The organism is Campylobacter sp. (assembly GCF_052170435.1).
Classification (GTDB): Bacteria; Campylobacterota; Campylobacteria; order Campylobacterales; family Campylobacteraceae; genus Campylobacter_A.
This window is the reverse complement of the sequence record NZ_JBQNAN010000017.1, coordinates 1-48,747: the sequence shown is the minus strand read 5'-3', so window position 1 is coordinate 48,747 and position 48,747 is coordinate 1. Positions and strand designations below refer to the sequence as shown.

The 48,747-nt window shown below is 45.8% G+C and carries 50 protein-coding genes; 14 read left to right on the top strand and 36 right to left on the bottom strand.

What is annotated here, in order from left to right; all coding sequences use genetic code 11:
* Positions 1–240: 240 nt before the first annotated feature.
* The 4 genes from ACTTJF_RS07675 to ACTTJF_RS07660 all read right to left on the bottom strand — a co-directional run bounded on the left by ACTTJF_RS07675 (position 241) and on the right by ACTTJF_RS07660 (position 3,945).
* On the bottom strand, positions 241–1,047 hold the full coding sequence (locus ACTTJF_RS07675) for a class I SAM-dependent methyltransferase (protein WP_442551441.1): 807 nt from the start codon (positions 1,045–1,047) through the stop codon (positions 241–243).
* Positions 1,048–1,122: 75 nt separating this feature from the next.
* On the bottom strand, positions 1,123–2,568 hold the full coding sequence (locus ACTTJF_RS07670; RefSeq protein WP_442551440.1) for a potassium/proton antiporter: 1,446 nt from the start codon (positions 2,566–2,568) through the stop codon (positions 1,123–1,125).
* Between the two features lie 125 nt (positions 2,569–2,693).
* The gene (locus ACTTJF_RS07665; protein WP_442551439.1) at positions 2,694–3,071 is read right to left on the bottom strand and encodes a heat shock protein transcriptional repressor HspR; all 378 of its coding nucleotides are present in this window, start codon (positions 3,069–3,071) and stop codon (positions 2,694–2,696) included.
* A gap of 1 nt (position 3,072) precedes the next feature.
* Positions 3,073–3,945: a DnaJ C-terminal domain-containing protein gene (locus tag ACTTJF_RS07660; RefSeq protein WP_442551438.1), complete on the bottom strand. Its 873-nt coding sequence runs from the start codon at positions 3,943–3,945 to the stop codon at positions 3,073–3,075.
* A 176-nt stretch (positions 3,946–4,121) separates the two neighbouring features.
* Between ACTTJF_RS07660 and ACTTJF_RS07655 the strand changes: the two genes are divergently transcribed.
* From ACTTJF_RS07655 to ACTTJF_RS07645, 3 genes are all read left to right on the top strand, one after another.
* Complete coding sequence (locus ACTTJF_RS07655; protein ID WP_442551437.1) at positions 4,122–5,537, top strand: Do family serine endopeptidase; 1,416 nt, start codon at positions 4,122–4,124, stop codon at positions 5,535–5,537.
* A 254-nt stretch (positions 5,538–5,791) separates the two neighbouring features.
* Positions 5,792–6,484: a response regulator transcription factor gene (locus ACTTJF_RS07650; protein ID WP_442551436.1), complete on the top strand. Its 693-nt coding sequence runs from the start codon at positions 5,792–5,794 to the stop codon at positions 6,482–6,484.
* Between the two features lie 16 nt (positions 6,485–6,500).
* Entirely contained in the window at positions 6,501–7,739 is a 1,239-nt protein-coding gene (locus tag ACTTJF_RS07645; protein ID WP_442551435.1) for an ArsS family sensor histidine kinase, read from the top strand.
* A 343-nt stretch (positions 7,740–8,082) separates the two neighbouring features.
* On the opposite strand, the gene ACTTJF_RS07640 is transcribed toward ACTTJF_RS07645, so the two are convergent.
* From ACTTJF_RS07640 to ACTTJF_RS07605, 8 genes are all read right to left on the bottom strand, one after another.
* A complete protein-coding gene (locus ACTTJF_RS07640; protein ID WP_442551434.1) occupies positions 8,083–8,451 on the bottom strand; it encodes a hypothetical protein in 369 nt (122 codons plus the stop codon).
* 86 nt (positions 8,452–8,537) lie between these two features.
* Complete coding sequence (locus ACTTJF_RS07635; protein WP_442551433.1) at positions 8,538–8,672, bottom strand: hypothetical protein; 135 nt, start codon at positions 8,670–8,672, stop codon at positions 8,538–8,540.
* A gap of 229 nt (positions 8,673–8,901) precedes the next feature.
* Positions 8,902–9,135, bottom strand: a complete 234-nt coding sequence (locus ACTTJF_RS07630) for a hypothetical protein (protein ID WP_442551432.1) — start codon at positions 9,133–9,135, stop codon at positions 8,902–8,904.
* Positions 9,136–9,265: 130 nt separating this feature from the next.
* Positions 9,266–9,736 carry a hypothetical protein gene (locus ACTTJF_RS07625; RefSeq protein ID WP_442551431.1) on the bottom strand — a complete coding sequence of 157 codons (471 nt, stop codon included), beginning with the start codon at positions 9,734–9,736 and terminating at the stop codon, positions 9,266–9,268.
* A gap of 1,204 nt (positions 9,737–10,940) precedes the next feature.
* Positions 10,941–12,089 (bottom strand): cell division protein FtsZ, encoded by a 1,149-nt coding sequence (ftsZ, locus tag ACTTJF_RS07620; protein ID WP_442551430.1) that lies wholly within the window; start codon positions 12,087–12,089, stop codon positions 10,941–10,943.
* A 17-nt stretch (positions 12,090–12,106) separates the two neighbouring features.
* A complete protein-coding gene (gene ftsA / locus ACTTJF_RS07615; RefSeq protein ID WP_185898688.1) occupies positions 12,107–13,540 on the bottom strand; it encodes a cell division protein FtsA in 1,434 nt (477 codons plus the stop codon).
* Between the two features lie 22 nt (positions 13,541–13,562).
* Positions 13,563–15,026: a peptidylprolyl isomerase gene (locus tag ACTTJF_RS07610; protein ID WP_442551429.1), complete on the bottom strand. Its 1,464-nt coding sequence runs from the start codon at positions 15,024–15,026 to the stop codon at positions 13,563–13,565.
* Between the two features lie 122 nt (positions 15,027–15,148).
* Positions 15,149–15,736 (bottom strand): class II aldolase and adducin N-terminal domain-containing protein, encoded by a 588-nt coding sequence (locus ACTTJF_RS07605; RefSeq protein WP_122863617.1) that lies wholly within the window; start codon positions 15,734–15,736, stop codon positions 15,149–15,151.
* Positions 15,737–15,790: 54 nt separating this feature from the next.
* On the opposite strand from ACTTJF_RS07605, the gene rsmH reads away from it, so the two are divergent.
* The gene (gene rsmH, locus ACTTJF_RS07600; protein WP_442551428.1) at positions 15,791–16,723 is read left to right on the top strand and encodes a 16S rRNA (cytosine(1402)-N(4))-methyltransferase RsmH; all 933 of its coding nucleotides are present in this window, start codon (positions 15,791–15,793) and stop codon (positions 16,721–16,723) included.
* The gene (locus ACTTJF_RS07595; protein WP_442551427.1) at positions 16,713–16,997 is read left to right on the top strand and encodes a hypothetical protein; all 285 of its coding nucleotides are present in this window, start codon (positions 16,713–16,715) and stop codon (positions 16,995–16,997) included. The genes rsmH and ACTTJF_RS07595 overlap by 11 nt, the downstream gene beginning before the upstream one ends.
* Here ACTTJF_RS07595 and ACTTJF_RS07590 read toward each other — a convergent pair whose 3' ends face one another.
* The gene (locus tag ACTTJF_RS07590; RefSeq protein ID WP_442551426.1) at positions 16,998–17,507 is read right to left on the bottom strand and encodes a hypothetical protein; all 510 of its coding nucleotides are present in this window, start codon (positions 17,505–17,507) and stop codon (positions 16,998–17,000) included.
* Positions 17,508–17,637: 130 nt separating this feature from the next.
* On the opposite strand from ACTTJF_RS07590, the gene ACTTJF_RS07585 reads away from it, so the two are divergent.
* Both ACTTJF_RS07585 and ACTTJF_RS07580 read left to right on the top strand, forming a co-directional pair.
* Positions 17,638–18,492 carry a D-amino-acid transaminase gene (locus ACTTJF_RS07585; protein ID WP_442551425.1) on the top strand — a complete coding sequence of 285 codons (855 nt, stop codon included), beginning with the start codon at positions 17,638–17,640 and terminating at the stop codon, positions 18,490–18,492.
* A gap of 155 nt (positions 18,493–18,647) precedes the next feature.
* Positions 18,648–19,145 (top strand): DUF523 domain-containing protein, encoded by a 498-nt coding sequence (locus ACTTJF_RS07580; protein ID WP_442551424.1) that lies wholly within the window; start codon positions 18,648–18,650, stop codon positions 19,143–19,145.
* A 137-nt stretch (positions 19,146–19,282) separates the two neighbouring features.
* Here ACTTJF_RS07580 and ACTTJF_RS07575 read toward each other — a convergent pair whose 3' ends face one another.
* The gene (locus ACTTJF_RS07575) at positions 19,283–19,534 is read right to left on the bottom strand and encodes a hypothetical protein (protein WP_442551423.1); all 252 of its coding nucleotides are present in this window, start codon (positions 19,532–19,534) and stop codon (positions 19,283–19,285) included.
* Positions 19,535–19,842: 308 nt separating this feature from the next.
* Positions 19,843–21,918, bottom strand: a complete 2,076-nt coding sequence (locus ACTTJF_RS07570; RefSeq protein WP_442551422.1) for a M15 family metallopeptidase — start codon at positions 21,916–21,918, stop codon at positions 19,843–19,845.
* Positions 21,919–21,962: 44 nt separating this feature from the next.
* Between ACTTJF_RS07570 and ACTTJF_RS07565 the strand changes: the two genes are divergently transcribed.
* Both ACTTJF_RS07565 and ACTTJF_RS07560 read left to right on the top strand, forming a co-directional pair.
* On the top strand, positions 21,963–23,285 hold the full coding sequence (locus ACTTJF_RS07565) for an ATP-dependent DNA helicase (RefSeq protein WP_442551421.1): 1,323 nt from the start codon (positions 21,963–21,965) through the stop codon (positions 23,283–23,285).
* The gene (locus ACTTJF_RS07560; protein WP_442551420.1) at positions 23,282–23,785 is read left to right on the top strand and encodes a hypothetical protein; all 504 of its coding nucleotides are present in this window, start codon (positions 23,282–23,284) and stop codon (positions 23,783–23,785) included. Before ACTTJF_RS07565 ends, ACTTJF_RS07560 begins: the two co-directional genes overlap by 4 nt.
* Before the next feature lie 455 nt (positions 23,786–24,240).
* Here ACTTJF_RS07560 and lolA read toward each other — a convergent pair whose 3' ends face one another.
* Positions 24,241–24,753, bottom strand: coding sequence for a LolA-like outer membrane lipoprotein chaperone (gene lolA / locus ACTTJF_RS07555; protein WP_442551419.1), 513 nt, complete (start codon positions 24,751–24,753; stop codon positions 24,241–24,243).
* A gap of 87 nt (positions 24,754–24,840) precedes the next feature.
* On the opposite strand from lolA, the gene secA reads away from it, so the two are divergent.
* Positions 24,841–27,426, top strand: coding sequence for a preprotein translocase subunit SecA (secA, locus tag ACTTJF_RS07550; protein ID WP_442551418.1), 2,586 nt, complete (start codon positions 24,841–24,843; stop codon positions 27,424–27,426).
* A gap of 247 nt (positions 27,427–27,673) precedes the next feature.
* On the top strand, positions 27,674–28,870 hold the full coding sequence (locus tag ACTTJF_RS07545; protein ID WP_442551417.1) for an ABC transporter permease: 1,197 nt from the start codon (positions 27,674–27,676) through the stop codon (positions 28,868–28,870).
* Positions 28,871–29,201: 331 nt separating this feature from the next.
* On the opposite strand, the gene ACTTJF_RS07540 is transcribed toward ACTTJF_RS07545, so the two are convergent.
* From ACTTJF_RS07540 to rpmH, 19 genes are all read right to left on the bottom strand, one after another.
* Complete coding sequence (locus ACTTJF_RS07540; protein WP_122863605.1) at positions 29,202–29,495, bottom strand: metal-sulfur cluster assembly factor; 294 nt, start codon at positions 29,493–29,495, stop codon at positions 29,202–29,204.
* On the bottom strand, positions 29,492–30,694 hold the full coding sequence (locus tag ACTTJF_RS07535) for a peptidase M50 (protein ID WP_442551416.1): 1,203 nt from the start codon (positions 30,692–30,694) through the stop codon (positions 29,492–29,494). The genes ACTTJF_RS07540 and ACTTJF_RS07535 overlap by 4 nt, the downstream gene beginning before the upstream one ends.
* A gap of 8 nt (positions 30,695–30,702) precedes the next feature.
* Positions 30,703–31,041, bottom strand: coding sequence for a hypothetical protein (locus ACTTJF_RS07530; RefSeq protein ID WP_442551415.1), 339 nt, complete (start codon positions 31,039–31,041; stop codon positions 30,703–30,705).
* Between the two features lie 234 nt (positions 31,042–31,275).
* Entirely contained in the window at positions 31,276–31,461 is a 186-nt protein-coding gene (locus ACTTJF_RS07525; RefSeq protein ID WP_442551414.1) for a hypothetical protein, read from the bottom strand.
* Between the two features lie 208 nt (positions 31,462–31,669).
* A complete protein-coding gene (purH, locus tag ACTTJF_RS07520) occupies positions 31,670–33,208 on the bottom strand; it encodes a bifunctional phosphoribosylaminoimidazolecarboxamide formyltransferase/IMP cyclohydrolase (RefSeq protein ID WP_442551413.1) in 1,539 nt (512 codons plus the stop codon).
* 267 nt (positions 33,209–33,475) lie between these two features.
* On the bottom strand, positions 33,476–34,216 hold the full coding sequence (locus ACTTJF_RS07515) for a TerB family tellurite resistance protein (RefSeq protein WP_442551412.1): 741 nt from the start codon (positions 34,214–34,216) through the stop codon (positions 33,476–33,478).
* A gap of 4 nt (positions 34,217–34,220) precedes the next feature.
* Positions 34,221–35,279: an SDH family Clp fold serine proteinase gene (locus ACTTJF_RS07510; RefSeq protein WP_004320299.1), complete on the bottom strand. Its 1,059-nt coding sequence runs from the start codon at positions 35,277–35,279 to the stop codon at positions 34,221–34,223.
* 86 nt (positions 35,280–35,365) lie between these two features.
* The gene (locus ACTTJF_RS07505; RefSeq protein WP_442551411.1) at positions 35,366–35,497 is read right to left on the bottom strand and encodes a hypothetical protein; all 132 of its coding nucleotides are present in this window, start codon (positions 35,495–35,497) and stop codon (positions 35,366–35,368) included.
* A 3-nt stretch (positions 35,498–35,500) separates the two neighbouring features.
* Complete coding sequence (gene purL, locus ACTTJF_RS07500; RefSeq protein ID WP_442551410.1) at positions 35,501–37,690, bottom strand: phosphoribosylformylglycinamidine synthase subunit PurL; 2,190 nt, start codon at positions 37,688–37,690, stop codon at positions 35,501–35,503.
* A gap of 299 nt (positions 37,691–37,989) precedes the next feature.
* Positions 37,990–38,556: a hypothetical protein gene (locus ACTTJF_RS07495; protein ID WP_442551409.1), complete on the bottom strand. Its 567-nt coding sequence runs from the start codon at positions 38,554–38,556 to the stop codon at positions 37,990–37,992.
* A gap of 68 nt (positions 38,557–38,624) precedes the next feature.
* Positions 38,625–39,377 (bottom strand): hypothetical protein, encoded by a 753-nt coding sequence (locus tag ACTTJF_RS07490; protein WP_442551408.1) that lies wholly within the window; start codon positions 39,375–39,377, stop codon positions 38,625–38,627.
* Between the two features lie 10 nt (positions 39,378–39,387).
* A complete protein-coding gene (locus tag ACTTJF_RS07485; protein ID WP_442551407.1) occupies positions 39,388–40,125 on the bottom strand; it encodes a hypothetical protein in 738 nt (245 codons plus the stop codon).
* A 32-nt stretch (positions 40,126–40,157) separates the two neighbouring features.
* The gene (locus ACTTJF_RS07480; RefSeq protein ID WP_442551406.1) at positions 40,158–40,844 is read right to left on the bottom strand and encodes a hypothetical protein; all 687 of its coding nucleotides are present in this window, start codon (positions 40,842–40,844) and stop codon (positions 40,158–40,160) included.
* Between the two features lie 80 nt (positions 40,845–40,924).
* A complete protein-coding gene (gene mnmE / locus ACTTJF_RS07475) occupies positions 40,925–42,244 on the bottom strand; it encodes a tRNA uridine-5-carboxymethylaminomethyl(34) synthesis GTPase MnmE (RefSeq protein WP_442551405.1) in 1,320 nt (439 codons plus the stop codon).
* Positions 42,241–43,386: a Jag N-terminal domain-containing protein gene (locus tag ACTTJF_RS07470; protein ID WP_442551443.1), complete on the bottom strand. Its 1,146-nt coding sequence runs from the start codon at positions 43,384–43,386 to the stop codon at positions 42,241–42,243. Before ACTTJF_RS07470 ends, mnmE begins: the two co-directional genes overlap by 4 nt.
* Positions 43,383–44,933, bottom strand: coding sequence for a membrane protein insertase YidC (gene yidC, locus ACTTJF_RS07465; protein ID WP_442551442.1), 1,551 nt, complete (start codon positions 44,931–44,933; stop codon positions 43,383–43,385). The genes ACTTJF_RS07470 and yidC overlap by 4 nt, the downstream gene beginning before the upstream one ends.
* A gap of 11 nt (positions 44,934–44,944) precedes the next feature.
* A complete protein-coding gene (yidD, locus tag ACTTJF_RS07460) occupies positions 44,945–45,286 on the bottom strand; it encodes a membrane protein insertion efficiency factor YidD (protein WP_232037862.1) in 342 nt (113 codons plus the stop codon).
* Positions 45,287–45,288: 2 nt separating this feature from the next.
* The gene (gene rnpA, locus ACTTJF_RS07455; protein ID WP_314997704.1) at positions 45,289–45,633 is read right to left on the bottom strand and encodes a ribonuclease P protein component; all 345 of its coding nucleotides are present in this window, start codon (positions 45,631–45,633) and stop codon (positions 45,289–45,291) included.
* A complete protein-coding gene (gene rpmH, locus ACTTJF_RS07450) occupies positions 45,621–45,755 on the bottom strand; it encodes a 50S ribosomal protein L34 (protein WP_002946826.1) in 135 nt (44 codons plus the stop codon). The genes rnpA and rpmH overlap by 13 nt, the downstream gene beginning before the upstream one ends.
* Before the next feature lie 136 nt (positions 45,756–45,891).
* Here rpmH and ACTTJF_RS07445 point away from each other — a divergent pair, with 136 nt between their 5' ends.
* The 3 genes from ACTTJF_RS07445 to ACTTJF_RS07435 are packed head-to-tail and all read left to right on the top strand — an operon-like array spanning position 45,892 to position 48,233.
* The gene (locus ACTTJF_RS07445) at positions 45,892–46,368 is read left to right on the top strand and encodes a GNAT family N-acetyltransferase (protein ID WP_442551404.1); all 477 of its coding nucleotides are present in this window, start codon (positions 45,892–45,894) and stop codon (positions 46,366–46,368) included.
* 39 nt (positions 46,369–46,407) lie between these two features.
* Positions 46,408–47,037: a uracil-DNA glycosylase gene (locus tag ACTTJF_RS07440; RefSeq protein WP_442551403.1), complete on the top strand. Its 630-nt coding sequence runs from the start codon at positions 46,408–46,410 to the stop codon at positions 47,035–47,037.
* The gene (locus ACTTJF_RS07435) at positions 47,034–48,233 is read left to right on the top strand and encodes a hypothetical protein (protein WP_442551402.1); all 1,200 of its coding nucleotides are present in this window, start codon (positions 47,034–47,036) and stop codon (positions 48,231–48,233) included. Before ACTTJF_RS07440 ends, ACTTJF_RS07435 begins: the two co-directional genes overlap by 4 nt.
* Here the strand turns inward: ACTTJF_RS07435 and ACTTJF_RS07430 are convergent.
* Positions 48,221–48,619 (bottom strand): YbgC/FadM family acyl-CoA thioesterase, encoded by a 399-nt coding sequence (locus ACTTJF_RS07430; RefSeq protein ID WP_442551401.1) that lies wholly within the window; start codon positions 48,617–48,619, stop codon positions 48,221–48,223. The two genes, ACTTJF_RS07435 and ACTTJF_RS07430, sit on opposite strands and share 13 nt — an antisense overlap.
* Between the last annotated feature and the right edge of the window lie 128 nt (positions 48,620–48,747).

Genomic DNA, 48,747 nt, shown 5'->3' with positions numbered 1-48,747 from the left:
TCGGCCTAGAAAACGCAGACGACCTCATCGCCGATCTCGCGCAGGCTTTGGAGTAAATTTAAACGGAGCAGATGAAAATCTGCTCTAAATTTCACTCGCGACACTTTGACGCTGCGAACTTGTACTTCGATCGGAACGTAAATTTAAGAAAATATATCTACATAAAACCATCCGAGCTTTACTAAACCACAAAAATTTAAAAACTTTAGGCGCGGACGTAAAATGTTTTTGGCTAGACGGCTAACACTTCAAATCAAAATGCAAAATTTTAGCCCGCTTCGTAAAATCTACGAATTTCATTATAAGGCGGGTGGCAAATTTAAGCCTTTTTGCAAGAATCTTTCGAACATCAGCGAAAAATACCCTCTCCTCTATCAAATTTACGCCTGCTTCCAGCGCAAATTTATAGCCGTCCTCGACGCAAAATCTCATAATCGCCTCATCGTTTCCGACGCTTTTTACATATTTGTTGGCGTATTTTAGACCCGCCTCGTTTGTTGCGTCAAACATGAGCTCGGCATTTTTAAAGGCGTTTTTAAGCTCGCGGATCAAATTTAAAACCTGATCGCGCTTAAAATACTGAAATACTCCGCACGCCACAAATAGCGTAGGCAAGCTCTCATTGATGCGCCGCACCCAAGCCATGTCAAACATATCGCAGCCTACGAGCGCTTCGTTTGCGCACTCGCCTAGCACTCGCCGCCTAAGCTCTATCACCTCACGCAAGTCTATCTCACAAAAGGACGCGTTTGTGATTTTTAAACGAAAACAGGCCGTTTCAAGCCCTGCGCCTAGATAAACGACATTGCATTTTGGATATTTTGCGCAAAATTTACGCACGATATCGTCCATATTGTAGTATCTGGCTGCAGATGCCATCAGGGCGTATTCGGATGATTTTTCTTGCACGGACTCGCAGTTTGTTTGCACGATTTTTTCGAGAGACAGAGCTTTTTCGTCGTAAAAATACTCGGGGAAATTTTTAGAAGCGAAAATTCGCGCGCTAAGCGGGATAAACAGCGTCTTTGAAACGGCGGATAGGTTCAAATTTACTCCTTTTAGCCCAAAACAAACCGATCGGCATCAAATTTGACCAAAGCCGAAGGCTAAAATTTGACAAATTTACGCCGTAAACGTCTTTAAGGTTTCGTTGTATTTGTTTTCGTCCTCGCACTGGATCAGTAGCAAGTCGCCCTCTTCAAACACCGATGATCCGGTAGGTTTGACGTACTCGCCTTTGCGCTTGATAAGTAGCACCAAAAAGTCGCTAGGAAGCTCGAGCTCGGCTAGGTTTTTGCCCACGACTTCGGAGTCAAAGCGTATGGTGTGCTGGCGTAAAGTGTGGTAAAAGATCGGCAAGTTCGACATCTCGACCTCTTCGGTGACGACCTCTTCTTTGACACCGCATTTTTGCGCGGCTTTTTCCAGCGTCATGCCCTGGATGATGATCGAGACGAACACGACGAAAAATATCGTGTTAAAAATGAGCTCCGAATTTGGTAAATTTGCGCCGAACGGATAGATTGCAAGTACGATAGGAACGACGCCTCGAAGCCCGACCCATGAGATAAACATCTTTTCTTTGATATTGTATCTAGAGAGCAAAAGCGAGAGAAAAACGCCCATAGGACGCGCGACGAACATGATCCAAAACGCGATCACCATGCCGGCAAGCGCGACGGCCGGTAGCTGAGATGGATTTACCAAAAGCCCCAGCGTCAAAAAGACGACGATCTGCATCGTCCAAGCGATACCATCGTGAAAACCGATCAAATTTTTCTTATGCGCGAACTCTTTTTTATTTATAAACATACCGGCGATATATACGGCAAGGAAGCCGTTGCCGCCGACCTTGCCCGCTAGCACGTATAAAAGCATCACCCAAGCCATCGAAAACACGGGGTAAAGTCCCCAGTACTCAAGCCTGAGGCGGTTAAAAAGCCCGGGCAGCGCGACGCCAAACACATAACCCATCAGCCCGCCTAGCAAAAACTGCTTCACCAGCGTTAGCGCAACATCCGGAACGCTAGGGATCGTGGCTATGGAGATGATTTGTAGCATCGTGACGGTTAAAAAGATCGCCATCGGGTCGTTTGATCCTGACTCTAGCTCCAGAAGCGGACGGATGTTGTTTCGCAGCGAAATTTCCTTTGCTCCTAGTATCGCAAACACCGCCGCCGCGTCGGTCGAGGATATGATAGAACCAAAAAGCAAAGCCTCTAGCCAGTCAAGACCTAATAGGTATTTTACGAGCACTGCTATCATGCCCGCAGTCAGCACGACACCAAGAGTCGCTAGGATGATGCCGTTTACCATGACTGGGCGGATAGATTTTAGATTCGTATCAAGTCCGCCCGCGTAAAGTATAAAAATAAGCGCGATAGTACCCACATCTTGGGCGATCTGGCGATTGTTAAAATCAAGCCCAAGCAGTCCGTCCGAGCCTGCGAGCATGCCCACGGCCAAAAATACGACTAGCGACGGGATACCGAATCTATCTGAAACCTTGCTGGAGACGATACAAGCGATGAGCAGGATAGAAAAAAAAAGTAAAAAAGTTTCTAACATTGTGCCTCATTTGAGTTCAAAGCGGGGCAAATTTAAGGCTAAATTTAGCGCCCTTACAGCCTCAAATTTGGCGCGTTTTGTAAATAAATTTTACCCGATTTTACCTTTTTAACGGATAAAAAGGATTAATTTTTATCATCATAAAAGATGAGATCAAAGCTATTTTTGCGCTTTACCAGAGCTTTTTTAGACGGCACGCCGCCCTGCTCCATTTTAGCCAGCTCCTCTTTCATCTGCTTTATCATGGCTTCAGACTGCTCGATCTGCTCTTTTAGCTGCAAGATGATATCGACGCCTGCTAAATTTACGCCTAGATCGCGCGTTAGGCGCAGTATCATCTTGATACGGTCCATATCTTTTTCGGAGTAAAGGCGCATCTTACCCTCGGTTCTTGATGGCTCAAGCAGCCCTTCGCGCTCGTATTGGCGCAGCGTCTGCGGATGTATGGAGAGTACCTTGGCTACGACGCTTATTAGATAGACCGGTTCTTCGTATTGTTTCATCTTATGCCTCCGGGAGTTTTTGCTTCATAAGCTCGGCTAGCTCGCCGTCTAGGGCATTTACGTCCGGCAAAGACACGCGCGCCCTCAAGTATAGATCGCCAAATATCCCGCTTTTTCTATTTTGCACGCCGTATCCTTTGAGCCTGATTTTTTGACCTGATTTTGAGTTTTCGGCGATTTTTATCGTGACGTCTTTTTTGGGCGTTTTTACGTCTATCTTACCGCCGAACATCATCGTTTTTAGCGGGATTAGCACGTCTTTATATAGATCGTCGCCGTCTCTTTCGTACTCGTCGCTAGGCGCGATATTTACGGTTAGTATCAGATCTCCGCGTCCGCCGCTACCCTTGCCTTTTATGCGTAGCTTTTCGCCGTCGTTGATTCCGTTTGGGATTTTTATTTTGATGTTTTCGCCGTTAAAATTTATCGAGTGCTCGCCGCCCTTTACTGCTACGTCAAACGGGATAGTTACTTTCGCTCGCGAATCCAGATCCTCCTCGTCCTCAAAGCCGCTAAATCCGCCCGTTTGCCTAAAACCGCTAAATCCGCTTCTGCTAGAAAATCCGCTAAAGCCGCCTCCGCCGAAGATATTTTTTAAAATCTCGTCCAAATTTCCCATGCCCGAGCTGCTCGCAAAGTCATGGAAATTTTGCCCGCCGAACATCGCGTCGCCGTGTCTGTCGTACTGCGCGCGCTTTTTTTCGTCGCTTAAAATTTCATATGCGGCGTTTATCTCTTTAAATTTATCCTCCGCGCCCGGGTCTTTGTTGATATCGGGGTGATACTTACGAGCCAGCCTGCGATAGGCCTTTTTGATCTCGTCGCCGGTGGCTTTTTCCGACACCCCTAACGTTTCGTAAAGACTATTGCTCATGTTATGTCCTTATAGTCAATTAATTTTATAGCGATTATAGCACAAAGGTTTAGCGTATGTCAATCAAGTATAGTAAATAAAAACGATTTTAAACGACTTAAATAATAATTAACTTTACGTTGAGCTTAACGCCATATAATCGCGCTTTGAAAAAAATTTTATCAAAAGGAAAAGTAATGAAAAAGATAATGATATTATCTTTGGCTACTTCTTGCGCGGTATTTGCCGCAAGCATAAACTTTAACGAACCCGCAGAGGATTTTACTAGAATAAATCCGGAATTTAACAAAAATGTCGTTCTGTCCTACAACAGCTCTATCGCCGACGCTAAAAAATCGGTCGTAAATATCTCCACCACAAAAACCGTTAGCAGCAACGTAGCAGATATGAACGATATGTTTAGCGATCCATTTTTCAAGGACTTTTTCGGATTTCAGTTTAACATCCCTCAAGAAAAACAAAAAAGCAGCTCGCTAGGCTCCGGCGTCGTCATCTCTAGCGACGGCTACATCGTGACGAACAACCACGTCGTAGAAGATAGCGACGAGATCGTAGTCACGCTGCTAGATAGCGATAAAGAATATAAAGCCAAAATCATCGGCACCGACCCGAAAACCGACCTAGCCATCATAAAAATCGACGCAAAAGAGCTAAAAGCCATACCGTTTGCCGACTCGGCTAAACTGATGGAAGGCGATATAGTATTTGCCATCGGAAATCCGTTCGGCGTAGGCGGCAGCATCACTCAGGGTATAGTTTCAGGCTTAAATAAAGACAATATCGGTCTAAATCAATACGAAAATTTCATCCAGACAGACGCCTCGATAAACCCGGGCAACTCAGGCGGCGCGCTAGTAGATAGTCGCGGCTATCTAGTCGGCATAAACTCAGCCATACTTAGCCGTAGCGGCGGAAACAACGGCATCGGCTTTGCCATCCCGTCAAATATGACTAAAGATATCGCTAAAAAGCTCATCGAAGACGGCAAGATCGAACGCGGATATATCGGCGTGATGATAGCAAATCTAAATGAAGAGCAAAAAGAGATCTATAAAAACAAAGAAGGAGCGCTCATTAGCAGCGTAGAGAGCGGCCTTCCTGCCGATGTAGCCGGGTTAAAACGAGGCGACCTCGTTATCAAAATCGACGATAAAGAGATCAAAAACGCCAACGATCTCAAAAATCTTATAGGCTCACTAGCGCCAAATAAAGAGATCACGCTAACCTACGAACGCTCGGGCAAAATCGAAACCGCCAAAATAAAACTAGCTAACGCCAACACAAAATCAAACGCCCCTACCGCAAAAAACGGCACGGCGATCGAGGGTCTTAGCGTCACGGCGATCGACGACAACGCAAGGTACAAATACCGCCTAGCTCCAGACGCAGCCGGTATCCTGGTAACCGACGTAAAGGCTGGCTCAAATGCCGAAAAAATCGGCTTTGAAAAAGGCGACATCATCATCCAGATCGCCGAAGAAAATATCAAAAATATGGATGATTTTAACAAAGCTTTAGCAAGTGCAAAAGGCAAAAAGACGCTCGTTTGGGTCAATCGCGGCGGACTTTTCCAAGGTCTTGTTATAAAATAATTTCTACCTTTAGGCGCGGGAAACTGCGCCTTTTTCTTTTTCAATTTTCCAAATTTTATCTTAAATTTCACCCGTCAAATTTGATGCCCTATCCTTTTTAAATTTGAACCGATTAAATTTCTAGTTTCAAATTTAGACAAGCTTAACAAAAGCGTTCATCTGCAAGCTGTAAGCGTAGCGCTGCAAAAAAGACGAGCCGCGGCCGCCATTAAAAATTTAGTCAAAACTCGCTATAATCCCCCAAAGGACATAAAATGATAAAAATTCTGATGATAGAAGACGATTTAGAGCTAGCTGAAATTTTGACCGAGTTTTTAGCTAAAAGCGATATGAGCGTAACGACGGCGGAGGAGCCCTACATCGGGCTTTCGACGCTAAACGTAGAAAAATTTGATCTTGTTATACTGGACCTCACGCTGCCGGGACTTGACGGCCTAGAGGTATGCAAAGAGATCCGCAAGCGCCACGACGTACCCATCATCATCTCAAGCGCGCGCCACGACATCACCGACAAAGTAAACGCCCTAGATAACGGCGCTGACGACTACCTACCAAAGCCATACGACCCGCAGGAGCTGCTAGCTCGTATCAAAAGCCATCTGCGCCGCCAAGGCACTGTAGCGGGCGCAAATTTAAGCGGCGCAAAAGAGCCTGTGCGCGAGAAAGATATCGCGGTAGATGATTTTAAGCACACTATCACGCTAAAAGGCGAGCCGTTAAATTTGACCGCGGCGGAGTACGACATCCTAAAATACATGCTACAAAAAGAAGGTGGCGCCATCACGCGCGAGGAGTTCATCTACAACTGCGCGAGCATCAGCGAGGACTCGACGAACAAGAGCATCGACGTTATCATCGGGCGCATCAGAGGCAAGCTAGGCGACGACCCAAAAGAGCCAAGATACATCCACGCTATCCGCGGTATCGGCTACAAGCTAATGCAGTAAATTTTAAAGTCCGCAAATGAAACGCTCATCGGTTTTTTACACTATCACTTTTATCTTTGCTTTGGCGCTAACAAGCATATTTCTCGCGTTTTTGTGGCTGATGGACTACGACAAGCAAAACTACGCGCGCGAGCTAAACGCCAAATATTCCACGATCGCTAGAAATCAGCTCTTTTTGATGAGCGGTATCATAAACGAAAAAGAGTACGAGCGCCAAACGGGCGACTTTAAGATGCCTGAGGTCACGAATGAGCGGCAAAAAGAGGAGATCCTAGCAAACGCAACCGTGCTTGAGGAGATATCCGCAGATATCGGCTCCAGTGCTATCATGATCTATCAAAATCACCACTATCTAAAAGTTCAGCACGTGGATAAAATCCTGCTTTTAAAGGATAACGACTATCAGCCCTACCGCTACGACATCATCAAGATTATCTTTTTATTAGTCGCGATCATACTTCTGGCCGCTTACGTTTTTGTTATCAGGAAGCTAAAACCGCTAAGAAAACTAAAGCGCCAGATAGCCAAATTTGCCGCGGGCGAGATCGACGAGGTACAAAACGTCAGCAGCGGTAATGACGAAATTTCAGAGGTTGCGGAGGCGTTTTACGACGCGGTGTCTCAGATTAAAAACCTAAATGCGTCGCGCAAGCTGTTTTTAAGAAACATAATGCACGAGCTAAAAACCCCGATCACCAAAGGCCGCCTAGCTGCCGAAATGATCGAAAAAAGCAAAAATCAAGAACGACTGGTGTCGGTGTTTATAAAACTCGAAAATCTCATAAATGAATTTGCCGCCGTCGAGCAAGTCACCTCAAGCATCGCGCTAAATAACACTAAAATTTGCCGTATCGACGATATCATCGACGAAGCTCTGGATATAGCGATGGTAGATCCCGGGCAGGTTACTATTAGCAAGCTAGAGGACGTGAATCTAAATGCGGACTTTAAGCTACTGGCTATCGCCGCAAAAAACATGATCGACAACGCACTAAAATACTCTCCAAACAAGCACGTAAATATAACGATCACGCGCGAGTCTATCAAATTTATCAACGAAGGCGAGCGGCTTTCAAAGGAGCTGCGCCACTACGTCGAGCCCTTTACCAAGGGCGAAAGCGCGCAAAAGAGCTTCGGCTTAGGACTCTACATCGTAGAAAACATAATCAAAGCCCACAAGCTAACTCTAAGCTACGAATACAAAAATGGACTAAACGTATTTAGCTTTGAAGACCTGCAAAATATCGCGGCGTAGGGGTAAATTTGAGCGTTTTGTAAAATTTTCGATGTGCGAGTAAAATTTGAGTTAAAATTTAAAGCGAGCTTTTTTACTTAAATTTTAAAATTCGGCGTATCGTTGCGACCGACTAAACGCCAAATTTTAAACCGTAAATTCGTCGCTTGTTTTAAATTTGCATATAGTTAAATTTAGCAGCTCCTCGCTACTAATAATAAAAAGACTTTACGGGGGGGGGCAAAATTTAGCCCCGCTTTTTCGCACAACACGTAAAAATCGACCTCGCCGCTGCGAGATTTAAACTCAAAATAGCACTCGTAAAGCTTTACTAAGTATTCAAATTCTAAATTTAACCGCGCGCTTATCTCGTGTTTTCTGTTATGTCGCGAGCTTCGCCGATTAGTCGCTCGTAGCGTGCGCGCTCTATCAGGTAGCCCTCTGGAAAGTGGTGCGCACCCCAGTCTAGCGCGTCTAGTAGCATACAAAAGTATGGCTCCACGGTTCGCGCGTCGCAGCGCCCTTTTAGATACTCGCCGACTAGCCCTCCCAGCTCAAATGGCAGTTCGCCGTTGCCGCGGTTTTTTAGATTTCTTAGCTCGCTTTGGTTTTCGTCTAAAATTTCGCGGCAAAGCTCACCAAGTGCGTAGTCCCGCTCCACCTCGCTAAACTCGCTTTTAAATTTACCAATGGCACCCTTTAGATGCGCGTTTGCTCGCTTTTTTAGCCCCACCACGTAAATTTATCGAGTAAAAACCACGACCTCGCCGCGCTCAAACGCGATCTGGTGCCCAGCTAGATACGGCTCGAAATACGGCTTTAAAAGTCCTCCTGCTGCTTTTGCGCATAGTTTGGATACTGCAAATACACAGGTAGCAGATAGTCGCAATCAACCAAGTAGTACGCCTCGCCGAGCACCGATAGCTTCGTATCGAATTTCGGCGAATCTATCATCCACTCGCCTCGTATACGGCGTCTGTAAGCTCGTGCTCATTCCCTCTAAAATCAAAACTTTCCTGCATGCGAGCGGATTTAATTTCGCCAAGCATCCTTAAAAGCTCGTCATCGCCGAGAAACTCGGCAAAATTTTTAAATTTCGAACGTGCACTAAGGCTAGACTCTTGAGCCTTTCATCATCAAATTTAGCCGTTTCGGGCGGGCAAAAGCACCAGGGCACCGCATCCTAATCAAACGCCTCCCGCGTCTGCTGCGCCGTGCCTGCATAGATCGGCATTATGGATGCTTGCAGCTCAGAGCCGTTTTGCGGCGGCGTAAACACCGCCCGCGCGCCCACGCCGTCAGGCATAAAATACTGAAAAAGCCCGTAAAGCTTATCCTGCAAATCGATCCCTTCGCAATCTAAATCAATATTCAGTCCCGCCGCCTCGGCAATGCGGTGCGCATACTCGATCGTCATTTTTCTCCCAAATTTGAGACATTATATATTAAATAGCTTCAAAAGGCGGAAAAAGATTATTTAAAATTCAGCTTTTAAATTTGCTAGTGCTAGGTTTTTATTGTATTAAATTTAGCAATCGGTAATAAAATCATGCAATATGCATTAAGGTTAAAATCTCAAATCCGACCTTGCCAAACCTATCTTCCAGCTCACTATTTACCAAAACCGAAACTACGAATTTATCGTTTTTAAAGATATAGTATTTCTTAAATTTAAATGCGCTCAGCACGAAAAACATCGCCGTAAACGCAAGCTTTAGCGCAAAAACTATCGGAAAAGCCAGAGCGTTTTCGTATTTTTCATTAAAATTTTTACCGCTAGGTGCGTAGTCTTTCGCCTCGCCTTGGGTAGGGTAAAAACCATAGCTAATTTGTAAATAATCGTTAAACTCAAGCCGAATTTGATCCGCCTGAGCTTTAAAAAAAATAGAATCTGACCCGTAAGTGTCGTGGAGCAAATAGTCGCCGTATATCCTCGTGTAAATCTTTTTTCTGTTTTCAAAAAACAGCACCGCTGAAAAATACGCGCTCCCGAGTATCCCGATAATACCGGTAGCCAAAGCCGCTTTTCTGATATGTTCGTCAAATAAGTCGGGCTTTGGCTCAAGGTTGTTACAAATTAAAAATAAAGATAACGAGATAAAAATGATCATAGTTATAAAAGCGATTTTGATTTTATAGTCATTTTTGACGATAATCGGCTTTTTGTCGTAATTTCTAATGGTATGTCTTTTGAGCACATTTCACACTTTTTCTCGCTCTAAATTTTTACTTTTATGCATTTTTGCTTTTGCCGTCTTTTCAAAGAAAGCTACATATATAGAGGTCAAAATCAAGACGAAAACGGCGTAAACACCGAAATAAATGATGCCTTATATAAAGTGCATTTGGACATTCCTTTTTAATTGACCGTGTTTATTTTAAATTAAACCGTCCGCAACTCTATCTAAAATCAACTCCCACCGCTAAGCAAATTTATTTTTGCTTGCTCTTTGTTAGGCACGATTTTGTTTAAAATTAAGAATTACCGGAATTTATCCAAAAACTAAAAAAATTACAATGTTTCGGTATTTAAAAAAGCTAATTTACTCTAAATTTTACTTTCACTGCCCTGCTTATCACCCCATACCGCTGCGTCAATTTGCTTACTAAAACCCTGCTACTCGTTTTGTGCTATGTAGTTTTTAGATTAAATTTTAACACCGTCAAGGCGCAGGTTTTACCGACTAGCTAAAAGCAAATTTTGCCTGTTTAAATTTTGAGTTAGCGGGTTTTAGTTAAATTTTAAAATGGAATAAATCTTAATCTATTGTTTGATTTATTCTCATTGCGTAAATTCGGCCACTTAAACGATCCAAATTTTTATTGGCCCGTAAAAAACCAATAAAATACACACTTTATGGAACCACTCACGGTCGATGCTTCTCGTCTCGCAAGAAGCATGCATCCAGATGAAGCCATCCTTGCCTTTTAGGCAAATTCGGCAAAGCATATTCTACATCGAGCCAAAATCGAGTAAAGCGTGGCCATATAAACCTCAGCGGAGGACAAGGTAAAATTTGACGTAAATAACGAATCAGAGCGTGAAATTTGCCTTATCGTTTTATGCGATGTCGGATTTTATCGGTTTTTGAATGACACAAAACAACGGATATTTTCACGGTTTAAATTTAGTTTTGAGTTTTTAATTTATGCTTATTTTAAATATTTTATAAGACGGCGACGCAGTTAAATTTAAAAAGGATTGGAAGCCCAATCCTTTTATTAATCCATTTGGTTTCTGATGTAAGATGGTGTTTCAAGAACTATCGATGCTTCTTCACTGTTGTATCCACCGCTGACTTTTAGTCTGCTTATCCTTTGGTCTAAAAACGAGTTTTTAGAATTTATCGTAGCAGGAGCAGGAGTTGCTACAGTAGGGTTTTCATCTTCTCTGCCCTGAAAGCCGGTCGCGATGATGGTAACCTGAACTCTGTTGTTCTCAAAACTTTCGTCGCTTGTGGTGCCCCATATGATATCAGCATCGTCGTCGACTGAATTTTGTATTAAGCACATTGCCTCTTCGATATCGCTGAAAGGAGAATCCGGGTGGTATTTAAAGTGAACGAGAACACCGACGGCACCGTTTATCGTGATGTCGCTTAGAAGCGGAGACTGGATGGCGTTTTTGATGGCTTCTTGCGCTGCGCCTTCGCCCTCTGATTCGCCTATACCAAGTAGCGCCATACCGCGGTGCTCCATTACCTTTTTGACGTCCGCAAAGTCGGAGTTTATGTCGCTGTTTCCTGAGTCAAGTACGATGGTACACATGCCGCTAACGGCACGAGCTAAAACATTATCAACTATTTTAAAACTTTCTTTGATGCCTGCTTTTTTGTCTATAAGCGCTTTTAGTCTTTGGTTTGGTATTACGACTATAGAGTCAGACTCTTTTTTGAGCTCGTCAAGGCCTTTTAGAGCTAGGTTGTAACGCTTTTTACCTTCGAAATCAAACGGCATAGTTACGACTGCTATAGTTAGAGCGCCTATCTCTTTTGCAGCTTGCGCTACGATAGGAGCTGCGCCTGTACCTGTACCGCCGCCAAGACCAGAAGCCACAAATACGATATCTGAATACTCAAGAGCAGTTTTGATCTCCTCGTAGCTTTCCTGAGCGGCCTTGCTTCCTACGTCTGGATTCATGCCTGCGCCAAGACCCTTTGTGATCTTCTCTCCGAGCTGAAGCTTAGTAAATGCTAAAGAGCTATCTAGCGCCTTTACGTCAGTGTTGGCGACTATTAGCTCGATATCCATCTCGCCGCCTCTTTCTCTGATGATATGATTGATCATATTGCCGCCGCCGCCGCCTACGCCCACTACTTTTATCTTAGCGCCGTATGAAGGTTTTTTCTCTTCTACCATAAAGTTACCCATCTTAACTCAGTCTCCTTTTAAAATAGTTGTGTTAGTTTGTTCCAAATTTGAGAAAACACGTTTGGTTTTTTCTCTTTTTTGCTCTCATCTTCGTTTAGTTCGTCTTGTAAAGTTCTTTCATCATCTATTCTTAAATCATCTATATAGTTGTCGTCCAAAACCGTTCCGTTAAAAATTTTCTCTCCGTTTTCGTCGGACTTTTTACTATCGTCTTTGTTCTTGGATTTCGAATCGTCTACTATATTTTTTAAATTTTTATTTCTTAAGATAGCTTCGTCTTTAAAGCGCATTTTCTTTTCGGAGTCTATCTCGTAAGGCGTAAAGTAGCCTGCGCCGTACATACAAAGTCCGATCGCGCAAGAATTTGCCGGATCTCGTAAAATTTCGTAAAGCCCCTCCATCTCTTTTGGTCTTGCTATACGGACCGGCATATTGTCAAATATAACCGAAGCAAGCTCCCTGATGCCCTCAAGCTTAGTCATGCCGCCCGTGAGCACTACGCCCGCCGCTATCGAGGCCTTATATCCGCTATCTTCGAGCATCTTGGCTAGTATCATTAGGGTCTCTTCGGCCCTTGCATAAATTACGTTTGAGATAACGTCAAGAGACACTTCTTGTGTCTTTCCGTCGTCGTTTATCGGAGGGATTTCTACTAACTCATTTGCTTTATTTATAAGAGAGCCGTAGCTTAGCTTTATCTCCTCAGCCTTTAAAATAGGCGTATGAAGTGCAGCAGAAAGGTCGTTTGTGATGTTTGCCGAGCCGATACCTAGAAATTCGTTATATCTTATCGAATTTCCGGAATGAACCAGCATATTGCACGTGGCGCCGCCCATATCTATAAATGCTACACCCAAATCCTTTTCATCTTGATTCAGTGTCGCGATAGCCGAAGCGTAGCTAGAAAGCACGATATTATCAGGCTCGACTCCAGCCAAATTTAGCGCTTTTCTGAGGTTGCTCAGAGATGATTTTTGTGCCATTATGATATGCGTTTGTACCTCGAGCCTGCTTCCGTTCATACCTAAAGGATCTTCTATATGCTCTTGGTCGTCTACTTTAAAATTATAAGGAAGTATGTGCAGCTTCTCGTAATCGCTATGGATTTGCGCCCTTCGCTCGGATTCAGACATTGAGCGATGGATCTCTTTTATGCCGATTTCATATGTCGGTACGTTTACTACGCCGTTACTCTCGACGCTTTTAGTGTAAGCTCCCGAGATCGACACCACTACTTTTTCGTAGCGAGTGCCGGCTATCCTTTGAGCGTCTATTAAAGCGCTTTTTATTGATTTTGAAGCTAGTTCGATGTTTGTTATGACGCCTTTTTTTATACCCTGAGTTTTTGCGGTTCCTATTCCGATTATTTTAAGCCCTGTCTCATCGTGCTGCCCTATGACTGCGCAAATTTGAACGGAACCTACGTCGATGCCTAAAATTTTAGTACCCAATTCAATACCTTTTTAAAATATTTTACTTTTTACTAACGTAATATTCTACTTTATAACGCTTAGAAAGCGCACCGCTCAAATCCCTAATAAGCTCGTTATTTTTTAAGAAACCTACGTTTTGAGTTATTATTTCTTTATATTCTTTCTCTTTTTCGCTGTTTGTTAGTTTTTGTTCCGCTATCTCGTAAACTACAGCCTTATCGCCAAGCGATACATAGCCCTTTTTGCCGCCTTTTTCAAAAAGGCGATTGACGAAGATATTAAACTCGCCCTCGCTTAGTCCGCCTTCGGCTTTCACGGTATCTCTACTAACAAATCCTATATCGGTACCTTGAAATCCTTTTTCAAGCAACTCTTTTGCCTTTGCTTCTACGATTTCTTTAGTTTTTTGCTCTTTATAAAGTTCTAAAATTTGATCTTTCGCCTCTTCAAAGCTCATTACTCTCGGCGCTACGATCTCTTTTACTTTTACTATCATATAGCCGTCTTCGTATTCAAACGGTTTTAGCGTATCGCCTTTTTTGGCTAGCTTTAGCTCATCCATCGGCAAGCTTGCGTTATCTTCAAATGTAGATACCGAGACGTCCGCTTGCTTCTCGTCTTTTTTGATCTTTAGGTACTCTTCAAGAGCGACTTTTTTAGTCTGCTTTAGGTTGTAGTCTTTTAGGACTTCATCCTTTACAGCCTCAAAATCTTTTATCTTATCGTCACTACCCTTGTACTCGTTTTTGTTTTCGTTATAAAATTCCATTAGCTCGGTAGTATTTGCATCGCTTGATATAGCCGGGATAAATTTGGTATCAAGCTTAAATTCGGTCATAGTTTTATATTCATTCTTGTGCTCTTCCCAGAGTTTTTTTAGCGCATCTTCATCTATTTTTATTTCGTCCGAGCCAGCCTCTACGACTTTCATCAAAATCTTATCCTGCATCAAAAAGCTAGCCGTTAGCATATCTATATCTTGGGCATTTGCAGGCAAATTTAAAGCGTGTCTTAGTTTGTCTAAAAGTATCACGTTTTTTAAGCCCTCTTCATATTCGCTTTCAGTGATTCTAGCTCTTTTTAGGGTATTTTTGTAAAGCTCTTTGTCAAATTTGCCGTTTGAGTGGAAGTTTTGATCGGCGATGATGTATTTTACTATATCTTCGTCATTTACGCCGAGTCCTAAATCATCGGCGAAATTTAAAAGCATAGCGTCGTTTACTAACGCTTCTAATGCTAAATTTTCTATGCCTAGCTCGCTTGCTTTTTCGTCGCTTAGCTGTCCGTCAAAAAGCTGGCTGTAGTATGCGTGAAGCTGACCGTATCTGTTTTGAAACTCTTGAATACTTATATTTCTGTGCCCGACCTTAGCTACCGAGCTAGCTCTGCTCGCGTTTAGATCGTATGCTCCCCATCCGACGAAGCCCGCTCCGACGAAGGCTATCGTGCTCACCCAAATCGTCACGACGAGGTATTTTCTATGCTTTTGCATCCAAGTTATCATCTAGTTCCTTCAAATTTATAAAAATTTTATGCATTATTTTACTGAAATTTCGTAAATATCACCTTAAAAACGTGCTTTCTATCGATAAAATTTCAAAAATTTTACTAACATTTTTAAAAGCGTTAGTTGCGCTCCGACTCGTAAAGGTGCGCTACGCTTAGCAATTTGCACGTATTTTCAAGGATTGCGACGTCTTTTGCCAGCTGATACGGGGTTCTGCTATGCACGTATACGCCGTATCCTTTGATGACCATTATGTTAGTTTTATTCTCTAACATATAACGATAAATTTCCGTATCCGCACGCTCATACCAGTCGTCAAACTGTTTTGGATCATAAATCGGGATCTCATGATGTTTGATATAGCCGAAATAATCCCTCGGTCGTATAAAAGAATGCCCCAAAGTATAAGCCGTTAGGTATGGCGGCATAGCGTAGCAGATATATTTGGCTTCGTTTATATTTTTGTATATATTTAGGTGGATGTCCGCGTCTATGCTCGCATCATTCCAGCGGTAATCTCTTTTTGAGTTTAGCATTATGAGATCTTCTTCTTTGAGATTATCGAAAATCGTCGTTCTTTTATTGATCAAAAAAGAGTCGTGCTGAATTCTAGCCGAAATAGAGCCGTGAAAGACGCCGAAAAAGTTTTTTCTAAACATCGAAAGAGCTATGTTGCTGATCTCGCTTGCGCAGTATTTTAAGTCCATTTTAACCTTTTATAAACTTTTTTTGTTATTATACACAAAAAATAAAGGCTAAATTTGAACTCCCCACACGTTCCCGTGCTACTTGATGAAGTTTTGCAAGCTTTTGCGGATATAAAAAGCGGCGCGATTGTCGATTGTACGCTTGGATACGGCGGGCATTCCAGCGCGATTTTAGAGCAAAATCAAAACGCAAATTTGATAGCTTGCGATCAAGATGAAGAAGCGATCAAATTTAGCTCCGAAAGACTGAAAAAATTCGGTCAAAGAGCGCAAATTTTTAAGAGTAAATTTTCAGAAATTTTGGGCAAAGTAGAGCAAGGTCAAATTCGCGGCATTCTAGCCGACATCGGCGTTTCGTCGCTGCAGCTAGATAAAAACGAGCGAGGGTTTGGCTTAAAAAGCGAAAATTTAGATATGCGGATGGACGCGCAGGCTAAATTTTCAGCTTACGACGTAGTAAATTCTTACAGCGCAAAAGAGCTGGAGCGTATATTTGAGGACTACGGCGAGCTACCAAACCCTGCCAAATTTGCCGCTAAAATAGTAGAAGCCAGGCAAAACGGCGAGATAAAAAGCGCCGAACGCCTCGCGCAAATAATCGGGCTAAAGGGCATAAACGGACGCAGCGTTAGCGCGGCGACGTTAGCTTTTCAGGCGATAAGGATAGAGGTAAACAACGAACTTGGAGAACTGCAAAATTTGCTCCAAAGCATCGAGGATTCGCAGATCGACGAGTGCGTCGTGGCGATAATCAGCTTTCACTCGCTAGAAGATCGCATCGTAAAAAATAAATTTAGACAGTGGGCGCAAAGCTGCATTTGTCCGCCACAGGCTCTTAGATGCACGTGCGGAGGGGATAACGCGCTGGGTAAAATCGTTAGCAAAAAAGCGGTAACGCCAAGCGCTGCCGAGATCAAGGCAAATCCGCGCTCAAGCTGTGCGAAAATGAGGATTTTTAAAATTTCAAGAGGTAAAAATGCAAGATAAAAACGAGGTTTTAGAGTTTAGCAGCGGCGAGCAAAAAAAGGAACGAAATTTAGACTACAAAACGCTAGCAACGGCCTATCTTGGGCTTTTTATCGCGCTTGCTTTGTTTTTACCTAAAATTTACATCACGAATCAAATTTATTACATCAGTCGCGAAATCGGCGATCTAAGCGGCAAACGCGACGTCTTGCTCGAAGAAAATAGAGAGCTTCGCCTAAAGCTTGAAAGAATGAAGTATAAAAATCAAATTTTAGACCCGCTCATCCTGCAATAGCTAAATCCCGGCCTCCGACTGCGCGACTAGGTGCTCTAGGACGTACTGCTCCAAGTCCTTGCGCGGGATTTCGTTTTTTACCGCTTCGTTGTAGATCATCTCGACTTTCGTGGAGTATTTTTCGTAGCTAAAATACGGAAAATGCACGCTCCAAGCCTTTTTTATGAGCTCCTTGCTAACGGCTTTTCTCGCCCAAATTTTAAACATATCAAAGCCGATAAAAACCGCCGAAGTGCCTACTACCGAGCTAACGATCGAGAGGTGAAAGTCAAGCTTGGTAAAAAGATGATGCGTCAAAATCAGCAAAACAAAAAACACGACGAAGCACAAAAGCCCGTAAACAAGGTAAGTTCTTGCGTAGCGAAATTTAAAATTTAGCTTAGCAGGATCAATCAACATGCCTTCGTTAAAAAGGCAGTTTGCTTCGAGCAGATCGCGAAACAGCACGGGTTGCTTCGAGATAACGAAGATATTTTCTAGGATCAAATTTTTTAGCGCGTTATTTTTCATCTTTCTGATTGTCCTTAAATTTAGCCCCAATTATATCAAAAACTTCGTAATCCAAGCTAAAATTTGGACTTAAGGCAACGCTTTTTTAAGAGTATTTGAGCTAAAATTACTTAAATTTTAAGGAGAAAAAATGAACGGAATAGTATATCTAAACGGCGAATTTATAGACGCGGCGGCGGCTAAAGTTAGCGCATTTGACCGCGGATTTATCTTTGGCGACGGCATATACGAGGTCGTGCCGGTGCTAAACGGACGGCTCGTGGATAGGGATGATTTTTGGGAAAGATTTGAGAGGAGTTTGGCTGCGATTGAGCTGAGCTTGCCGCTTTCAAAGAGCGATTTTGGGGGCGTTTTAGAGGAAGTAGTCTGGCGAAACAACCTAAAAGAAGGCGGCGTTTATATGCAGGTCACCCGCGGCGTCGCCGATAGGGATTTTAAATTTATAAAAGGCTTAAAACCGACTTGTTTCGTGTTTTGTTACGAAAAAGATATCGTCGCAAACCCTGACGCCGCGACCGGCATCGAGGTCGTTAGCGTCGAGGATATCCGCTGGAAGCGCCGCGACATCAAGTCCATCTCGCTTTTGGCGCAGTGCTACGCTAAAGAACAAGCCGTAAAAGCCGGCGCCTACGAGGGTTTCATGGTCGAAAACGGTTTTGTGACCGAGGCTACTAGCTCGTCTGCATTTATCATAAAAGATAACGTCCTGATAACCAAACCGCTCTCAAACGAGATTTTGCCTGGTATCCGCCGCAAGGTGATTTTAGGCTTTGCCGAGAAAGCTGGGCTTGAGATAAGGCAGCGACCGTTTACGATGGATGACGTTTACGATGCCGACGAGGTGTTTATCTCGGCTGCGACACTACCGATACTGCCCGTAGTCAAGGCCGACGGCAAGCCGATAAGCGGCGGCAAAGTCGGTAAATATGTGCCTATGCTAAGACAAATGTATATAGATAGAATCAAAAAAGAGGCCGGGCTTTAGGCTAAAGGTGGCGTTTAAGCTTGCCTTGTGTTTTGCGTGAGGCGGCTTAAAATTTGCCAAATTTGACTTGACCGATCGGCGGTAAATTTGCCGCCCGAAGCGTTAGTAAATTTGAGCTAAAAACGCCTACCTGCAATCAAATTTCGGAACTAACTATGAAAAATAAACCCAAAATTTTAATCAGCGCCTGTTTGCTAGGCGAAAACTGCAAATATAACGGCGGCAATAACGCTGACGCTGTCCCTGCGGACACGCTCGCTAAACTTAGACAAATTTACGAGCTAATCGCCGTTTGTCCGGAGTATCTGGGCGGGCTAACGACCCCGCGCGAGCCTGCCGAAATTTGCGCAAACGGACGGGTTTTAACCAAATTTAGCGGCTGCGACGTGACGCGGGAGTTTGTTTTGGGTGCTCAAATTTGCGCCGATATCGCTCGCGAAAATGACTGTAAAATTGCGGTTTTAAAAGAGCGAAGCCCAAGCTGCGGAAGCGGCGAAATTTATGACGGAAGCTTTACCGGGCGGCTCGTTAGCGGCGACGGCCTAACCGCAGCGGCCCTAAAAAAACTTGGCGTTCACATCGTCGGCGAAAGTGCGCTTACGGAGCTAAATTTGGAAAAAGAGGCGGAAAATAGCCGAGTGGGTAAACGTTAAAGATATAGCAGCCGGCGCGAAATTTTACGCTGGAGCGGCGATAAAAATAATGCCAACGCCGCGCGGGTTGGAGGAGGGAATTTTATCCCTGAAGGCGGGCTTGTTTACCTTATCTCGGACAATGCTTCGGATAAGAGTTATTTTAACTGCGTCTGTCTAAGCCGTGGCGAAGAAGGAAACGTCATCTGCCGCCCCTGGCGAGAGGGTAACTGCGTGCTTGGAAGCGAGATCAAGCGGATGTTTGAGAGCGAGCTGCAAGAGGCGTTTATAAGCTCGAGCGTTGCAATCACAGTAACGTAAGGCTGTAAATTAAACAGCAGGAATTTGTTAGTGAGAATTTGGTTTAGGTTGCTAGCGGGCGGCGTAAACATTATTATAGTTTCCGCCATAAAGCAAGTTTGAGCCAAAATTTATCAAATTTACTTAAGCTTAAAACAAATTCGATATACAGACCGCCGTGCAGCCGGAACTAAATTTAACGAGTAAATTTTACAAGCAGCTAAAGCGGTAGATAAATTTTGAACCGTTGGTGCTTAAATTTACGCATAACCAAAAAGTCAAATTTAAACCGTCTATCGCCTTTATTAGAGCTCAAATTTTACAGAGGGCAAAGCGGCAACATCCTGCCGCCAGCCAAAATATAGCGATAAATTCGAGCCCAATTTGCCCAAATTTATAGTTAAAACCGCCGTAAAATTTATCTCAAATGTCCAAACTCAGGTCTATACTCAAAGTGCATCGTATCAAAGCTTACCCAGCGCCCGCCCCAGATGAAGCCGTGTTTTTCAAATACGCGCACGATCTCCTCAGGGATTTGATTGCGGTAGCGGCCGTCTTTGCTCCAGCGCCAGTAGTCGCTCTTGTCGGTATTTATGTCGATCGCGATGCCGTATGAGTGCGCGCTCTTTCGCTTTGTGCCTTCGATCACGCGCCAGTTAAACGAGCCTGACGGGTTATCGAGAAATTTTAGCAGCTCAGGCTTTTGCACGACCAGCGCGTCAAGCTCGTTTGAAACGGCTTGCAAGGCAGTTGCCGCGCCGTTTTTGGAGTTAAATTTAAACGTTTTGCCGCCGTGATTTTTTAACCAAACGACATCCGTTAAATTTGCCCTCACTTCCGCCTCGTTCGCGCCGTAAATTTTATCCAAAAGCTCGTAGTTTCGGTATCTACCCGCGTCATTGCCAGGTAGCGCTAGAGGCTTAAATAATGGATAAGGCTGTGCAAAAGTATCCTCGATGTCGGCAAGATTTAGCAGATGCGCCGTGTCCTTTACCTCGCCGTCGTCAAATTTGATCTTAGCGCCGTTTGCAAAAATCACTTCGTTGCCGACGATTTTCACGCCGTAAGCTTTTTCGATCGCCGATTGTTTTGCGCGCTGAGCCTCTTCGCCGCTAGCTATTTCAAAGGTGTTCATGGAGTTTATCCGCGAGACTAGCAAACGTTTTGGATCGATTTCGGGGATGTCCGAGCCGATTCTTAGCGTCGTGATCGCTATGCCGCCGATCATGGCCCTGCCGTTATCTTTCGTGCGGATACCCCAGACATCGTGCACGGCGAGCGGTTCGTTACCGCGCAGACCCGCGTAGAGCATGATGTGCCCGTTCATATGAAATAGCGTTCTATACGGCACTGCTTGCGTTTTAATGACGTGCAGTTTTTCTTCCGCGCTTAAATTTGCTAGGCTTACGACCTTGCCGATTTGGCCTTGAGCCTTTGAGTTTCTGGGTAGCCACACGCCAAAACTACCGAGGAAATCTTGCAAAAACAGCGAGCAGTCGCGCTTGCCGCCAAACCCGCCCCAGCCGTAGCTTTGCCCGAGTAGCGATGACGCCAGCGCCCTTACGTTTTCGTCGCTAAATTTAAGCGGAAAGCGGCTTGCGCTTTGTTTTGAGATCTCGTAGTTTTTTAGCCCGCTTTGGGTTTGGATTTTGCCGTAAAATTTAAACTGATCCTCGCTTTGAAACGGCAAAATCGCGCCTATACGTCCGTAAAATAAAAAGTTACCGTTTTTATCATATACTGGCTCTTCGTCTTTGATAATGCTTAAAAATTTAGAGTTTTTTAGCTCCCACACGGCGTCTGCGCTTAAAATTTTGATTTCGGTCGATTTCACCCAGGCCCATGCGGCGTCGCTACCGACGAACGCCCACGCGCCATCGGCCGAAAAGTGCGAAACGTAAAGCGGATAACCGATCGAGATGAAAGATAGCTGAGCGTAGTCAAACGGCAGCCCCTCGCCTGCGCGCACGGGATTATAAAGCACGGCTTCATCGGTCGGCAGATTTCGCAGGCTCGCGTTTGCCGTCGTTATCGCAGGTAGGGAGACTTTGCCGAAGCTCTCCACGCTAGCGTTTTTGCGCACTTTTTCAAACCATTCGTTTGGGATTTTGCGCATATTTGAGAAATAATACTGCCTTTTTGCCGTATTTTTATAGTACTCAAGTCCCCAAAACGCGTCTTTTGCAGCTATTGTCGGCGCTTTTAGATCAAGCGCGTTAAAGCGTTTTTGCAGTAGAGTTTCGCCGCTACTTTGCGCCTCAAAAGGCAGTATCGGTAGCGCATTTGCATTTTGATCGACGTCAAATTTTAGATAGCTGATGTGGCCTAAATTTTCGTCCGAGCTCTCCTCGGGCATATCGTATGCTGGCGCTGTATTGGCGCCTTGATCGGGTAAATTTACCGCACTAGTGGCATCTTTTGACGATGCGCAACCGCCTAGCATTACTAACGCTACTGCCGTAGAAAGCATAAATTTATTAATTTTCAATCTCACTCCTTAAAAATAAGCTATAATTTTACAAAAAATTAGGGAAATTTGTGCTAAATCAGCTCTTAGAAATATTAGAAAGATCAAACGTTTTTCTCACCGGGCGCGGCGGCGTGGGCAAAAGCCACCTCACGCAAGCGGTCATCAAGCACTATAAAAGCGAGCTAAAAAACGTCGTGGTGCTGGGTAGTACCGGCATCGCGGCGGTAAACGTCGGCGGAGTGAGCGTGCATAGTTTTTTTAAATTCGGCATTTGTTCAAACCTTGAGGAGCTACGCGGCTACGACCGCAAACAGCGCGGAAAGCTCGGTGAACTAAAAAAGATGCTCGACGCATGCGATCTCATCGTGATAGACGAGATCTCGATGATCAGCGCGGGGCTGATGGATATGATTTATTACCGCTTGATGAGCTCGCGATTCGTCGGGCGCGTGATGCTCGTGGGCGACTTTTATCAGCTGCCGCCCGTGCGAAAAAACGGCGATGACGGTAGCTCGCTGTTTAAATTTCTTTATGCTTTTAACTCTAGCTCGTGGCATGAATTTGAGTTTAAAAATATCGAGCTAGTCGTATCAAAACGCACGAAGGATAAGAAATTTTACGATATCTTATCTATGCTTCGCGTCGGACGGCTGAGCGAAGGGGTGTTTGCCTATATCGAAAATTTACGCGTGCCAAGCGTGCAGGTAGATGACGATACGAGCGTGCTTTTTGGGCGAAACTACGAAGCGGACGAGCTAAATAACAAGATGCTTTCCAAACTGCCCGCGCCGCTTGAAAGAGCCGAGGCGCTAGTGGAAATTTACGATGAAAATTTAAACGAAAACGCGCTAGATCGCTGGATCGCAAATCTCTACGCGCCTGAAATTTTAAACATAAAAATCGGCGCGAAAGTTATATTTACCGTAAATAAATGGGGCGAGTACTATAACGGCGAGCGCGGGCAGATAATGCAAATTTTAAAAGAAGGCGGCGAGATAAAAAGCGTCATCGTGCAAAAAGCTGACGGCGAGATCGTCGAGGTAGAGCGAGCGAGATTTGATATGAGCGAGTTCATGATGGCGGGCGAGCATCTTGAAGAGCGCGCAAGGGCGTCTTTGACGCAGTTTCCGCTAAAGCTAGCCTACGCGATCACGATCCATAAATCCCAAGGTATGAGCATCGAAAATTTAGTCTGCGACCTAAATCATATCTTTGCCAACGGGCAGCTCTACGTCGCGCTATCGCGGGCGATAGATCCGAAAAAGCTGAGAATATTTTACGGCAAAAGTCGGCCGTTTAGAGAGTATTTGCAAAGCGTCGTTAAAATAGACGAAGAGGTCGAGAAATTCTATCTTGAAAACAAATTTGAAAACATTAAGGAAGACGTATGAAAAAGATTTTTGCGCTGGCTTTTGCCGCGGTTATGGCCTTTGCCGAGACGTTAAATATCGATAATTTTGAAACCGATCTATACTCCAGAGACGCTAAAAGCTCGATCAAAAAAGTAAGCATGAGCCTGCGTCTAGAGGGGCGCGACGTCGCGGATAACGAAGCATACGTGCTTGACGCGCTAAACGTCGTTATAGGTAGCTTTTACGTCGAGGATCTGCTAACCTCGCTCGGCAAGGAAAAATTTAAAGACACGCTGGTGAAATACACCGCCAAGAAGCACTCGGTAGATATCGACGAGGTGCTCATCATCTCGCTAAAAACCGTGCGCGAACCAAATATCGAAGAGCTACTTGAAGCGCTAAAAAACGTCAAAACCACGGGCTCTAAAAGATCGCAAAAAGACCAAGTCGAGGATATACTTAGAGGAAATAAAAATCAGCTAAAACCGATGGATTTAAATCAGATAGATGATTTTGGCAAAGACTTTGGAGAGCAGTAAAAATTTGGGATTAAATTTATAAATTTTACGCACCGAGACCCGCACCTTTAAGGTGCTAAATTTTGTTTGGTAAAATTTGGATTTTAGTCTTTATTGTTAAGGGGGAAGGGGCTTGAATTACGAAGTCGCTCCCTTCCCCCTTAAAAATCCCCCAACCCCTACGATGTGAGATGTGGCGACATAGCTTTGCTGGCGCAAAGCGTCGCTAGTTTTATAAATTTTAGGGGAGACAAATTTCATATTTTCAAGATACTGGTCTTAGTGCGTAAAATTTGAAGTCGAAATTTACAAATTTGACTTCAAATTTGAACGAAAGGCGATAAGGCGCAGTATTTTTTCTTTATACGAGGCGGATTTAAATTTTACGACGGGAGCTACCTCGTCGGTAGTGACCGAGTAAAATTTAAATCCAACGAAGTATGAAGGAAAAAGACAAGCTGCTTCTTGCAAAGAATTTATTGGTTTATGACGTCATAATACGACGGTATCACCGGCGTCAGCAAATCATCGCTTATCTTAAAATCCTTTTTCGTGTTGCTTAACGTGATTTTGATTTTATTGCCGAGCTTGTCCTCGTAGTCGATTCTTGTCGGGATGTAGTTTTTGACGGTGATTAGATACTCCACGCCGTCATATTTGGCCTTATAGAGCGTGTCTGTAATCTTGACCGCGTTTCTAACGACGTCGATTAGATTGGGCGCCTTTTCAAATTTTGAGATGATCGCTTGCTCTAGCGTATCCTCGATCACGACGACGCGGTTTTTATCAAAGTAGATTTTTTTAGGCGTCGGGCGCTCGTAGATCCAGTAGGCGCGGTTGTTGCTTTTTGCGTAAAATTTACCGTAGTAATCGACCGTTTCGCTCTCGCTCGTGATGGTTTGCACGAAGTCGCTTTGAAGCGTGACGAAATTTAACGTAGCCGCAAAAGCCGAGGCGCAAAATAGTAAAAATGCTAAAATTTTCTTCATATATTTTCCTTTACCGGGCAAAATTCTAGCTAAGTTTAAATAATAAAATGTTAAAATCCAAACTTTAATAAAATTTAAAGGCTAGAAATGATAACGGCGTTTATGCAAAAAATATTCGGTACGAAAAACGACAGGGAAGTAAAAAAATATTTCAAACGAGTCGCCTACATAAACTCGCTCGAGAGTAAGTATCAAGCGATGAGCGATGATGAACTGAAGGCTAAATTTAACGAGTTTAAAGCGCAGGTGCAAAACGGCGAAAAGAGTCAGGACGAGCTGCTAGACGATGTGTTCGCCATCGTGCGCGAGGTCGGTAAAAGGACGCTAAATATGCGCCATTTCGACGTTCAGCTAATCGGCGGCATGGTGCTAAACGACGGCAAAATCGCCGAAATGAAAACGGGCGAAGGCAAAACCCTCGTAGCAAGCCTGCCCGTCGTGCTAAACGCGATGAGCGGCAAGGGCGTGCATGTCGTGACGGTAAACGACTACCTCGCCAAACGCGACGCGACGCAAATGGGTGAAATTTATAAATTTCTAGGCCTTAGCGTGGGCGTGATACTAGGCGGCGAATACGACGACGAAGCGCGAAAAGCCGCATATGCCAGCGATATCACGTACGGTACGAATAACGAATTCGGCTTTGACTACCTGCGCGATAATATGAAAATGGATTTCAAAGACAAGGTGCAAAGAGAGCATAACTTCGTCATAGTGGATGAGGTCGATAGTATCCTCATCGACGAGGCCAGGACTCCGCTCATCATCTCGGGTCCTACGAATCGCACGCTAGACGGCTACATCAAAGCAAACGAAGTCGCTCGCCAGATGAAGCGAGGCGAACCGCCTACGACTCCGCAAGAAAAGGCTACGGGCGACTTTACCGTCGATGAGAAAAACCGCACGATAGCTATCACCGAAGAGGGCATCTCAAAGGCCGAAAAGCTCTTTGGTGTGGCAAATCTTTACGATATGGAAAACGCGATTTTGAGCCACCACCTAGACCAAGCTCTAAAAGCGCACAATCTCTTTGAAAAAGACGTGCACTACGTCGTTCGCGAAGGCCAAGTCGTAATTGTTGACGAATTTACGGGCAGACTAAGCGAAGGACGAAGATTTAGCGAGGGCTTGCACCAAGCGCTCGAGGCTAAAGAGGGCGTAAAGATCCAAGAGGAGAGCCAAACTCTAGCAGATATTACATTTCAAAACTACTTTAGGCTTTACAAAAAACTATCGGGCATGACGGGTACGGCGCAGACGGAGGCAACCGAGTTTTCGCAAATTTACAAGCTTGATGTCGTTTCGATCCCGACAAACGTGCCGGTAATAAGAAAAGACAACAACGATCTCATCTATAAAACCGAAAACGAGAAATTTAAAGCCGTGATCGACGAGATCAAAAAGGCTCACGACCGCGGTCAGCCCGTACTTGTGGGTACCGCCTCGATCGAAAAGAGCGAAAAGCTGCATAACCTGCTAGTAAAAGAAAAGATCCCGCACTCCGTGCTAAACGCTAAAAATCACGAAAAAGAGGCCGAGATCATCGCTCAAGCCGGCGCTCGCGGTGCAGTTACGATCGCTACGAATATGGCCGGACGCGGCGTAGATATCCGTATCGACGACGAGGTGCGAAACCTAGGCGGTCTATACATCATCGGCACCGAAAGGCACGAAAGCCGCCGTATCGACAACCAGCTTCGAGGCCGCTCTGGACGTCAGGGCGATCCTGGAGTGAGCCGCTTTTATCTAAGCCTCGAGGATAATTTGCTTCGAATATTCGGCAGCGACCGCATCAAGGCGATAATGACGCGTCTAGGTATCGAAGAGGGCGAAAGCATCGACTCGAAAATGGTCACTAGAGCCGTCGAAAATGCGCAAAAAAAGGTCGAGAGCCTGCACTTTGAAGCGCGAAAGCATATCCTCGAGTACGACGACGTCGCAAACGAGCAGAGAAAAACGGTGTATAAATTTAGAAACGAGCTACTTGATCCGAATTTTGAAGTCGGCGAAAAGATCAAACAAAATCGCGCCGAATTTGTTGAGCACCTACTAGCTCAGGCTGAAATTTACGCAGGCGAGCCAAAAAGCGAATACAATCTCGAAAAACTAAGCTCCGTGATAATCTCAAACGGTGCGTTTATGCAGCCAGATGATCTAAAAGATCTCGACTACGCCGAGCTTGCCGAGAAGATAACGGCCAAATTTGAAGCCGACTACGAAGAAAAAATGGGCGTCATAGGCGAGGGTCAGCGCAAATACCTAGAAAAGGTGCTCTGCCTGCAAGTACTAGACACCGCGTGGCGCGAGCATCTATACCAGATGGACATCCTAAAAACCGGCATCGGACTGCGCGGCTACAACCAAAAAGATCCGCTCACCGAGTATAAAAAAGAGAGCTTTAATCTCTTTATGGAGCTCGTTAGCCGCATCAAATTTGAAAGCATCAAGCTGCTAACGGCCGTACGTCTAAGCTTCTCCGAGCCTACCGAGTCTGCACCGCAAGAAGCGCAAGATACTGAGGCTGCTAGCACGCCCGAGAGCGAAGAAAAGCCCGGCAAAAAAGTATCCAGAAACGACCCGTGCCCGTGCGGAAGCGGTAAAAAATACAAAGACTGCCACGGCAAAAGCGGCCCTAAAAAAGGAGCTTTTGCGGAGGATTGGGATAAAATTTAGCTTTGGCGTTTTGGCGGCGGCTTGCTAAATTTAACATTTAAGTTAGCCGCCGTTTTTATAGCGGCGCGAAGTCTTAACGTAAATTTAAAGCTCCTAGTTTTTGCAAGCGGTTTAAAATTTGACGTCAAATTTGCGCAGATAGACGATTTAAATTTTAAACTTGCCTTAGCGCAAATATTTAAACAAGACAGAGCGACGCAAAAGTAGCGAGCAAACCAAAGCCCAAATTTAAACAACGGAAAATCAAATGAGCCTAACCAAATATCTACTTTTTAAATATCTACGGTTTGATAAAACCCAGCCATTTATCATGCTTTCAGCGCTTTTGGCTTTTCTGGGCGTCGGCGTCGGGCTCATGGTGCTCATCGTCGCGATGGCGATCATGAACGGCTTTGACAAGGAATTTGAGCGCAAACTTTTTACCATGAACTACCCGATCACGATCCTCTCCGCCATACGCGGCAATATCGACGAGAGCGACGTTAGCGAACTAAAACAGAAGTTTCCAAATCTCAAATTTAGCCCATATATCATGAGTCAAGTTATCATAAAGGGAGCAAATAGCTTCGAGGGCGGACTGCTTTTTGGCGTAAATTCAACCGACGAAAAACAGATAAACTCGGTCGTGGCGGCAGGCCTTGAGGACCGCGAGCTTGACGGATACGGCCTGCTCGTAGGTCAAGGCGTCAAAAACGAGATGATGATAAACGAAAACGACAAACTCACGCTCATCTTTACCAAAAACGACCCGAGCGGCTTTGCGCTAACGCCTAAAATGAAGCGCTTTGACGTCGTGAGCTCGTTTAGCTCGGGGCTCGTAGCCTATGACAAAAGCTACCTCTACACGAGCGTGGAGGCGCTGCGCAAGATACTCGAGTACGACGAGGGCAAATTTGACGGTATACACGTGTTTTCAAACGATCCGTTCGCCGATATCGAAAAGATCTCGCGCGAGCTACGTCTAGGGCAAAAAGCTATCGGCTGGTGGCAGCAAAACGGCAACTTTTTCTCCGCCTTGGCGCTCGAAAAGCGCGCACTTTTCATTGTTTTGATGCTCATCATCCTGGTTGCTTCGCTAAATATCATAAGCTCGCTGCTCATGACCGTCATGAACCGCCGCCAAGAGATCGCGCTACTGCTCTCGCTGGGCGCTAGCAAGGCCGAGATCAAAAAGAGCTTTTTTGCTCTCGGCGCCACGATAGGCGGGGGCGGGATAGTGTTTGGGCTCGTGCTCGGGCTCTTTGGCGTGTGGCTACTCGGTAGCTTTGATATCATAAATTTGCCGGCCGACGTCTACGGCAGCACGAAACTTCCTATGGAGCTATCTTTGATCGATCTTGTTATGATTTTAGTCGGAGCGGTCGTTATCGTGGCGTTTTCGTCGTTTTACCCGGCCAAAAAAGCCGCTCAGATAAACGTGCTTGAGACGCTTAGGAATGAGTAGTTATTAATTTAAACTTGTATCTGAGCATTGGAGCTTTTGCGCTATTTGCTAAGCAAAGCGAGTAATCCGATAAAACAAAAAGAATAAAATATTTAAAATTTGCGCGCTTTAGGCGATTGACGCCAAACCCTCGCAGCTAGTCAGTTTTGCCATTGACGTATCTATACCGCCCAGCAGCAGATCGGATGCGAAAACGACGTCATATCGAGGAGCAAATACGAGCTCGTCCGGATAAAACAGTACGCACCCTAGACAAGCTTATAAATAAATAAAAACCGAGGTCAAATTTAGTCGGCAACTCGGCAAAATTTGACCACGCCTAGCGCCAAAATCACGCCCCCAGCGCCGCCCTCACCTCGTCGCTCGCCATCTCGATACTCCACGCAGGCTCCCACACGAGGTCTATCTCACACTCTTTTACGCCGTCGACATTCAGCACCGCCGTCTCCACCCAGCCTAGTATCATCTCATGCAGCGGGCATGAGCGCGTAGATAGCGTCATCGTGACCTTCGCCTTGCCGTTCTCGTCGCAAACCGCGTCGTAAATCAGCCCCAGAGACACGATATCAAAGCCAACCTCGGGATCAACGATGTTTGAGAGCGCGCCGTAGATTTTTTCTTTCATTTTTCTTCCTTTACTCCAAATTTCGTAAATTTAAAAACATTTATCATATTTATCGCGACCAAAACGATGCTAACGAGCAGGCTAGCCACGCCGCAGTGCGCGAGCGATTTTATCTCTAGCCAGACGCCAAGTTCGTAGAGCACAAGCCCAATGGCGTTAAAGACGATGCCGATATATGCGGGCTTTTTGAGGATCATCTGATCTAGTAGCGGCACTTTTGTCTTGCCCACAAAGGGCGCTACGTAGTGGTACCAGATGAGAAATGGCGCGATCTTGTAAAGATGGGCCGCGATAAATGCAAACAAAAAGCCGTAAATCAGCATAAATACCGCCATATCGTATCTACCCGCCGCGATAAATGCGCAAAACAGCACAAAGGCCGCGAGCGAAAGAGCGATATTGACGTTCCAGTAGTCATACGCTTTGCGAACGCGCTTTTTTAGGATATGTAGCGCCTCCGCGACAAAGCATACGATCGCCGCCCCAAAAGCAAAATACGCGTAAATGTCGCCAAAAAAGAGCAAAACTCCTGCCAAAATATAAAACCCGAAGGCAAATTTGCTAAGCGTAAATTTTAGATCGTGCGCCAAGGCAAACATCGGTAACAGCACGGTCGCTACTCCAACGATAATGAAAAAAACAAACCCGAGCACGAAATAGACGTGAAATTTAAGCGCGAACATAAAATCCATCGGCAAAGTGCCCGAAAGTATCATCAAAAGGCAAAATCCAAGCGAGATGCCGGCGAGTAAAAATATCGCCGAAACAAAAAGCATAAAGGCCGCGAAGCTCTTTTTTTCATTATCCATAAAGCTAACGATATAGGTCGTGCCAAAAAACAGCAGCGCAAGAAAAAGCGCCATGCCGCCGCCGTGCATGAAGCCCGTTTTGCCGCTGATCATCCCGTAGCTCATCGACGCTACGCCCACGCAGTAAAGGGCTAAATTTGCCACCGCGCCCTTGATCGTCGAAAACGGCTTTTCTAAAATCACCGAAGTGAGCTGATAAAGCGCACCGATGATGATGCTCATAACAAAGCCGACGAAAAACACGTGTAAAAATCCCGCCGTCTCAAGCCCCGCGATCGTCTCAAAATCCGCCGCGAAAAAGGCGGGAATACTCGCGATCAAAAAGCAAATGCCCGCGATAAAATAACCGCCCACCAGCTTAAAAGGCGGCGCAAAGGTGTTTAAAAGCATGGCCTATCTCAGTGACAAAGGCTTGTGTCTACGTTTTTGACGTCCGCGCCTTGTTTTAGGCTAAAGGTCATCTTGACCGCTCCGCCCTCTAAATCCTCGCGCTCGATGTCAAACTGCTCCGCAATTTTAGGGATTAGTCCGGCGGGGAATTTATGATTTACCATCACGATTTTGGTGTTTTGGTTTGCAAATTTGATCGCTACCAGCGCATTTACCATAGGCTCTGGCGGCACGCACGGACGGCTATCAAAACCGACGAAATCCACGCCGCCTTCGCTATATTTATAAAACGGAACCGTCGCGCCTTCGGCGTTAAATTGCTCTGCGTCTTTGAAAAAATCGCTCATTTTTTATCCTTGTTTTAAATTTGGATAATTATACTCTTATTTTGCGCGCGGGCGTCTTGACCTTGCTTAAGGGGTTAAATTTTAAATTCGGTGGTCGCGGAGTCAAATTTGAGTGGCGAAACCCGAGCGTCGAAGATGTGAAATTTTAAGACAAGATAAATTTGACGGCGTAAATTTGACCGCCGAAAGGCAAATTTTACGTCTTTAAATGGCGTAAAATTTACGGCAAAACGCCTAACAATACTGCTTGTAGCCTTTTTTACAGAGCTGTTTTTTGCCCTCTTGTTTTAGGATTTCGTTTTTGCTCTCGCCGTTATAGGTCGAGTTTTGGTCGCTGCCGCCGACCTTTTCGCCGTTTACGTAGATATTGGCCGCATAAAGCCCCGCCAGAAATGCCAAGAAAATCAAAATTTGCTTCATAAATCGCTTTCAATTAAATTTAATCTCCAAAGCGCAAGCAAATCGCAGTCCAAATTTAAAAGCAGACACGTCAAATTTGAAAAAATATCGTTCGCGTAAGATCGGCAAATACGAGTAAAGCTGCCGTCCGATATGCGGGCTAAATATTCTAAAGCGGCGAAACGACGCAGTCAAATTTACGCCGCCTCGCCGCAAAAAAGATCAAATTTTAGTGTAAAAAGTGGCGCACGCCGGTAAAATACATCGCCATGCCGTGCTCGTTTGCCGCCTGCACGACCTCGTCGTCGCGGATACTGCCGCCAGGCTGTATCACGGCCTTCACGCCCGCCTCGTTTGCGATATCTATGCTGTCGCGGAACGGGAAAAACGCCTCGCTAGCAAGCGCGCAACCGCGTAAATCAAGCCCCATATCGCGCGCCTTGGCTACGGCCGCACGCGCGGCGTCCACACGACTAGTCATACCCATACCGATGGCGACTACGGCGCTATTTTTCACGTAGACGACGCAGTTGCTTTTAGTAAGCGCCGCGACCTTCCACGCGATCTCGAGGTCTTTTAACTCGGCCTCGCTGGCTGCGCGCTCGGTTTGCAGTTTCATATTTTGCAGTTCGTCCGCTTTCACCTCGTCGCTTTGCTGATAGACAAAGCCGCCGTCAACGTGTTTGAAGTCGTATTTGTCGTTTGCGCGCTGTAAAAATTTATTGCCCTGGGTGAAAATTTTGATGCGCTTTTTGGCTTCAAATACCGCAAGCGCGTCCTCGTCCACGTTTGCGGCGATGATGACCTCGACGTAAATTTCGTTGATTTTCTCGGCCAAAGCGCGGTCTAGCGTGCCGTTTATCGCCACGACGCCGCCGTATGCGCTCACGGGATCACATTTTAGCGCTTCGATATAGCTTTCTAGTAGATTTGATTTTACAGCAAAACCGCAAGCGTTGGCGTGCTTGACGATGGCGACCGCAGGCGCGGCGTCAAAGCTACTTGCTAGCGCTAAAGCGGCGTTTATATCAGTGATGTTGTTGAAACTAGCTTCGCCTTTTAGCGCGGTGAAGTTGTTGCTAAAAAAATAATCAAACTCGTATAGCGCACCCTTTTGATGCGGGTTTTCGCCGTAGCGCGCGTCAAAAACCTTGCTACCGGCGATAAATTTCATCTCGCCAAAGCCGTCGTTAAAGCGCTCGTTCATGTAGTTTGCGATCATCGAGTCGTATGCCGCGGTGTGCTCGTAGGCTTTTATCATCAAATTTCGCCTAAAAGTAGCCTTCTCGCTCTCGTCCGCGCCTCCTATGACGCGCAGAACCTCGCCATAATCAAGCGGGCTAGTGACGATGTAAACGCTAGCGAAGTTTTTAGCCGCCGATCGCACCATAGCAGGGCCGCCGATGTCGATGTTTTCGATGATCTCGTCAAAATCATCTGTGCGGATAGTGGTTTGCTTAAACGGATATAAATTTACGCAGACTAGATCAATGCCGCCGATGCCGTACTGCGCAGCTTGGCTTACGTGGTTTGCGTCGTTTCGCTTATGCAATATCCCGCCGTGAATCTTTGGGTGCAAGGTTTTCACGCGCCCCTCAAACATCTCGGGCGAGCCCGTGTATTCGCTCACTTCGACCGCTTTTACGCCCTGCTCTTTTAGCAGTTTGTGCGTGCCGCCCGTGCTTAATATCTCAAAACCGAGTCGCTCGAGTCCTTTTGCAAACTCTACAACCCCCTCTTTATCGCTGATGCTGATTAACGCTCTCATTTATATTCCTTTCTTTATCGGTTTGTCTTTTGAGTGCTTTTTCGAGATTTTGCAAAATTTTCGCTCCGCAGGCTATATGCTCAATTTTGCTTCAAAACTCAAAAAATCATCTCAAAATACCGCGCCGAAATTTGATTAAATTTTAAGAACCCAAAAGCATAGAATTTTGAGATGGATTTAAATGTTGTGCAGAAAATTTGGGCAAGGCTAGACAGATAGTCTGCCGCAGTCCCAAATTTTCAAACTCATTTAAAGACGCTCAAAAGGCTAGCTTTTTTGTTTTATGGTTTCATACGCCTCATTTATCTCTTGCAGTTTTCTGGTACTTTTCTCTATCATCTCCTCGCTCTCGCCGCACCCCATAAGGATATCGGGATGATATTTTTTCACGAGTTCGCGGTAGCGCTTTTTTACTTCATAAAACGGCGCGTCCTCTTTTAGCCCAAGCACGGCATACGGGCTTTTTGTGCGCATTTCGTAAGGATTTCGCCGCGTCTGCCTTTGATCGTAAAACGCCTCAAACCTCGCCAGTATCGCTTCAAAAATACCCTCGTCAAGCCCAAATCCCGAGGCGATCTGCTCGATGATATTACGCTCGCTTTTGCTAAATTCGCCGTCTATGTAGGCTAAATTTAACAAAAACGATATCTTCGCAGCCGCGGCGTCTTGGCTAAGACGGAAGCGATCTTTGTACTGCCGCGCGATAAAATAGGCGTTATGAACCGTCTCTTTTTCGCGGTTATAGATCTGTTTTAGCTCCGCTCTCATCGCTGCGTCGTTACCGAGCCTTAGCGTGATATCATCTAGCGTCTCGCTGATGAGGCGAGCCTCTAGCTCATTTACCCTGCCGTCGCTTTTGGCGACTTTTGCGAGCAGGCTAACTAAAAATTTCGCCTCCTCAAACATCGCTCTTTTTCGCGAGCCGCCTAAATTTGCGGGATTTTGGCTAAAATTTGAAACCAGATAATAAATCCCGTAAAATATCAAAAACCAAAAAATGAAACTCAAAATATCACCATAAATGATAAATCGTATTTTTGAGTTTGCCGCCTACTAGCTCGTTTTTACGCCACGAGCTCTCGTCGTTCATCACGTTCCAGCGGCGCTCGTCGGGGCGGTAGAACCAGTCTTTATCGATCTGATAATAAATCTGCTTGCCGTTTGCCTCGATGATGTTTGCGATGTTGTTGTCGTGGTAGCTGTTCTCGTCGTAATCGGTAAACGCGCGCTGTCCCATCTCGGAGTAAAGAAGCGTAAGCTCCTGAAGCATCTCGTTTAGCTCGTTGTCCATCTTTTGCACGTGCAGTCCGATCTCCTCGGCCTCGCGGAAAAGTATCGGATAATCATGCGCCGGATAGTCGCTGTTTAGGCGCTCGGAGATGTTTTGGATCTTTGCCTCGTCGTTCATGTGATAGCGCAAAAGCTCGCAGCAAATCTTTAACGAGAGCGAGCTAGCGCGGTCTACGGCGCCAAAAACTAGCGGATGGATGTAGTTGTATAGCGATTTATACGGGTTTTCGTCGTTGTCTTTTTCGTGCATTTTCCACAGTTTTATCACTCGGTTTAGCTCATCCATTGACACGCTAACGCGCTCGTTGCCGTTATCTATCGGGCTCATCGCGTGTTTTAGCGAGGTATCGACCGCCGTTAGATACGCTAGCGGGCCCATCACGATCTCGTTTGCGCCAAGCGCCATCATCGTCGCTGCCGACGCGCAGTTAGCGGGGATAAGCGCGGTTATGTTTTTGCAGTAGTTTCTAAGAGTACTGATGATGCGAAGCGCTGCGATACCGCTGCCGCCGTCGCTTTTGATAAACAAAAACGCGTTTTCTATCTTTTTACCCTTTAAAATTTCATACATCGCGCTCGCGTCGTTACCGCAGACGCTGCCCGCGTTTGAGTTGTAGTAGGTGATGAGCGTGCCGCCCAGTTTGGCCTCGACCGCCTTTAGTACCTGCTGAGTCTCGCTAAATAGCACCGGCGGTTTAGCTACGCTTTTTTGATCCATTCCTCTGCCCTCCTTTTGCGGCTGTTCTTCCTCTTTGTTGTTTAAAAAGTCTTTCCAAGACATCTACTTTCCTTTCAAATTCGTGTTAAATTTTACTTTTACGGTCGCCTGCAAGCTCGGCGAGATATCAGATCATCATCGCGAGCTACTTAAATTTGATCAAATTTGACGCCAAAGCTCGCGGATAAATATCGCCAAGGCAAGCTAAATTTAGCAAGCGTCAAATTTACGCCGCTCAAATTTAGCTCGGCCAAACCCGCCTTGCCAAAATTGGGCGTCAAATTTTAGTCCTCTTGGCGGATGATTGCGGCAAATTTATTAAAATAAACCTCGCTCACGTCGCTTAGCTTTTCCTCGATATCGTTTAGTTTAAATTTATCTCCGCCTACGCTACCGATTTTTTCAAATTTGACGCCGTGTTTAGCGGCTAGAGATTCAAATTTAGCCTCGTCTTTCACGCCGACGATCGCGCGCGAAAAGCTCTCGTCAAAGATGAAACTCGGCTTTTTAACGTCAAATTTGCACTCCGCGCCAAGCCCGCTTAGGCACGCCATTTTTGCTAGCGTTATGGCTACGCCGCCCACGCCTACGCTGTTTGCAAACTCGAGCGCGCCCGATTTATTTGCCTCGATGACCAGATCCCACAGCGCGCGCTCTTTTTTATAGTCCACCGCAGCTAGCTCGCCGCCCACCGCGTCAAATAGCGCCTTAGCGTAAAGCGACGCGGCAAATTCGCCCTTCGTCTCGCCAAGCACGTATATCGCCGTGCCGGCGCACGTAAAGACGCTCGGAAGGCTCGCGTTTGCGTCCTCGTTCACGCCCACCGTCACGATCGCGGGCGTCGGATAGACGCTCACGCCCTCGGTGTCGTTATATAGGCTCACGTTGCCACTGACGACCGGCGTATTTAGTTCGCGGCAAGCCTCTTTGATACCCTCGCAGCCCTGCGCGAACTGCCACATGACCTCGGGATTTTGCGGGTTGCCGTAGTTTAGGCAGTCGGTGATGGCTAGAGGCGTCGCTCCGCTCATCGCGACCTTTCGTCCAGCCGCCGCGACCGCTCTAGCCGCGCCGTTTTTGGGATCAACGAAATTCGCCCGCGGGTCGCACTGTGCCGCCATCGCGATCGCCCTGCCTGTTTCTTTCACGCGGATAACCGCAGCTCCCAGAAGCCCCGGTTGCTTGATGGTGTTTGTTTGGATATTTGCGTCGTATTGATCGTAGATTAGCGACTTGTTTAGCACCTCGGGCTCGCTAAGCAGCTTCCAAAACGCGGTTTTATTGTCCACATTCTCGGGGATTTGTAAATTTTTGATTTCGTCTAGGTATTTTGGGCGCGCAGTCGGTCGGTCAAGCACCGGAGAGGCTTCGCTAAGCGGCGCTATCGGTATCTCGCCCGCTAGCTCGCCGTGCCAATAAAGCTCCATCACGCCGCTATCAGTAACCTCGCCGATGATTTCGGCATCTAGATCCCATTTTTTAAATATCTCGAGTATCTTTTGCTCGCAGCCTTTTTTGGCGCAGATGAGCATACGCTCCTGAGATTCGCTCAGCATTAGCTCATAAGGCGTCATGCCCGTCTCGCGCATAGGCACGCGGTCTAGATACATCTTCATACCGCTGCCGCTGCGTCCGGCCATCTCAAAGCTACTAGACGTTAGCCCCGCCGCGCCCATATCCTGGATGCCTACGACGTAGTCGGTTTTAAATAGCTCCAAGCACGCCTCCATCAGCAGCTTTTCGGCAAACGGATCGCCCACCTGCACGGTCGGACGCAGGGATTTGTTCGCGTCGTTAAAGCTATCGCTCGCCATCACCGCGCCTCCAAGTCCGTCGCGGCCGGTCTTTGAGCCGACGTAGATCACGGGATTGCCGATGCCTTCGGCCCTTCCGTAAAATATCTCGTCGCTCTTGCAAAGCCCAAGCGCAAATGCGTTTACTAGGATGTTGCCGTTAAAGCTAGGATCAAACGTCGTCTCGCCCCCGATAGTAGGTATGCCCATGCAGTTGCCGTAGTGAGCGATGCCCGCGACCGCGCCTTTTAGCAGGTAGCGCTGTTTTTTCGCGTTTTCGCTCTCGCCGCGCACCTCGCCGAATCGCAGCGAGTTCATATTCGCCACGACTCTCGCGCCCATCGTAAATACGTCGCGCAGTATCCCGCCCACGCCCGTCGCTGCGCCCTGAAAAGGCTCGATGAAGCTCGGGTGGTTGTGGCTCTCCATCTTAAACACCGCCGCGACGCCGCCTCCGACGTCGATGACGCCCGCGTTCTCGCCCGGACCCTGGATCACCCACGGCGCCTTGGTCGGGAAGCCGTTTAGGTACTTTTTACTCGACTTGTAGCTGCAGTGCTCGCTCCACATCGCGGAAAATATCCCAAGCTCGAGCAAATTGGGCTCTCTGCCTAGGATCTTTAAGATCTCCTCATACTCTTGATCGCTGATTTTGTGCGCTTTTACGGTAGCTTTGTCCATTTTTAGCCTTTAAAAAATTTTGGTTGATTTTACTTAAATTCGCATAAAAACTTGATAAACCAAAGGGACAAAAACGAGGCAAAATTTGACGCCGCACACAAATTTATACTACCGCCTTTTTATAATATTTATTCCGCGCTACAAAACTAAACGATTTAAAAGCACCTAACCCTTAATTAAGAATAAATTCGGTTCTAAATTTAGCCAAATAAAAATTATAATTTTTGGGGTACTGGTCTCGGCAAGCGGCTCAAATTTTAAGCAAAAACCGCATTTTGCATTAAATTTTATTTCACAACTCAAAGCTCGCGCAGTTTTTCAAACTCCTTGCAGCCCTCTTTTTCGCCCGCATCGCACGCCTTTTTGAGATATTTTTTCATCTTTTGCACATACTCGTCAGTCATCCTGTCCCGAGCCTTATCAAAAAATTTAGCATACAAGCAGTCCATCCCGCCGCGCTCGTCGCAGCTCTTTTGAAAAAACACCGACGCCGCCACGCCACCGACGAGCAATATCTGATAATACTTAGCGGCGTTTAGGCATTCGCGGCTCTCGCCGGACTCGCACGCTAGCTTCGTGCAGGCAAGCTTTGAGTCGCGCTCGTCCTTCGAGTCGCAGACTTTTTGCAGCGCCGCTAGTCCCTTTTGTCTGTCGTAAAATGCGCTATTTTCGTCCAAACGCTTGTCCGCTAGTTGCATACATGAAGCCATGCTAAAGGGCAAAATCGATCCGCAAAACGCCTCTAGCATTTTTACTTCTTTTTGGTTGCGAGCGGCATCTGCGGTCAAATTTACATCCTCTGACGCGTCGCCGGCAAAAGCCAAATTTACGACAACCGCAAAAATCAAAATTTTAAACGGATTCATGTTTTTCTTTTTTATATCGTCAGTTCTACGCTATGTAAAATCGGTGAGCGATTACCCGCCGCAAACGCCTACTTGCTCGGCATACTATAGTAGCAAAGTATGTTTAGCAGGATGCGTCCTTGCTTTTTGACGTCTTGTTCGATGACGTCTTGTCTAAATTTCTCAGAGGTCGCCTGCTCTTTAGCTTCGGCCAGCTTGCTGCTAGGCAGGTTAAATTTAAAGTCCAAATTTTTTATCTCAAAGCCTTTGTTTCCGACTATCTTTGCGTCGATCACGGTAGCGAAAAACTCGTCAGACTCGTCCACGTAGTAGTTCGTCACGCTTCTAGCGTTTATAGGTTCGCCGCTAAAAAACGCCTTGCAAACGGGAGATTTTTGCGCGCTATAAATCACGCTCTCAAGGATCCCGCCGCCAAATTCGTAAAACTTAGATTTCTTTGAGTTTTGTAGCTTTTTTATCTCGTCTTTATCGCTCAAATCCACATTTTTACCGCTATCTAGATCAATCACTATCAAGGTTTTTACGCCATCGCCGCTCGCATAAACCGCGCCTAGTTGCCTACTCGCCGAGTCGCTCTCGCCTGGCGCCTTTACCTCGGCTCTACCCATGTAGTCGCCGAATTTTTCCACGGTTTTGCCGCCGCCAGTTTCGTAGACCGTGGTTTCGGTTATAAATCCAATTTCTTGTATGCTAGCGTCGTTTTCCATATACGTACGCCACGCTCTCTCGCCGCCCATATCGCCGGTAATGCCCGCGCAACCGCTAAAAGCCAAGGCCGCGACAGCCGCCGCTACCGTCTTAAAAATCATCGTATTTTTCATTTTATCCTCTTTACTTCTCGCTCAAAGAGCAAATTTGACTAAGCCTCGGCCCATACCCGCGCAACTCGTTTTGGATTTTTTCCTCAAATTTAGGCGTTTTTTCGGCGACTTCTCGCAAGCCGTCAGAATTTGTAAAATTTTTTATCTGAGATTTTAAAAGTAGCGCGCCGCTTTTGGACGAAATTTTTGCCTGCGTTATCACGGCCGTGAAATGACGCTTTTCTAAATTTTGCGCGTCGTAGTAGCTAGATACGGACTTCACGCTCACGCCGCCGCCTTTTTTAAACGCCTCGCAAACCGAAATCGGCGCCTCAAAAACCGCTACCGTCGTCAAATTTGAGCTAAATTCGTAAAATTTGATCCGCCGAGCGTCCCGAAGCTCGGTCGCGCTTGCTTCGTCTTTTAGATCAAACTCCGCCTCGGTATCGGCATCCTTTAGCATAAACGCTCTATCGCTGCTTTTATAGACGGCGCCGAGCCTAAAAGGCAGCCTGCCACCCTCTTTTTTAGTAAGCGCAAAGCCCGTAGTCTCGCCGTCAGCCAGCTGCACGCGAAAATCGCGCGAGAAAAACGCCGTCAAAAAGGCGACATCCCTAACGGCGCCGTCCGTACCCAGATATCTCGTCCAGTTATCCTCCGGGACGTCGATATTTGAGACGTCGCGCTCGGCTCTGTTTGCGCTGCTAGTAATACCCGCACAACCGCTAAATGCCAAGGCTGCGACGGCTGCTAGAAATAAACTTTTCATCTCGCGCTCGCGTTTAAATTTGATAAAAGCGATCAGTTTTTAGGCGCGGCGCAAACGATGTTTGATAGGATTTGCTCCTGTTTTTTAGCGTCGGCGTCTATGACTTTGCTCCTAAATTCCGCAGATCGAGCCCGCGTCTGCGTGCTAGCTAGCTTACCGTCGCTGACGAAAAATTTAAAGTCTAGATTTTTGATATCGGCGCTTTTACCTTTTTTCACTCCGATATCCATCACGGTTGCGAAAAACTCGCTATTGTTCGCGCTTTCTTTATCGTAATAATTAGTCACCGCACGAGCTTTTACCGTCTTGCCCGCTGCAAAACTCTCGCACACGGCGCCCGAGTCCGAGCTAAAAACCACGCTCTCTAGCATACCGCCGCCAAACTGATAAAATTTGATCTTTTTTGCCTTTTTTAGGGCTTCGTGCTCGGCTTTATCGCGCATATTTATGTATCGGTAGCCGAATTGTTCTTTATCGCTAAGCTCCAAAACTATAAACGAAGTTCCGTTTTGCGCGTACATGTCGCCAAGCTTCAAGTTTTGACCGTCTCTTTTTATGAGCGCCATACCGATAATATCGCCGTTTTTTTGCGCGTAGGTTGCGCTCAAATTTTCCGAGAAAAATGCTATATTACCGACGGTGCCATCATTTTCTAGATATTTAATCCAGTCTGGCGCAGGTGATACTACGCTACTTGCTAGATGATCCTGCGAAGGCATGCAACCGCCCAGCAACGCAGCTAGGGCGGCTATAGATAAGATTTTTTCATTATTTTTCCTTTTTAGAGAGTAAAATTTGATCATTTGCCCAGACAAAAGTTGCTAAACATCTCGTCTAAAATTTCGCTTCTCTCAAACGGCTTCGTGATCGACGAGATTTGCTCTATCGCCGTATTTAGCTCATAAGCAAAAAGCTCGAGCTCGAGCTCGGCGAGCAAATTTAACGCCCTTTTTATCGCTTCGCTCGCCGCTTCGCAGCTTGAAATTTGACGAGCGGAGTTTAGTAGTATCTCGCTCGTCTCCTGAGCGTCGAGATAGGTTTTTAGATTGCTTATTATCTCGTCCGTTCCTTGCTTTGCGCAAATTTGTATCGGATTTTCGGGGCTTATAAATTTAACGCCGAGGTCGCATTTGTTTAGAACGTAAAAAATCTTTTTTTGCAAGTTTTTTAAAAGCTCCAGGATCTCGTTATCCTGCTCGTCAGCCTCCTGCGACGCGTCAAAAACGGCCAGGATGACGTCGGCCTCCTCGATAGCCCGCAGCGAATACGAAATGCCGATCTGCTCGATCTTACCCGCGTTTTTGCGGATGCCTGCCGTGTCTATGATGCGCACTAGATGAGTGCCGATTTTTAGGGCTTCTTCGATGCTGTCTCTAGTCGTGCCGGCTTCGTCGCTGATGATCGCGCGCTCATAGGACAAAAGCGAGTTTAAGATCGAGCTTTTGCCGACGTTTGGCTTGCCGACTATCGCGATTTTAAAGCCCTCAAGCAGCCCTTTTCTGCTCTGACTTATGGCGACGATTTTATCTAGTTTAGCGCTGTTTTGTTTTAGCATTTGGCTGATACTTTCCAGCAGATCAGCGGGCAGATCGTCGTCGGCATAGTCGATGCTAGTCTCCACGAATGCCAGAGTTTTTACGAGCTCGGAGCGGATTTCATCCGCAAATTTAGCCAGGTCGCCTCTCATCGTGCGGGCGATGATTTTGACGCTATCTTCGCTTTTTGCGTTTATGAGCGAATTTATCGCCTCGATCTTGCTAAAATCCATCTTGCCGTTTATGAGCGCTCGCTTGCTAAACTCTCCGGCGCGCGCGAGTCTGGCGCCGTTTTTGATGAGCTCGCCCAGGATCAAATTTGCCACCACTAGTCCGCCGTGTAGCTGAAACTCCACCACATCCTCGCCCGTGAAGCTATGCGGGGCCTTAAAATAAATAAGCAATGCTTCGTCGATAAGCTCGCCTTCGGCGTAAATTTTAGTTAGAGTCGCATAACGCGGGACAAGAGAGGTGATTTTGGTGAGTTTTAGAGCTAGACTAAGGGCGTCCGCGCCGCTTAGTCTGATGATGGAGATCGAGCCTACGCCGTGCGCGGTGGCAACGGCGGCTATGGTCTCGTTCATTTTTTAATAAAGTCGTTCACGACTACGAACTGCCCGTCGCTATTTGACTTTACGCTTACGTATTTGTCGGGGAATTTTTCGCGCAGTTTTTCAAGAGCGATCTTAACCAAAACGCCGTCTAAAGACTTGGTTTTGGCTTTGCCCGTCTCCTCCACTCGCTCGATTATACCTTTTAGATACTGATCGATCGCGGCTTCTTGATTTTGCAAAAACTGGGCGATCTCAAGGCGCACCGCAAGGCCGTATTTCGAGCTAATCCAGTTATAGAGCAGATATGAGATCGCCTTGTATCGGTAGCCCTCTTTGCCGATGAGTAGCGCCGCATCTTCGCCGTCAAGCTCGATTATTACGGTTTCGTCGTCAAATTTGCGCACGTCTATCTTGTCTATCGTAAAGAAATTTCCGCCAAAGAGCTTTTCTACGCCATGCTTTATCTCGGGCAGTACTTTATCGATGTCGGCTTTTGTTTTTTGCTCTTTTTGTTTTTGAGCCGAAGTGCGGTCGGCGCGAGAGTCTTGTTTTTCTTTTTTAGCTAAATTTTGCGCAGGCTGTGTCAAATTTGCATCACCAGTGGAAGCTTGCGAGCCTAAATTTTCGCCGCTTCCCGCTTTTTCCTCGCCCTCGTAAAAGTCGTTTTTGTTAAAGGTATCGATGATCGAGTGATCAAGGATGTTTTTGCTGCTATCTTTTTTAGATTGTTCTTTTTTGTGCTGCTCTTTTTCTTTTATTTGAGGCTCTTTTTGCAGTTGTGCTTCTTCGACTTTAGGCTCGTTTGCCACGCTCGTTTCGTTTTGCTTTGCCGCATGATTTTTGTGATGTTCGTGGCGATTTTTATAATTTTTTTTCTTTTCGTTTCGGTGATTTTGCTCTTCGCCAGAGTTCTCTTTTTTCTTAAATTCCTTCTTTTTTTCGCCGCCGTTTTCTTTATGACCGTTTTCGCGAGCGGCTTGAGGGGCTTTTTTTGCTTCTTTGTGCGCACCCTCTTTTACGGCTTCGATGATCGCCGTTTTTTTGAAAAATCCCAAAAAACCCGCGCTTGGATTTTGCAAAATCTTGATATCAAGCTCGGTAACGGAGCAGTTTAGCTCCTGCGCGGCCTTTTGAAAGGCCTCTTGTAAATTTGCGGCTTCTATTCGCATCAGGCCTTTCCCTCCGCTTTTTTATGCTTTTCAAAGAGCTTGTTTACAAAAACTTGCTGGATGACCGAGCAGACGTTGTTTACAAACCAGTAAAGCGTAAGTCCCGCAGGGAAGGTCACGAAGAAAAACGTAAAGATAAGCGGTAAAAATTTCATTATCTTTTCTTGCATCGGGTCGCTAAACGTGGTCGGCGTGAGCTTTTGCTGAAGGAACATAGTCGCACCCATCAATATAGGCAGCACGAAATACGGATCCATCACCGAAAGGTCGTGTATCCAGAGTATCCACGGCGCAGCTTTTAGCTCGATCGCATTTAGCAAAACGCGGTAAATCGCAAAGAAAATCGGAATCTGCATAAGTATCGGCAAGCAGCCGCCCATCGGGTTGGCGCCATTTTTCTTATATAGCTCCATCATGTGCATATTTAACTTTTGCGGATCGCCTTTGTATTTGGCTTGCAGCTCTTTTACTTTTGGCGCCAGATCTTTTAGCTTATTCATCGATAGCATGCCTTTGTAGGTAAGAGGGAAAAGCACAATCCTAATAACTAGCGTTAGCACGACGATCGCCCAGCCCCAGTTTCCGATATAGCCGTAAAGCCAATTTAAAAACGCGAACATCGGTTTTGCGATAAAGGTAAACCAGCCGTACTCGATGACATCGACTAACTCCTCGTTTATCTGGCTTAAAGTAGCGTGGTCTTTGGCGCCGATGTAGCCTTTAGCTTTAAAATTTTGCTCGCCTTTTACGAATATCACTGCATTGCCCGCGCCGTCTTTTGAAACTACAGGATTTAAAAGTCCGTCAAATTTGAAAAACAAAGCCGTGTAGTATCTGTCGCTAGCCGCGGCTATGTTTACGTTATTAAAGCTCTCGGTCGCGTCTACGTCGCCGTCCTCGATTATAGTTAGCTTGCCGTCGTTATGCTTAAGTAACGCGCCGTGAACCGTGTAGCTGTCGATAGCGACGTTTGGACGAAAGCCCGGAGTCACGTAGTATTCGCCGGCACTTACGCTAAGATCTAGATCATAGCTTCCGTTTGGATAAAACGTGATCTTTTTAGTTACGCTAGAGCCTTCCAAATTTTGCGTTAAAACTATAGTTTTTGGCTCGCTAGTTAAATTTATCTCGCTAACGTCGCTCGCATAGGCTACCTTAAAGGCCTGCTCGTTTAAAGCCTTGTCGCTAAAGCGAACTTCAAGCGGTAGCGGCTGGGTGCCGGCTAGCTCGATACGCTCGCCATCGGCGTTTTTATATTTTTCGTCGTTTAGATAAAATTTAGAAATCCTGCCAAGCTCGTCGATGCGCGCCTCAAAGTGTTCGCCCTTTATTACGGCGATCTCGCGGCTTTGCGTCGCTACGGCTTGCGGAGCGCTAGCTCCTGATGCGGTATTTGCGCTCGGAGCGGCGTTTGCTTGGCTAGCTTGCTGCGCAGCTACGGTTTGGTTTTGATCTAACGGTAAATTTTTAGGAATAAAAAAATAATCGTAAGCGATAAAAAAGATAAAAGATAAAACGGTCGCTAATATCACGCGTTTTTGAACTGACATATTGTCTAACACTATTTTTCCTTTTGAAAGTCTAAATTTTTAATAACGTAGAATTTATTTTTTTTATACGGGACAAACCAAAATGCGATGTGTGATTTTAAATTTTGATTGGATATAAAAAAAGAGTCGAAATTTTTACTGATGACGGGGTAGTCGATACCGCCCTTAAAGAGTTGATTACAGCGTAAAATTCTAAAAATAACCGCAAAAAGCGCCGAAAAAAAGCCGTTAAATTTAAACTGCCAAACGGCAAATTCCGAACACGAGGGATAGTATCTGCATGACTTCGGAGTAAATTTGGAGATATAATCTTGATACGCTTTTATCAAAAATAAAATAGCTTGTTTTATCATTTTCATATGCCTGATTTTATACATCCGAGTTTTTTCATAGCCCAAGAGATATTTTTTTTGAGCTTTAAAAACGAGCTTTTCTCTAGCCCGTTTTTAACGACTATCACGTAAATGCCGTCCGCAAGCTCATTTGAAATCTCGACTACGACCGCTCGCAAAAGCCTTTTACATCGGTTGCGAACGACGGCTTTGCCCACCTTTTTGCTGGCTACGACGGCTAATTTGTTTTCATTGCAAGGCTTAAAAAAGACTATCGCCTCCTCGCAGTGCCATTTGACGGCCTCTTTGTAGACGCTTGAAAACTCCTTTTGGCTGCTTATAGAGCTAAATTTGCTTAAACGGCCAATCTTGCTCTGCCTTTTGCGCGTCTTGCGTTTAGCACTTTGCGACCGTTTTTAGTTTTCATGCGGACGCGAAACCCGTGAGTGCGTTTTCTAGGGGTTTTATGAGGTTGGTATGTTCTTTTCATAAATTTTTCCTTATGGTGATTTTGATATAAGTCGGTGATTTTATCAACAAATCGCTTAAAATCCTTTTAATAAATTTTTAAACTTCGTTTTAAAATAATAAAAATATAATCGCTCATTAAAATTTAGGAGAAAATTTTGCCTTACGTTATTAGAAAAGCATCCAGAGTCGACGTCACGGCCGTTTGCGAGCTGGTTAAAGAGCTGGCTGCGTACGAAAAAATGAGCGATGATGTCAAATTTACGCCCGAAATTTTTGCCGAGTCTGTTTTTGAGAAAAACTACGCCGAGATTTTAGTCTGCGAAACAGAGGGTAAAATCATAGCTTACGCGATATATTTTTACACTTTTTCCACGTTTTTAGGGCTTGGCGGGATGTATTTGGAGGATTTGTACGTCCAAAAAGAGCATCGCAACAAAAGCATAGGAAAAGAGTTTTTTAGGCATCTAGCTCAAATTTGCAAGGACGAAAACCTCCAACGCCTCGAGTGGGCGTGCCTACACTGGAATGAGCCCGGCATCAAATTTTACGAAAAAATGGGTGCGAAAAACCAGTCCAAGCAGTGGCGAAACTACCGCTTGGAGGGCGAAAATTTAAGCAAACTAGCGCTTTGATTTATCTGTTTTTAACGCCCTTTTGGATATCATCGCGCGATGAGTTACGCAAACGAAATTTTAAGAGAGCTTTACTATCTGAGGGCGTTCGGGTATAAATTTGCCGATTTTTCCCCTTCGTCCACGGCCTTGCCAAGCAGCCTTGCCGAGCTAAGCGCAAGCATCAAAGAGTGTAATCTATGCGAGCTTTGCAAGAGCGCAAACAACGCACTAACGGGCCTTGGAGATAAAAGCGCCAAAGTAGTTTTCGTATTTGACGCGCCAAACGCAGCCGAGGACGCGAGCGGAGAGTTTTTGGCTGGCGATGATAAATTTTTGCAAAATTTAAACGAGCTAGCGGGGCTAAAAAAGGAAGAAATTTACGTCACGAGCCTGCTAAAATGCAAGCCCGCCGCTAAAGCCGCGGCAAGCTCCTACGAGCTTTGCGAGCCGTATTTTAGCGCGGAAGCTCGTTTAGTCGCGCCAAAACTCATCGTAGCGCTTGGCGAAGAGGTTTTTTACAAAATGATAAAACAAAGCGCGCAAAGCTTTGAGGCAATAAGGGGAAATATAATGAAATTTAAACACTCGGCATTACTGGCGACCTATTCGCCAAGCGTCGTAGCGAAAAATCCAAGCAAAAAAGAGCTGTTTTTCAGCGATTTAAAAAAGATAAAAGAGTACCTATGAGAAAAATTTTAGCCGCATTACTGATCTGTTCGGCGCTGTTTGCCAGGAGCGACAAGCCATCGGACATCCCGCCGGCAAGCGAAATTTATATAAATTTAGAACCCGTCAAATGTAACGACATATGTTTGCTAGAACTCGTTAGAGAAGGTCTTTTGCACAGCTTTTTGGCTCGCTACGAAGGTAGCTCGAATCAAGAAATTTTACAAGCTTTTAACGCACTAAACGGCTCATACGTAAACGCCGGTACCGAGAGCCTGACGCCAAGCTCAAACGCCGAGTTTAAGATCGCCGTCATCATCCCGCAGGATAGCATAAAAAGCTACGCCGGCGTCGTCTCAAACGCGGTTATCGCCTACGTCGTCAGGCAAAACGCTGCCATCGACGTTAAATTTTACAACATCGGCAACGAGGCTCCAAGCGCTATCGACGGCGCCCTAGCACGCGCTAAAAGCGAAAATATCGCCTATATCATCGCGCCGTTTACGCCAGTTGGCGCAAAATACCTAAACGAGGTTCTAGATCCATCTATGACTGCTTTTGTGCCGACTCTGCACATCTCTAGCGTCGATTCGCCGCAGGATAATTTGATATTCGGCGGTATAGACTACAAAGGGCAAGTCGAGAAGCTGCTAAATTTCTCAAACGGCCAAGTTGCGGCGTTTTCAGACGGCAGCGCGCTAGGAGCGGCGCTAAATCGCTACGCTGACGAGCTTAGCGGCGGGCTAGCCTACGAAGACGAGATCGCAAGCGGCGTCACTGACCTAAAGCCGATGCTATCCGGTAACTCAAGGCTAAGCGGCGCGACCGTTTTTCTAAACGTTCCGCTCGTGAAAGCCTCGATGGTGAGCTCTCAGATGCGCCTTTACGACGTCAAATTTAACGCCCTTTTAAGCACGCAGATAAACTACGCGCCAAGCATCTTTAAGCTCACGCAACCGCAAGATAGAGAAAAGCTCTATATAGCCAACTCGATTTCTAAAACCGACGGCGCGCTAGACTCAAACAACGAAATTTTGGGGCAAAATTTGAACTTTAACTGGGTGGGTTACTCCGCTAGCGCCGGGCTTGACTACATCTACGCGACCTACCTAAACCGCGGCGCGCAGAGGCTTTTTAGCGAGAGCGTCGAAGACTCGCAGATCATTTATGATACGAAAGTTTTAAAAGCCGGCGAATACGGCTTTTACGAGCAGTAAGAGGAGAGAAAATCCACTATCTCCTCGCTCATCTTAGCAGGCTTCAGGTTGCTAACAAACGCAACTTCGACGTCCGCTTCAAAGACAAGCTCGGGCTGGCATTCTCCGCTTAAATTTGCGATTTTATAAATTTTTTGATTTATGAGCGCGGAGGCTTTTTTTAGGCTTGCCACGCTCGTTTTTACCTCGAGCAGATCGCCCAGGACGGCCGGTTTTTTAAATTTCGCCCAAATCTCGCTCACCACGAAATGCCCGTCCTTGCTAAAAGGCTTAACCTCCGAGTCAAAAAACATCTGGCTGCGCGCCCTTTCGCAGTATTTTATATAGTTTGCGTGATAGACTATACCGCCCGCATCGGTATCTTCGTAGTAGATTCGTATTTTCACGGTATTTCCTTAGGCTTTTAGATCAAGTCCTATTTTACCTAGTTTTCTTAAAAGCTCCATTATATCCATCCCCTTTTCTTGTTCGGCTTTTAGGAAATTCTCGAAAAATTCGCGCTTTATATCCTTAT

Coding starts and splice junctions, on each gene's coding strand:
- ACTTJF_RS07670 (WP_442551440.1), bottom strand. CDS start 2,568: ATGTTAGAAACTTTTTTACTTTTTTTTTCTATCCTGCTCATCGCTTGT.
- ACTTJF_RS07665 (WP_442551439.1), bottom strand. CDS start 3,071: ATGAAACAATACGAAGAACCGGTCTATCTAATAAGCGTCGTAGCCAAG.
- ACTTJF_RS07660 (WP_442551438.1), bottom strand. CDS start 3,945: ATGAGCAATAGTCTTTACGAAACGTTAGGGGTGTCGGAAAAAGCCACC.
- ACTTJF_RS07655 (WP_442551437.1), top strand. CDS start 4,122: ATGAAAAAGATAATGATATTATCTTTGGCTACTTCTTGCGCGGTATTT.
- ACTTJF_RS07650 (WP_442551436.1), top strand. CDS start 5,792: ATGATAAAAATTCTGATGATAGAAGACGATTTAGAGCTAGCTGAAATT.
- ACTTJF_RS07645 (WP_442551435.1), top strand. CDS start 6,501: ATGAAACGCTCATCGGTTTTTTACACTATCACTTTTATCTTTGCTTTG.
- ACTTJF_RS07635 (WP_442551433.1), bottom strand. CDS start 8,672: ATGATAGATTCGCCGAAATTCGATACGAAGCTATCGGTGCTCGGCGAG.
- ACTTJF_RS07630 (WP_442551432.1), bottom strand. CDS start 9,135: ATGACGATCGAGTATGCGCACCGCATTGCCGAGGCGGCGGGACTGAAT.
- ftsZ (WP_442551430.1), bottom strand. CDS start 12,089: ATGGGTAACTTTATGGTAGAAGAGAAAAAACCTTCATACGGCGCTAAG.
- ACTTJF_RS07610 (WP_442551429.1), bottom strand. CDS start 15,026: ATGATAACTTGGATGCAAAAGCATAGAAAATACCTCGTCGTGACGATT.
- ACTTJF_RS07605 (WP_122863617.1), bottom strand. CDS start 15,736: ATGGACTTAAAATACTGCGCAAGCGAGATCAGCAACATAGCTCTTTCG.
- ACTTJF_RS07595 (WP_442551427.1), top strand. CDS start 16,713: ATGCAAGATAAAAACGAGGTTTTAGAGTTTAGCAGCGGCGAGCAAAAA.
- ACTTJF_RS07590 (WP_442551426.1), bottom strand. CDS start 17,507: ATGAAAAATAACGCGCTAAAAAATTTGATCCTAGAAAATATCTTCGTT.
- ACTTJF_RS07585 (WP_442551425.1), top strand. CDS start 17,638: ATGAACGGAATAGTATATCTAAACGGCGAATTTATAGACGCGGCGGCG.
- ACTTJF_RS07580 (WP_442551424.1), top strand. CDS start 18,648: ATGAAAAATAAACCCAAAATTTTAATCAGCGCCTGTTTGCTAGGCGAA.
- ACTTJF_RS07575 (WP_442551423.1), bottom strand. CDS start 19,534: ATGGCGGAAACTATAATAATGTTTACGCCGCCCGCTAGCAACCTAAAC.
- ACTTJF_RS07560 (WP_442551420.1), top strand. CDS start 23,282: ATGAAAAAGATTTTTGCGCTGGCTTTTGCCGCGGTTATGGCCTTTGCC.
- lolA (WP_442551419.1), bottom strand. CDS start 24,753: ATGAAGAAAATTTTAGCATTTTTACTATTTTGCGCCTCGGCTTTTGCG.
- secA (WP_442551418.1), top strand. CDS start 24,841: ATGATAACGGCGTTTATGCAAAAAATATTCGGTACGAAAAACGACAGG.
- ACTTJF_RS07545 (WP_442551417.1), top strand. CDS start 27,674: ATGAGCCTAACCAAATATCTACTTTTTAAATATCTACGGTTTGATAAA.
- ACTTJF_RS07540 (WP_122863605.1), bottom strand. CDS start 29,495: ATGAAAGAAAAAATCTACGGCGCGCTCTCAAACATCGTTGATCCCGAG.
- ACTTJF_RS07535 (WP_442551416.1), bottom strand. CDS start 30,694: ATGCTTTTAAACACCTTTGCGCCGCCTTTTAAGCTGGTGGGCGGTTAT.
- ACTTJF_RS07530 (WP_442551415.1), bottom strand. CDS start 31,041: ATGAGCGATTTTTTCAAAGACGCAGAGCAATTTAACGCCGAAGGCGCG.
- ACTTJF_RS07525 (WP_442551414.1), bottom strand. CDS start 31,461: ATGAAGCAAATTTTGATTTTCTTGGCATTTCTGGCGGGGCTTTATGCG.
- purH (WP_442551413.1), bottom strand. CDS start 33,208: ATGAGAGCGTTAATCAGCATCAGCGATAAAGAGGGGGTTGTAGAGTTT.
- ACTTJF_RS07510 (WP_004320299.1), bottom strand. CDS start 35,279: ATGTCTTGGAAAGACTTTTTAAACAACAAAGAGGAAGAACAGCCGCAA.
- purL (WP_442551410.1), bottom strand. CDS start 37,690: ATGGACAAAGCTACCGTAAAAGCGCACAAAATCAGCGATCAAGAGTAT.
- ACTTJF_RS07495 (WP_442551409.1), bottom strand. CDS start 38,556: ATGAATCCGTTTAAAATTTTGATTTTTGCGGTTGTCGTAAATTTGGCT.
- ACTTJF_RS07490 (WP_442551408.1), bottom strand. CDS start 39,377: ATGAAAAATACGATGATTTTTAAGACGGTAGCGGCGGCTGTCGCGGCC.
- ACTTJF_RS07485 (WP_442551407.1), bottom strand. CDS start 40,125: ATGAAAAGTTTATTTCTAGCAGCCGTCGCAGCCTTGGCATTTAGCGGT.
- ACTTJF_RS07480 (WP_442551406.1), bottom strand. CDS start 40,844: ATGCCTTCGCAGGATCATCTAGCAAGTAGCGTAGTATCACCTGCGCCA.
- mnmE (WP_442551405.1), bottom strand. CDS start 42,244: ATGAACGAGACCATAGCCGCCGTTGCCACCGCGCACGGCGTAGGCTCG.
- yidC (WP_442551442.1), bottom strand. CDS start 44,933: ATGTCAGTTCAAAAACGCGTGATATTAGCGACCGTTTTATCTTTTATC.
- yidD (WP_232037862.1), bottom strand. CDS start 45,286: ATGATAAAACAAGCTATTTTATTTTTGATAAAAGCGTATCAAGATTAT.
- rpmH (WP_002946826.1), bottom strand. CDS start 45,755: ATGAAAAGAACATACCAACCTCATAAAACCCCTAGAAAACGCACTCAC.
- ACTTJF_RS07440 (WP_442551403.1), top strand. CDS start 46,408: ATGAGTTACGCAAACGAAATTTTAAGAGAGCTTTACTATCTGAGGGCG.
- ACTTJF_RS07435 (WP_442551402.1), top strand. CDS start 47,034: ATGAGAAAAATTTTAGCCGCATTACTGATCTGTTCGGCGCTGTTTGCC.